We start from the raw sequence: 55,514 nt of genomic DNA on the forward strand, positions 1-55,514 counted from the left end.
CCCCCCCCCCCCCCCCCCCCCCCCCCCCCCCCCCCCCCCGCCGCCGTGCGGGGCCGGCGATTTGGGGGCGGGGGACCGCGTCCCGTACGCTGGTGCACGACCACAGACCGCCGGTCGTCACGGGCTCCCGCTCGTGACCGAAGGTCCCGCCGAGAGCGGGCGTCCAGCGCAGGCCACGAAGTACCGGAACACCGATGGCGTCCGCGCCACCGCGCCTCCCGAGCCCCGTGCCCTGCGCCGGGGCTCTCTCTCGTTCCCGGGTCCGACAGTCCGACGGTCCGACCCGACGGAAGGAGGCCCGAATGTCACGTGCCGACAAGGTCTCGGCGATCGCCGAGCTCTCGGAGAAGTTCAAGAGCTCGAACGCCGCCGTCCTCACGGAGTACCGGGGGCTCTCGGTGGCTCAGATCACCGAGCTGCGCAACACCCTGCGTGGCAACGCGACCTACGCCGTGGTCAAGAACACGCTGACCCAGCTCGCCGCCAAGGACGCCGGGGTGACCGCGTTCGACGGTCAGCTCGTCGGCCCGTCCGCGATCGCCTTCGTCGAGGGCGACCCCGTGGAGGCGGCCAAGGGTCTGCGCGACTTCGCCAAGGCCAACCCCCTCCTGGTGATCAAGGGCGGCGTGCTCGAGGGCAAGACCCTCTCCGCCGCGGAGATCACCAAGCTCGCGGACCTCGAGTCCCGCGAGGTGCTCCTCGCCAAGCTGGCCGGCGCCATGAACGCCTCGCTCAGCCAGGCCGTCTACCTCTTCGCCGCCCCGCTCTCGAAGGCCGCTCGCACGGTCGACGCGCTGCGGGCCAAGGTCGAGACCGAGGGCCCGGCGGCCACCGCCGACGCCCCGGCCGAGGCCGCTGCGGAGGAGACCCCCGCCGACGCCCCCGCGGCCGAGGCCACCGACGTCGCCGAGGGTGGCGACGAGAGCTGACCTCACGGTCGGCTCACCACCGAAACGCCACCACGGCACCACACGAAAGGACGCCATCATGGCCAAGCTCAGCACCGACGAGCTCCTTGACGCCTTCAAGGAGATGACCCTGATCGAGCTCTCCGAGTTCGTCAAGGAGTTCGAGGACACCTTCAACGTCACCGCCGCCGCGCCCGTCGCGGTCGCCGCCGCCGGCGCCCCCGCCGGTGGTGCGGGTGACGCCGCCGCCGCCGAGGAGCAGGACGAGTTCGACGTCGTCCTCGAGGCTGCCGGCGACAAGAAGATCGCCGTCATCAAGGAGGTCCGCGCGCTGACCTCCCTCGGCCTCAAGGAGGCCAAGGACCTCGTCGACGGCGCCCCGAAGCCCGTCCTCGAGAAGGTCGACAAGGCCGCGGCCGAGAAGGCCAAGGAGCAGCTCGAGGGCGCCGGCGCCACCGTCACCCTCAAGTGAGCCCGTCCCCGTGAGGGGACTCGCTTCGCACCAGCGGGGCCCGACCGTTCGCGGTCGGGCCCCGCTCGCGTGCCCGGACCAATCCGCCGAAAGCCCCGGCTCCGAACCCGATCCCGTGGCAGCCTGACCTCCCGTGGGGGCCCGGCGGAGCCTGAGAAAAGCCATAGGTCCGCAAAGCACTTTCGCCGCGGTCGGCATGGTCTGATGGTCCGCGGCCCGGCTACCGGTAGGTAACTTCCGGGCCGCGTGCACGGTGACGACGGTTCGGGAAGGGCGACATGGGTGTCGAGATCGCGGTGAGCGGGCTGACCAAGCGGTTCGGCAGCCAGCTCATCTGGGACGACGTCACCCTCACCCTCCCCGCGGGCGAGATCTCCGTCCTCCTCGGCCCGTCCGGCACCGGCAAGTCGGTCTTCCTCAAGACCCTCGTCGGCCTGATCCGCCCCGACGCCGGCTCCATCGTCATCGAGGGCCAGGACGTCGTCCGGCTGCGCGGCGACGACCTCTACGAGATCCGCAAGCTCTTCGGCGTGCTCTTCCAGGACGGCGCGCTCTTCGGCTCGATGAGCCTGTTCGACAATGTGGCCTTCCCGCTGCGCGAGCACACGAAGAAGAGCGAGAAGGAGGTCGCGGACATCGTCCGCGAGAAGATGGAGCTCGTCGGCCTCGCCGGCGCCGAGGGCAAGCTGCCCGGCGAGATCTCCGGCGGGATGCGCAAGCGCGCCGGCCTGGCCCGCGCCCTCGTCCTCGACCCGCAGATCCTGCTCATCGACGAGCCCGACTCCGGCCTGGACCCGGTGCGCACCAGCTACATCAACCAGCTCTTCGTCGACCTCAACGCCCAGATCGACGCGACCTTCCTCATCGTCACCCACGACATCAACACCGCCCGCACGGTGCCGGACAACATCGGCCTGCTCTACCACCGCCACCTCGCGATGTTCGGCCCGCGCGAGATGCTGCTCTCCTCCGAGGAGCCGGTGGTCCGCCAGTTCCTCAACGCCCAGACCGTCGGCCCGATCGGGATGTCGGAGGAGAAGGACGCCGACGAGCTGGCCGCCGAGTCCGGCCAGGAGCTGCCGCCGCTCCCGCCCATCCCGCTCCAGCTCCCGACCAGTGACGGCACGCCCCGCCGGGCCGAGCGCGAGCCGGGGGAGTGGTGCACCGCGAACGGTGTCACCCCGCCCCCCGGCAGCTTCGCGTCCACGACGGCCGGCATCGTCGGTGTCGACCAGGGGGCCGGCGGATGAGCGTCGTCACCAACGGCCTGCGCCAGGCCGGCTCGTTTTTCGGGCTGGTCCTCGACGTCGCGAGGGCCACGCCGAAGCGGCCGTTCCAGCTCAAGGAGTTCATCCAGCAGGCGTGGTTCGTCGCGTCGGTGACCATCGTCCCGACGGCCCTGGTGGCCATCCCGTTCGGTGCGGTCATCGCCCTCCAGCTCGGCACGCTGACCCGCCAGCTCGGCGCCCAGTCCTTCACCGGCGCGGCCTCGGTGCTCGCCGTCGTCCGCGAGGCCTCGCCGCTCGTCACCGCCCTGCTCGTCGCCGGCGCCGGCGGCTCGGCCATCTGCGCCGACCTCGGCTCGCGCAAGATCCGCGAGGAGATCGACGCGATGGAGGTGCTCGGCATCTCCCCGATCCAGCGCCTCGTCGTGCCGCGCGTCCTCGCGACGATGCTCGTCGCCGCGCTGCTCAACGGGCTGGTCTCGGTCGTCGGTGTCGCCGGCGGCTACGTCTTCAACGTCCTCGTCCAGGGCGGCACCCCGGGCGCCTACCTCGCCTCGTTCACCGCGCTGGCCCAGCTCGCCGACCTCGCGACCTCGGAGATCAAGGCGCTGCTGTTCGGTGCCATCGCGGCGCTCGTCGCCTCGTACAAGGGGCTGACGGCCGGCGGCGGGCCCAAGGGCGTCGGCGACGCCGTCAACCAGGCCGTCGTCATCACCTTCATGCTCCTGTTCGTCGTCAACTTCGTCATCAGCGCCGTGTACTTCCAAGTCGTCCCGCAGAAGATCTGACGCCGATGTCCAAGGTCTCCTCCGCCGCCCGCGCCCCGCTGCGCCTGCTCGACGAGCTGAGCGCGCAGATGCGCTTCTACGTCTCCTCGGTCCGCTGGGTGCCGCGGACCCTGACGCGCTACCGCAAGGAGGTGCTCCGCCTGCTCGCCGAGGTCTCCCTCGGCACCGGGGCGCTGAGCGTCATCGGCGGCACGGTCGGGGTGCTGACCTTCCTGGCCTTCTTCACCGGCAGCCAGGTCGGCCTCCAGGGCTACAGCTCGCTCGACCAGCTGGGCACCGGCGCGTTCGCCGGCTTCGTCTCGGCCTACCTCAACACCCGCGAGATCGCGCCGCTCGTCGCCGGTCTCGCCCTGGCCGCCACGGTCGGCTGCGGCTTCACCGCCCAGCTCGGCGCGATGCGGATCAGCGAGGAGGTCGACGCCCTTGAGATCATGGGCATCCCCAGCCTGCCGTTCCTCGTGACGACCCGGATGATCGCCGGCTTCGTCGCGGTCATCCCGCTCTACGTGCTCGGCCTGCTCTCCTCCTACGCGGCGACGAGGTTCATCGTCACCGACTACTTCGGGCAGTCCAAGGGCACCTACGACCACTACTTCCATCTCTTCCTGCCACCCGGCGACATCCTCTGGTCCTTCGCCAAGGTGCTGATCTTCGCCGTCGTCATCATCGGCATCCACTGCTACTACGGCTACACCGCGAGCGGCGGCCCGGCCGGGGTGGGCGTGGCCGTGGGCCGGGCCGTACGGACCTCGATCGTCGCCGTGAACCTCGTCGACTTCTTCCTCAGCCTGGCCATCTGGGGGGCGACGACCACCGTGAGGATCGCGGGATGAGCCGCGTCCTTGCAGGGCTGCGGGAGCGTGCGTTCGGCGTCGCGTTCCTGCTCGTCGTCGCGCTCGGCGTGACGCTCTCGATCGCGGCCTTCGAGAAGGTCTTCACCGACGTCGTCACCGTCACCCTGCGCGCCGACCGGATCGGCAGCCAGATGCAGGAGGCGGCCGACGTCAAGATCCGCGGCGTCATCGTCGGTGAGGTCCGCACCATCACCTCCGGTCCCGACGGTGCCACCCTGACCCTGGCGCTGGACCCCGCATCGGTCGACCAGGTTCCGGCGAAGGTCAGCGCGCGGCTGCTGCCCAAGACCCTCTTCGGCGAGCGCTTCGTCGACCTGGTGGCGCCGCAGGGTGCGCCCGGCCGGGCGATCCGCGAGGGCGACGTCATCCCGCAGGACCGCACGAGCGTGGCCATCGAGCTCGAGCGGGTCTTCGAGGAGCTGCTGCCGCTGCTGCGCACGGTCAAGCCCGAGAAGCTCGCCGCGACGCTCAACGCGCTCGCCACCGCCCTCGACGGCCGGGGCACCAAGCTCGGGGAGAACCTGGTCCTCGTCAACCGCTACTTCACCGAGCTCAACCCCCAGATGCCGCTCATCCAGGCCGACATCAGCGGCCTCGCCGACCTCGCCAGCACCTACGCCGACGCCGCCCCGAACCTCCTGACCGCCGCGAACGCGCTGCGCACGACGAACGCGACGATCGTCGAGAAGAAGGACCAGCTGGCCGGCTTTCTCGCGGGCACGGCCGGGTTCGCCAACACGACCGCCGAGTTCCTCGAGAAGAACGACGACCGCATCATCCAGGTCGGCCGGGTGCAGCGCCCCACCCTCGCGGTCCTCGCGAAGCACGCACCGGTCTACCCCTGCCTCGCGAAGGGGCTGGTCGACTGGATCCCGCGCGCCGAGGGCATCTTCGCCGGCGGTCAGTTCCACATCACCCTCGAGACCCCGCGCCAGCGAAGCGGCTACCGCCCCGGCCAGGAGCCGGCGTGGAACGACGACCGCGGGCCGAACTGCAACGGCCTGCCGAACCCCGGTGGCAGCCAGAAGAACCCGCGCGGCCCGACCACGTTCGCGGACGGCACCGGCGGCTCGGCCCGCTCGGCGCTGCCCTCGGCCCTGCTCGCCCCGACCGGCCTCGCCGTCGGCAACGTCGACTCCGGGCTCGCCGGCACCGAGGCCGAGCAGCGGGTCGTCGCCATCGCGCTCGCGCCCGAGGGCGCCGGCGAGCCGAACGCGCTCACCACACTCCTCGCGGGGCCGATGCTCCGCGGGAAGGTGGTGAACCAGTGAGGACCACCTCGAGCCTGGTCAAGCTCCTCGTCTTCGTCGTCGTCACCGTGCTCGCCACGGGGATCCTCGCGGCGACCATCGCCAACGTCCTGCCCGGCGACAAGGCGTCGTACAAGGCCGTCTTCACCGACGTCACCGGTCTCTCCGCCGGCCAGGACGTTCGCATCGCCGGCGTGCGGGTCGGCACGGTCCGCGACATCGCGGTCGCGAAGGACCGGCTGCACGCCGAGGTCACCTTCGACGTCCTGCGCTCCACCAGCCTGACCCAGGGCACGGCGGCGACCATCAAGTACCGCAACCTCGTGGGGGAGCGCTACGTCGCTCTCACCCAGGAGCCCGGCAACGCCGCGCCGCTGCGCGAGAACGGCACCATCCCGCTCGAGCGCACGCACCCCGCCCTCGACCTCACCGTGTGCTCGCGCTCGTCGCCTTCGCGCTCGTGCTCACCGTCGCGCTGCGCGACACCGGCGCCCGCGAGCGTGACGCCCGCGCGGCGACCGCCCAGGCCCGCACCTCCCTCGAGCAGCTGCTCTCCTACAGCTGGCAGACCCTGGACCAGCAGTCGGCGGCCAACGCCCAGCTGCTCACCGGCTCCTTCCGCGGCGAGTACGCGCAGACGATGGCGCGCACCATCGCGCCGGCCGCGCAGAAGGACGAGGTCACCGTCCGGGCGCGCAGCTACGAGGCCGGCGTCATGGGCCAGACCCCCGACACGGTGACGGTCCAGGTCTTCCTCGACCAGGCCAAGACCGCCAAGGGCGAGGACCAGCCCTCGGTCGACCAGAACCGCGTCATCGCGACGATGAAGCGGGTCGACGGGCGCTGGCTGATCGAGAAGCTCTCGGCCTACTGAGGGCCCGGAGAGCACGCCGCGGCACGCCCGGATTCCCCGTATCGCTTGACGGGCGGGGGTGCGCGGGCCATCCTGTTCGCGTCGCCCGCTCACGCGGGCGCCCGCACCGGGAGCCGAAGGGTTTGACGCGGTTGGACGGTGCTGCCTTCTTCGGGTATGCTATCACTTTGCGCTGCCCCTAACCTTCCCCCGCTCGTCGATGAGTCGTTCCACCGCCATGCCCCCGGCTGTCCCGGGAGACCCGCGGTCGGAGCGGAGCTCGGTGCTCGGACGGTCGGGAGCGGCCGGACCGCAGTTATGAACCAGGCCCGTGGAAGGAACTCTCCTTGGCTGCCTCGCGCACCACGTCGAACCCCATGAACTCCGCCCGGACGGCTTCGGGCCGTCTGTCCTTCGCCAAGATCCGGGAGCCCCTCGAGGTCCCCGACCTCCTGGCCCTCCAGACCGAGAGCTTCGACTGGCTGCTCGGGAACGAGCGCTGGCAGGAGCGCGTCGCCAAGGCCCTCGAGGCCGGCCGTGACGACGTCCCCGAGCGCTCCGGCCTCGAGGAGATCTTCGAGGAGATCTCCCCGATCGAGGACTTCAGCGGCTCCATGTCGCTGAGCTTCCGCGACCACCGCTTCGAGGACGTCAAGTACTCGATCGAGGACTGCAAGGAGCGCGACCAGACCTACTCCGCGCCCCTGTTCGTCACCGCCGAGTTCATGAACAACACCACCGGCGAGATCAAGAGCCAGACGGTGTTCATGGGCGACTTCCCGCTCATGACCGAGCGCGGCACCTTCATCATCAACGGCACCGAGCGCGTCGTCGTCTCCCAGCTGGTCCGCAGCCCGGGCGTCTACTTCGAGCGCACCCCCGACAAGACCTCCGACAAGGACGTCTACTCGGCCAAGGTCATCCCGAGCCGCGGCGCCTGGCTCGAGTTCGAGATCGACAAGCGCGACATGGTCGGTGTGCGCGTCGACCGCAAGCGCAAGCAGTCGGTCACCGTCCTGCTCAAGGCCCTCGGCATGTCCGAGGCCGAGATCCTCGAGCAGTTCGGCGACTACGAGTCGATGCGGCTCACCCTGGAGAAGGACAACACCACCGACCAGGACGACGCGCTGCTCGACATCTACCGCAAGCTGCGTCCGGGCGAGCCGCCGACCAAGGAGGCCGCGCAGACCCTGCTCGACAACCTCTACTTCAACGGCAAGCGCTACGACCTGGCCAAGGTCGGCCGGTACAAGATCAACAAGAAGCTCGGCATCGACAGCGAGCTCGCGCAGTCGACGCTGACCATCGACGACGTCGTCGCCACGATCAAGTACATCGTCGCCCTGCACGCCGGCGAGGAGGCCATGCCCGGCCAGCGCCGCGGCGAGGCCGTCGACGTGCGCGTCGAGACCGACGACATCGACCACTTCGGCAACCGTCGCCTGCGCAACGTCGGCGAGCTCATCCAGAACCAGGTCCGCACCGGCCTGTCCCGGATGGAGCGCGTCGTCCGCGAGCGGATGACGACCCAGGACGTCGAGGCGATCACGCCGCAGACGCTCATCAACATCCGGCCGGTCGTCGCCTCCATCAAGGAGTTCTTCGGCACCAGCCAGCTGTCGCAGTTCATGGACCAGAACAACCCGCTCGCGGGCCTGACGCACAAGCGGCGTCTGTCGGCCCTCGGCCCGGGTGGTCTCTCCCGTGACCGCGCCGGCATGGAGGTCCGCGACGTCCACCCGTCGCACTACGGCCGCATGTGCCCGATCGAGACCCCTGAGGGCCCGAACATCGGCCTCATCGGCTCGCTCGCCTCCTACGGGCGGATCAACTCCTTCGGCTTCATCGAGACCCCGTACCGCAAGGTCACCAAGGGTGTCGTCACCGACGAGGTGCACTACCTCTCGGCCGACGAGGAGGACGAGCACGTCATCGCGCAGGCGAACGCCACGCTCGCCGACGACAACGCCACGTTCGCCCACGAGCGCGTCCTCGTGCGCGTCAAGGGTGGCGAGGTCGAGTACGTCCCGGCCGTCGACGTCGACTACATCGACGTCTCGCCGCGCCAGATGGTCTCCGCGGCCACCGCGCTCATCCCGTTCCTCGAGCACGACGACGCCAACCGCGCCCTCATGGGCTCGAACATGCAGCGCCAGGCCGTCCCGCTCGTGCGGGCCGAGGCCCCGCTCGTGGGCACCGGCATGGAGTTCCGCGCCGCCGTCGACTCCGGTGACGTCGTCGTCGCCGAGAAGGCCGGCGTCGTCACGGAGGTCTCCGCCGACCTCGTCACCGTCGCCGGTGACGACGGCACGACCCGCACCTACCGGATCGCCAAGTTCGACCGCTCGAACCAGGGCAACAGCTACAACCAGGTCGTCCGGGTCAACGAGGGCCAGCGGCTCGAGGCCGGCCAGCTCATCGCCGACGGTCCCGCGACCGAGGGCGGTGAGATGGCGCTCGGGCGCAACCTGCTCGTGGCGTTCATGCCGTGGGAGGGCCACAACTACGAGGACGCGATCATCCTCAGCCAGCGCCTGGTGCAGGACGACGTCCTCTCCTCGATCCACATCGAGGAGCACGAGGTCGACGCCCGCGACACCAAGCTCGGCCCCGAGGAGATCACCCGGGACATCCCGAACGTCTCCGAGGACGTGCTCGCCGACCTCGACGAGCGCGGCATCATCCGCATCGGCGCCGAGGTCCGCGACGGCGACCTGCTCGTCGGCAAGGTCACGCCCAAGGGCGAGACCGAGCTGACCCCGGAGGAGCGCCTGCTGCGCGCCATCTTCGGCGAGAAGGCCCGCGAGGTCCGCGACACCTCCCTCAAGGTCCCCCACGGCGAGACCGGCACCGTCATCGGCGTCAAGGTCTTCGACAAGGACGAGGGCGACGAGCTGCCCCCCGGTGTCAACCAGCTGGTCCGCGTCTACGTCGCGAACAAGCGCAAGATCACCGACGGCGACAAGCTCGCCGGCCGCCACGGCAACAAGGGCGTCATCTCCAAGATCCTCCCGGTCGAGGACATGCCCTTCCTCGAGGACGGCACGCCGGTCGACGTCGTGCTCAACCCGCTCGGTGTCCCCGGTCGTATGAACGTCGGGCAGATCCTCGAGCTGCACCTCGGCTGGGCCGCCAGCCGCGGCTGGGAGATCGAGGGCCAGCCCGAGTGGGCCGAGCTCATCCCGCAGGACGCCCGCCAGGCCCCGGCCGGCACGCGCGTCGCCTCGCCCGTCTTCGACGGTGTCCGCGAGAACGAGATCGTCGGGCTGCTCGACAGCACCCGGCCGACCCGTGACGGCGTGCGCCTCATCGACGGCTCGGGCAAGTCCCGGCTCTTCGACGGCCGCTCCGGCGAGCCGTTCCCCGAGCCGGTGTCGGTGGGCTACATGTACATCCTCAAGCTGCACCACCTCGTGGACGACAAGATCCACGCGCGCAGCACGGGTCCGTACTCGATGATCACCCAGCAGCCGCTCGGCGGTAAGGCCCAGTTCGGTGGCCAGCGCTTCGGTGAGATGGAGGTCTGGGCCCTCGAGGCGTACGGCGCGGCCTACGCGCTCCAGGAGCTGCTCACCATCAAGTCCGACGACGTCAACGGCCGCGTGAAGGTGTACGAGGCCATCGTCAAGGGCGACAACATCCCCGAGCCCGGCATTCCCGAGTCCTTCAAGGTGCTCATCAAGGAGATGCAGAGCCTCTGCCTCAACGTGGAGGTGCTGTCCAGCGACGGCTCCACCATCGAGATGCGCGAGGCGGAGGACGACGTCTTCCGCGCCGCCGAGGAGCTCGGCATCGACCTGTCCCGGCGCGAGCCGAGCAGCGTCGAAGAGGTCTGACAGGTGACCCGGCCCGGGTGCCCACCAGCACCCGGGCCGGGGATCCCGCCCGATCACCCACCGGTCAGACCACAGTTTTCGTAGAACGAAAGAAGGAACCACGTGCTCGACGTCAACTTCTTCGACGAGCTCCGGATCGGCCTCGCGACGGCCGACTCCATCCGTGCCTGGAGCCACGGCGAGGTCAAGAAGCCCGAGACGATCAACTACCGCACCCTCAAGCCCGAGAAGGACGGCCTCTTCTGCGAGAAGATCTTCGGCCCCACTCGTGACTGGGAGTGCGCCTGCGGCAAGTACAAGCGGGTCCGCTTCAAGGGCATCATCTGCGAGCGCTGCGGCGTCGAGGTGACCCGTGCGGCCGTCCGTCGTGAGCGGATGGGCCACATCGAGCTCGCCGCCCCCGTCACCCACATCTGGTACTTCAAGGGTGTCCCGAGCCGCCTCGGGTACCTGCTCGACCTCGCCCCGAAGGACCTCGAGAAGGTCATCTACTTCGCGGCGTACATGATCACCTCCGTCGACGAGGACCAGCGGCACGCCGACCTCCCGTCGCTCGAGGCCCAGATCCAGGTCGAGAAGAAGGAGATCGAGAACCGTCGCGACGCCGACGTCGAGGCCCGGGCCAAGAAGCTCGAGAACGACATCGCCGCGCTCGAGGCCGAGGGCGCCAAGTCCGACGCCAAGCGCAAGGTCCGCGACTCCGCGGAGCGCGAGATGAACGCGATCCGCCGGCGGGCCGACCAGCAGGTCGAGCGCCTCGAGCAGGTCTGGGACCGGTTCAAGAACCTCAAGGTCCAGGACCTCGAGGGCGACGAGGTCCTCTACCGCGAGATGCGCGACCGCTTCGGCCTGTACTTCGAGGGCGGGATGGGCGCCGCGGCGATCCAGAAGCGCCTCCAGACCTTCGACCTCGACGCCGAGTCCGAGTCCCTGCGCGAGACCATCGCCACCGGCAAGGGCCAGCGCAAGACCCGCGCCCTGAAGCGCCTCAAGGTCGTCTCGGCGTTCCAGACCACGACCAACCAGCCCTCCGGCATGGTCCTGGACGCCATCCCGGTCATCCCGCCGGACCTGCGCCCCATGGTGCAGCTCGACGGTGGCCGCTTCGCGACCTCGGACCTCAACGACCTGTACCGCCGGGTCATCAACCGGAACAACCGCCTCAAGCGACTCCTCGACCTCGGCGCGCCCGAGATCATCGTCAACAACGAGAAGCGGATGCTCCAGGAGGCCGTCGACAGCCTCTTCGACAACGGCCGTCGCGGCCGCCCGGTCACGGGCCCCGGCAACCGCCCGCTGAAGTCGCTGTCCGACATGCTCAAGGGCAAGCAGGGCCGGTTCCGCCAGAACCTGCTCGGCAAGCGCGTCGACTACTCCGGCCGCTCGGTCATCGTCGTCGGCCCGCAGCTCAAGCTGCACCAGTGCGGGCTGCCCAAGCAGATGGCCCTCGAGCTCTTCAAGCCGTTCGTCATGAAGCGGCTCGTCGACCTCGACCACGCGCAGAACATCAAGTCCGCCAAGCGGATGGTCGAGCGCCAGCGCCCGGTCGTGTGGGACGTCCTCGAGGAGGTCATCACCGAGCACCCGGTCCTGCTGAACCGTGCGCCCACGCTGCACCGCCTCGGCATCCAGGCCTTCGAGCCGCAGCTCGTCGAGGGCAAGGCCATCCAGATCCACCCGCTCGTCTGCACCGCGTTCAACGCGGACTTCGACGGTGACCAGATGGCCGTGCACGTGCCGCTGTCGGCGGAGGCCCAGGCCGAGGCCCGCATCCTCATGCTGTCCTCGAACAACATCCTCAAGCCGGCCGACGGCCGCCCCGTGACCATGCCCACCCAGGACATGATCATCGGCCTCTACCACCTCACCTCCGCGGTCGAGGAGGGCAAGGGCTCCGGGCGCGTGTTCCACAACGTGTTCGAGGCGCGGATGGCCTTCGACGCCGGGGAGATCGAGCTCGGTTCGCCGGTCAAGATCCGCCTCGAGCGGTTCGTCCCGACCCCGCTCTCCGAGCTGCCCGAGGGTGTCGAGACCGACGCCGACGGCTTCGTGGCCTCGATGACGCTCGAGACCACCCTCGGCCGCGCGCTCTTCAACGAGACGCTGCCGGAGGACTACCCCTACGTCAACGACCAGGTCGACAAGAAGCGCCTGTCGACGATCGTCAACGACCTCGCCGAGCGGTACAGCAAGGTGCAGGTCGCGGCGAGCCTCGACGCGCTCAAGGAGTACGGCTTCCACTGGGCCACCCGGTCCGGCACCACGGTCGCCATCTCCGACGTCGTCACCCCGCCGCGCAAGCTCGAGATCCTCGACGGCTACGAGACCAAGGCCACGAAGGTCCAGACGCAGTACGAGCGCGGTCTGATCACCGACGACGAGCGCCGCCAGGAGCTCATCGAGATCTGGACGCAGGCCACCAACGAGGTCGCCAAGGAGATGGAGGCCAACATCCCGCGGACCAACACCATCTTCAAGATGGTGTCCTCGGGTGCTCGCGGTAACTGGATGCAGCTGCGCCAGATCGCCGGTATGCGTGGCCTGGTGTCGAACCCGAAGGGCGACATCATCCCGCGTCCGATCCGCGCGAACTTCCGCGAGGGCCTGACCGTGCTCGAGTTCTTCATCTCGACGCACGGTTCGCGAAAGGGCCTCGCGGACACCGCGCTCCGCACCGCCGACTCGGGCTACCTGACCCGTCGCCTCGTCGACGTCTCCCAGGACGTCATCATCCGCGAGGACGACTGCGGCACCGAGCGCGGCCTGCCGATGCCGATCGCCGCGAGCGACGAGCGCACCGGCAACCGCACCGTCCACGACGACGTCGAGACCTCGGTCTACGCGCGCACGCTCGCCGCGGACGTCGAGAAGGACGGCGAGGTGCTCGCCGAGGCCGGCATCGACCTCGGTGACGTGGTCATCGGCGCGCTCTTCGCGGCCGGCGTCGACTCGGTGAAGGTCCGTTCGGTCCTCACCTGCGACTCCAAGGTCGGGACCTGTGCGAAGTGCTACGGCCGCTCGCTGGCCACCGGCAAGCTCGTCGACATCGGTGAGGCCGTCGGCATCATCGCGGCGCAGTCCATCGGTGAGCCCGGTACCCAGCTGACGATGCGCACCTTCCACACCGGTGGTGTGGCCGGTGACGACATCACGCAGGGTCTGCCGCGTGTCGTCGAGCTCTTCGAGGCCCGCACGCCCAAGGGTGTCTCGCCGATCGCCGAGGCCTCCGGCCGCGTCACGATCGAGGAGACCGACAAGGCGCGTCGCATCCTGCTCACGCCGGACGACGGCTCCGAGGAGCACGCCTACCCGGTGACGAAGCGGGCCCGCCTGCTCGTCCAGGACGGCCAGCACGTCGAGGTCGGCACGCAGCTGACGCAGGGGTCGATCGACCCCAAGCAGGTGCTGCGCATCCTCGGCCCGCGCAAGACGCAGGAGCACCTCGTCGACGAGGTGCAGAACGTCTACCGCCAGCAGGGTGTGTCGATCCACGACAAGCACATCGAGGTCATCGTCCGGCAGATGCTGCGCCGGATCACGATCATCGAGTCCGGCGACGCCGACCTGCTCCCCGGGATGCTCGCCGAGCGCGGGCGCTTCGAGGAGGAGAACCGTCGCGTCGTCTCCGAGGGCCTCAAGCCGGCCTCCGGTCGTCCCGAGCTCATGGGCATCACCAAGGCCTCGCTCGCGACCGAGTCGTGGCTGTCGGCGGCCTCCTTCCAGGAGACCACCCGCGTCCTCACCGAGGCGGCGATGGAGGGCAAGTCCGACTCCCTCCTCGGCCTCAAGGAGAACGTCATCCTCGGAAAGCTCATCCCGGCCGGCACCGGCCTGCCGCGCTACCGCAACATCGCGGTGGAGCCCACCGAGGAGGCCAAGGCCGCCATGTACTCGATGCCGAACTACGAGGACTACGCGTTCTCGTTCGGCCCCGGGTCCGGCGAGGCCGTCCGCCTCGACGACTCCGAGCTCGGTCTCGACCGGCTCTGAGCCAGGGCATCACCCCGCGAGGGCGGGCGACCACGTGGTCGCCCGCCCTCGCGGCGTCTGCGGGGTGCTGGACGGCGTGCCGCACCCGGGAGGACGATGAGCGGGTGCGACACCGCCGGCTCCTCGCGGCGGGTGCGGCCCTGGACCTCCTGGCCGTGCTCGCCTGCCTCACCCTCCCGCTGTACTCGACCTCCGACGGCTCGGGCGCTGACGGCTCGGCGACGCTGCTCGCCGTCAACGGGCCGGGGGTGCTCGTCCCGCTGGCGCTCTTCCTCGGGCTCGGGCTGCTCGCGTGGTGCACCCCGTGGTGGGGCGTGCGGGTCGCGGCGGTCGGGGTGCACGGGGTCCTCACCGTGCTGGCGCTGCTCTCGATCGGGGTCCTCTTCCTTCCGGCGGCGCTGGTCCTGGCCGTCGGGGGCGTGCTCGACGTGGTCCGGGCCCTGGCCCCTCGGGCACCCGCCCCGCCGGTCCCCGCCTGACCGCATCGGCGGGCCTGCCTCGCTCGGGTGAGGCACCATGGGCCGATGCGTCGTCAGAGGGGGGTCGTCGCCGGCCTGGTGGTCGGGGTGCTGCTCGTGACCGCGGCGCCGCTCGTCGCGCGGGTCGTCCTCGCGCCCTTCGTCCCCCGGTCCGACGACCCCCGCGCCGCGGCACCGCTCGTGGCGGTTCCCGGGTGGTTCCCGCTGCTGGGGCTCGTCCTGGTGCTCGCAGCGGTCTGGCTCCTCGCACGACGTCGGCGCACGCGACGTCCCCGCTGACCCTGCCTGACCCGTCGAAAGGACAGAACACGCCGTGCCGGGCGATCCCACACGGCGTGTTCTGTACCTTCGACCGCCGGTGCCTAGGGTGGCCGGCATGGACCAGCCGCCAGTGATGCTCGGCCGCGAGGACACCCCCTCCGGCGAGGTGGCCCTGCGCCGGCGCGGTGACGTCCTCGAGCTCGTCGTCGACGGCGCCTTCGCGATGGACACCGTCGACACCTCCACGGAGGTCCTGCTGGCCACCGAGGCCCTGCGGCGTCACCCCGCACCCGCGCGGGTGCTCGTCGGCGGGCTCGGCCTGGGGTTCACGGCGCGGGCGGTGCTGGGGGACACCCGGGTCGGGCGGGTGGACGTCGTCGAGCTCGCCGCCCCGCTGGTGCGCTGGGCCCGGGCGGGTCTCGCGCCCGAGCTGGCCGACCTCGAGGGGGAGCGCTGCCGCCTGCACGTCGCCGACGTGGCGGCCGTCCTGCGGGGGGAGGGCGGACCCACCGGGCCGTGGGACGTCGTGCTCCTCGATGTCGACAACGGGCCGGACTTCCTCGTCCACGCAGGCAACGCCGGTCTCTACGCACCGGCCGGGCTGGCCGCCTCGCGGGAGGCGCTGGCTCCGGGTGGGCTCCTCGTCGTCTGGTCCTCGCACGTGGCGCCGGCCCTGCTCGCCGCCCTGCACGCCGTCGCCGGCCCCGGCGACACGGTGCTCGAGACCGTGCTGCCCGTCGTCCGCGACGGCCGGTCGCTGGACTACGCCCTGTACCACCTGGGGCGGGCCGCAGGGTAGGGCCGTTCCTCCCTGACATACCCCAGGGGGTCTACGACCTTCGGGCACTGGTGGCCGGACGGAGGTCGGGTGTCGACTCACCCCGTCGCCCTCGCCGGGCGGCCCACCCCTGAGGAGATCCACCATGCGACGCACCCCTGTCCGTCACCTCGCCCTCGCCGCCGTCCCGGTGGCCGCCGTCGCCGTGCTCGTGCCCCTGCAGAGCCAGGCCGCCGGCACCGTCCGTGAGCGGTGCTCGGCCACCATCGACTGGACGGGGACCACCCACGTCCCGGGCGCCGACCCGGTGGTCCAGACCGCCACCTACACGAAGCGCTTCACGGTCACCACCACGACCGGGTTCACCGACGACGTCTCGACCCCGACCCGCCAGGAGAGCTTCGGGGCCGCGGTGGTCGGCCAGGACGTCACGATCGGCTGGTTCAAGGACGTGTCGGTGTTCGACTTCGTCTCCGTCGACGCCACCGTGCCCCTCGTGAGCGGCCGTGGACGGGCCGAGGGCCGCAGCGTCCACGGCGACAGCACCCGCCAGGACGCCGTGGCCTGGACGGTCACCTGCGCCAGACCCTGACGCGCGGACCGGGACGGGTGCGCGAGGATGGGGCCATGCGCCGCGACCTCGTCATCCGTCCCGAGCGAGCCGGGGACGAGGGTCCGGTCCGCGATCTCGTCCACACGGCCTTCGCCGGCACCACCTACTCCGACGGCACGGCCGAGGTCGCCATCGTCGACGGGCTGCGCGCCGACGGCGACGTCCTGCCCACGCTGACGTTCGTCGCCGAGCTCGACGGCGAGGTCGTCGGCTCCGTCGTCTGCAGCCGGGCCACGATGGGGGAGGGGGCCTCGGTCGGCCTCGGCCCGCTGGCCGTCCGGCCCGACCACCAGGCGCAGGGTATCGGCTCGGCGCTCGTCGCCTCGGTGGTGGCCACGGCCGAGCAGGCCCACGAGCCGTCGCTGGTGCTGCTCGGCGACCCCGGCTACTACGGCGCCTTCGGCTTCGTGCCCGCCGTGCGGCACGGCATCGGCTCGCCCGGGACCTGGCCCGAGGAGCACTTCCAGGTGCTCACCCTGCGCGCCTGGCGCCCCGAGCTCGCCGGCCCCTTCCGGTACGCGCCCGCCTTCGAGCGGGCCGAGGAGACGGCGTGAGCAGCACCGAGCGCGACGTCCTCCTGGGCCGCCTCGGCGGTGTCCGCCGGCACGTGCTCGAGCAGGTGGAGGGTCTCGACGACGAGCAGCTGCGCCGGCCGGTGCTGCCGTCGGGCTGGAGCTGCCTCGGCCTGCTGCGCCACCTCACCCTCTCCGACGAGCGGTACTGGTTCGAGGTGGTCGTCGCCGGCCGACCGTCGGACTTCTTCCCCGAGGGCCGGAACGCCGACTGGGTGGTCGGCCCCGACGAGCCGGCCGCCGCCGTCGTCGACGCCTACCGAGCCGCGGTCGAGGCGGCCGACGCGGTGCTCGCCGCCACCGACCTCGACGCCGCCCCCGCCTGGACCGACCCGTGGTGGGAGCAGGTCGGGATGTCCTTCCCGGACGTGCGCTCGGTCGTCCTCCACGTCCTCGTCGAGACCGCGACCCACGCCGGTCACCTCGACGCCGTGCGCGAGCTGCTCGACGGGCGCCAGCACATCGTCCTCTGAGCACGGCCGCCCGGCGGGGTCCGGCGCGGGAACCGATTTGGGTGCCGCACCGCGGGCCGGTATCCTTGAGTGCTGTGTCTGGCTAGGTCCGGACCCACGAGCCGTGACCGGCGCCGCGAGGTGACGGGAACGGCCTCGCCCACCTCGTGCCGGGCGCCCCACCACCATCCTCCCGAGGCTGGCCCATGGGGAGTGCAGGGACGAGCAGCCGGTGCGACACACCCGAACGCGGGGGTCGAGCACCGGCCATGACAAGGAGCCGCGGCGCCGACGCCGTGGCTTGACGAGACAAGACGAAGGATCCAGGTTGCCTACCATCAACCAGCTGGTGCGCAAGGGCCGGCAGGACAAGGCCGTCAAGGCCAAGACCCCTGCCCTCAAGGGCTCCCCGCAGCGCCGCGGTGTGTGCACGCGTGTGTACACGACCACCCCCAAGAAGCCGAACTCCGCCCTCCGCAAGGTCGCCCGCGTGCGCCTCACGAGCGGCATCGAGGTCACCGCCTACATCCCCGGTGTCGGCCACAACCTCCAGGAGCACTCGATGGTGCTCGTCCGCGGCGGTCGCGTGAAGGACCTCCCCGGCGTGCGCTACAAGATCATCCGTGGCGCCCTCGACACCCAGGGCGTGAAGAACCGTCAGCAGGCGCGCAGCCGCTACGGCGCGAAGAAGGGTAAGAGCTGATGCCGCGCAAGGGTCCCGCACCGAAGCGGCCGCTCGTCACCGACCCGGTCCACCAGTCCCCGCTGGTGACCTCGCTCGTCAACAAGGTCCTCCTCGACGGCAAGAAGTCCACCGCCGAGCGCATCGTCTACGGCGCGCTCGAGGGCTGCCGCGAGAAGACCGGCACCGACCCGGTGCAGACGCTCAAGCGCGCGCTCGACAACATCAAGCCGACCCTCGAGGTCAAGTCCCGCCGCGTCGGCGGTGCGACCTACCAGGTCCCGATCGAGGTCAAGCCGAACCGCGCGACGACCCTGTCGCTGCGCTGGCTCGTCGGCTACTCCCGTCAGCGTCGCGAGAAGACGATGACCGAGCGCCTCATGAACGAGATCCTCGACGCCTCCAACGGCCTCGGTGCCGCCGTGAAGCGTCGCGAGGACACGCACAAGATGGCCGAGTCCAACAAGGCCTTCGCCCACTACCGCTGGTGACCCGACCCGGGGAGCCGCCACGACCGTGGCCGGCTCCCCGGGCCCACCGGTGGCACGCGCACCGAACCCGCAGCACCCCCGAAGCGACGAGACGAGAGCACAGAACGTGGCACAGGACGTCCTGACCGACCTCACGAAGGTCCGCAACATCGGCATCATGGCGCACATCGACGCCGGCAAGACGACGGCGACGGAGCGCATCCTCTTCTACACCGGCGTCAACCGGAAGATGGGCGAGACGCACGACGGCGCCTCGACCACCGACTGGATGGAGCAGGAGAAGGAGCGGGGGATCACCATCACCTCCGCTGCCGTCACCTCCTTCTGGGAGGGGTCGCAGATCAACATCATCGACACCCCCGGTCACGTCGACTTCACCGTCGAGGTCGAGCGCTCGCTGCGCGTCCTCGACGGCGCCGTCGCCGTCTTCGACGGCAAGGAGGGCGTCGAGCCCCAGTCCGAGACGGTGTGGCGCCAGGCCGACAAGTACAACGTCCCCCGCATCTGCTTCGTCAACAAGATGGACAAGCTCGGCGCGGACTTCTACTTCACCGTCGACACCATCAAGGACCGCCTCGGCGCGGAGCCGCTCGTGCTCCAGCTGCCGATCGGTGCCGAGAACGACTTCGTCGGGGTCATCGACCTCGTCTACATGCGTGCCCTCGTGTGGCCCGGCGACGCCAAGGGTGACGTCACCCTGGGCGCCAAGTACGAGATCCAGGAGATCCCGGCCGACCTCGCCGAGAAGGCGGCGGAGTACCGCCACCACCTCGTCGAGCGCGTCGCCGAGACCGACGACGCCCTCATGGAGAAGTACCTCGAGGGCGGCGAGCTCACCCCCGAGGAGATCAAGGCCGGCATCCGCCAGCTGACCATCTCCTCCGAGCTCTACCCCGTGCTCTGCGGCTCCGCGTTCAAGAACCGCGGTGTCCAGCCGATGCTCGACGCGGTCGTCGACTACCTCCCCTCGCCGCTCGACGTCGCGGCCATGGAGGGTCACGCCCCGGGCAACGAGGACGAGAAGGTCGAGCGCAAGCCGTCCAAGGACGAGCCGTTCTCGGCGCTGGCCTTCAAGGTCGCCTCGCACCCGTTCTTCGGCACGCTGACCTTCATCCGCGTGTACTCCGGCCACATCTCGGCCGGCACCCAGGTGCTCAACAGCACCAAGGTGAAGAAGGAGCGCATCGGCAAGCTCTTCCAGATGCACGCCAACAAGGAGAACCCGGTCGAGGACGCGATGGCGGGGCACATCTACGCCGCCATCGGCCTCAAGGCCACGACCACGGGTGACACCCTGTGCGACCTCAACGCGCCGGTCGTCCTCGAGTCGATGACCTTCCCCGAGCCGGTGATCCAGGTGGCCATCGAGCCCAAGACCAAGGGTGACCAGGAGAAGCTCGGCACCGCGATCCAGAAGCTCGCCGAGGAGGACCCGACCTTCCAGGTGCACCTCGACGAGGACACCGGCCAGACGATCATCGCCGGCATGGGCGAGCTCCACCTCGACATCCTCGTCGACCGCATGAAGCGCGAGTTCAAGGTCGAGGCCAACGTCGGCAAGCCGCAGGTCGCCTACCGCGAGACCATCAAGCGCACCCTCGACCGCTTCGACTACACCCACAAGAAGCAGACGGGTGGCTCCGGCCAGTTCGCGAAGATCCAGATCGCGCTCGCGCCGCTCGACACCGCCGAGGGCGAGCTCTACGAGTTCGAGAACAAGGTCACCGGTGGTCGCGTCCCGCGCGAGTACATCCCGTCGGTCGACGCCGGTATCCAGGACGCGATGCAGTACGGCGTCCTCGCCGGCTACCCGCTGGTCGGCATCAAGGCCACGCTGCTCGACGGTGCGGCCCACGACGTCGACTCCTCGGAGATGGCGTTCAAGATCGCCGGCTCGATGGCGCTCAAGGAGGCCGTCCGCAAGTGCGAGCCGGTCCTCCTCGAGCCGATGATGGCCGTCGAGGTCCGCACGCCCGAGGACTACATGGGCGAGGTCATCGGCGACATCAACTCCCGCCGTGGCCAGATCCAGGCCATGGAGGACATCAGCGGCGCCAAGATCGTGCGCGGCGTCGTCCCCCTGTCGGAGATGTTCGGCTACGTCGGCGACCTGCGGTCCAAGACCCAGGGCCGGGCGAACTACTCCATGGAGTTCGACTCCTACGCCGAGGTCCCCAAGTCGGTGGCCGAGGAGATCATCAAGAAGACCCGGGGCGAGTGACCGCTAGAGTGGTCGCTGGTCTCCGCTGAGAGAAGCATCAAACCAACCCAGAACGACGCCACGTCCTGCCCGGTCGTGCGTTTCCAAGAAGAGTCCTGAGGAGGACATCAAGTGGCGAAGGCAAAGTTCGAGCGGACCAAGCCGCACGTCAACATCGGCACCATCGGTCACATCGACCACGGTAAGACGACGCTGACGGCTGCGATCTCCAAGGTCCTGCACGACAAGTACCCGGACCTGAACCCGCAGTTCGCGTTCGACGACATCGACAAGGCGCCCGAGGAGAAGCAGCGCGGTATCACGATCTCCATCGCGCACATCGAGTACCAGACCGAGGGTCGTCACTACGCCCACGTCGACTGCCCGGGCCACGCCGACTACGTGAAGAACATGATCACGGGTGCGGCGCAGATGGACGGCGCGATCCTGGTCGTCGCCGCCACCGACGGTCCGATGCCGCAGACGAAGGAGCACGTCCTCCTGGCCCGCCAGGTCGGCGTCCCCTACGTCGTCGTGGCGCTCAACAAGGCCGACATGGTCGACGACGAGGAGATCCTCGAGCTCGTCGAGATGGAGGTCCGCGAGCTGCTGAGCTCCTACGAGTTCCCCGGTGACGACCTCCCCGTCGTCAAGGTCTCGGCGCTCAAGGCGCTCGAGGGCGACGCCGAGTGGGGCCAGACCGTCCTCGACCTGATGGACGCCGTCGACACCTACATCCCCGAGCCGGAGCGCGACACGGACAAGCCGTTCCTCATGCCCGTCGAGGACGTCTTCACGATCACCGGTCGTGGCACCGTCGTCACCGGCCGCATCGAGCGTGGCGTCCTCAAGGTCAACGAGGAGGTCGAGATCGTCGGCATCCACGAGGGCCCGGCCACCAAGACCACCGCCACCGGCATCGAGATGTTCCGCAAGCTCCTCGACGAGGGTCGTGCGGGCGAGAACGTCGGCCTGCTCCTCCGTGGCATCAAGCGCGAGGACGTCGAGCGTGGCCAGGTCGTCGTCAAGCCGGGGTCGATCACCCCGCACACCGGCTTCGACGCGAACGTCTACATCCTGTCCAAGGACGAGGGTGGCCGTCACACGCCGTTCTACGACAACTACCGCCCGCAGTTCTACTTCCGCACCACGGACGTCACCGGTGTCGTGAAGTTGCCCGAGGGCACCGAGATGGTCATGCCCGGTGACAACACCGAGATGGCCGTCGAGCTCATCCAGCCCATCGCGATGGAGGAGGGCCTCAAGTTCGCCATCCGCGAGGGCGGCCGCACCGTCGGCGCCGGCCGGGTCACCAAGATCACCAAGTGACCTGACGCCGGTCCCGCACCGGCAGCTCGTCGAAGGGCCCGCATCCCCAGCAGGGGGTGCGGGCCCTTCGCCGTGCCGCCAGCTGTGCGGTCAGCGGGCGAGCCGGTCGGCCGCGACGCGGTCGAGCTCCTCGTGCAGCCGGCCGATGGCGGGGGAGGGGGCCATCGAGCGCCGCCAGGTCATCATCACCCGCCGGGTCGGGACGGGGTCGGTGACCGGGACCGCGACGACCTCGGGCGGGAGCAGCTCGCGGCCCAGGCGCGGCACCAGGCTGACGCAGACCCCCTCGGCGACGAGCCCGACGTGCGAGGCGAACTCCCACGACCAGTGCCGGATGTCGGGGCGGGCGCCGTGCCGGTCGAACATGTGGGTCAGCCAGCCGTGGCACACCGACCCCTCGGGCGGGCAGACCCAGTGCTCGTCGACGAGCTCGAGGGCGCTGACGCCGGACGCCGCGGCGAGCGGGTGGTCGCGGTGGACGAGGACGTCGGCGGTGTCGACCCCCAGCCCGACGACCTCGACGTGGGCGGGGAAGGGCAGCGGCAGGTCGCCCCAGTTGTGGACCAGTGCCGCGTCGGCGGCGCCGGTCGCGACGAGGTCGATGGCCTCGTGCGGGTCGTGCTCGACGAGGGTGACCTCGAGCCCGGGTGCGGCGTCGGCGAGGGTCCGCAGCGCCGGGGCGACGAGGCCGCGGACCGCGGTGGAGAAGGCGACGAGCCGCACCGTGCCGGCGACCGGGCCGCCGGCCACCCGGCCGAGCCCGGACTCCAGGGCCGCGAGGCGGGCGAGGATGTCCGCGCCCTCGTCGACGAGGTGGCGCCCGAGCTCGGTGAGCATCACCCCGCGCCCGACCCGGTCCAGGACCGACCCGCCGACCCGGCGCTCGAGGCGCTTGACCTGCTGGGAGACGGCCGAGGGGGTGAACCCGAGCTCGGCGGCCGCCCCGCCGATCGAACCGGTGCGCCGCACGGCGGCGAGCGTCACGAGGTGGTCTAGGTCGATCATGTAGCGACGCTACACGGTTCCGGGTGCGGAACATCGCTGGTGCTGAACGGTCCTGTGGGGCGACGATGGCTGCGTGCCGCTCAAGGACGTCCTCGCCGCCACCCTCGTCATGCTCGTCTGGGGGATGAACTTCGTCGTGATCGACCGCGGCCTCGTGGGCGTCCCGCCGCTGGTGTTCGTCGCGGTGCGATTCGCCGTCGTGCTCCTCGCCCTGCCGTTCGTCGCGCGGCCCAGGGCGCCGCTGCGCAAGGTGCTGGCGGTCGGGGTGTTCATGAGCCTCGGGCAGTTCGGGCTGCTCTACACGGCGCTGGCCGTGGGGATGCCGCCCGGCCTCGCCTCGCTCGTCCTCCAGGCCCAGGCGGTGGTGACGGTCGCGCTCGCGGCCCTCGTGCTCGGCGAGCGGCCGCTGCGGGTGCAGCTCGCCGGCGTGGGGCTCGGGGTGGTGGGGCTCGGGGTGGTGGCCGTCGGGCGGGGTGGGCACGTGCCGGCGGTGGCGCTGGTCCTCTGCGTGCTCGCCGCGGTGTCGTGGGCGACGGGCAACGTGCTCGTCCGGCGGCTCGGGGTGCCGGGCGGGCTGGGGCTGACCGTGTGGTCGGCGCTCGTCGTGCCGGTACCGCTGCTCGCGCTGGCCTGCGTCGTCGACGGCCCGGCCGCGGTCGGCCACGCGCTGACCCACCTCTCGCTCGTCAACTGGCTCTCGACCGCGTACACCGCCGTGCTCGCCAGCCTCGTCGGCTACGGCATCTGGAACCGGCTGCTCGAGCACCACCCGGCCTCGGACGTCGCGCCGTTCACCCTGCTCGTGCCACCGGTCGGCATCGCGACGGCCTGGCTCGCCGACGGCGAGGTGCCGACCGCGCTCGTCGTGACCGGCGGCGTCCTCCTCGTCGCGGGCGTCGCGCTCGTGACCCTGGGGCCCCGGTGGCGCCGCCGGCCGGCTGCCCCGGTGGAGGTGTCCGCGGGCGGGTCGCACGCGGTGCGGTGAGGGGCCGTGGGACGCTCGGGCCGTGAGCGAGCGCGAAGACCTGAGGAGCCGGCTCGAGGCGGCGGGGCTGTCCGCGGAAGGGGTCGCGGCCGTGCTCGACCGGGTCCGGCCGGCCGTCGTCCTCGAGCCGGCGGAGCATCCCCCGAGCGGGTCCGGGGCGAGCCGTCTGGGCGGCTCGCCCGACCTGCCGCCGGACCTCGCGTGGCCCGAGCGGCCCGCGTTCGAGGACGGCGCGGCCACGGCGGCGGCCTACCTCGCCGCGAACGAGGACCCCACGCAGTGGTGGCGCCGGCTCGACGCGGCGCAGCAGGAGCGCATCGCCGAGGACCACCGCGTGCGGGCGCACCGGGTGGCCGGCACGGCCCCACTGTCCTTCGTCGCGCAGGTCGACCTCGCGCAGGTGGCGGCGACGGGGGAGACCCATCCCGAGCTCCCGACCACCGGTCGCCTCCTGTTCTTCTACGACCTGCTCGAGATGCCGTGGGGCTTCGCCCCGGGTGACGCGGTGGGGTCGCGGGTCCTCCACGACGACACCGACGTCGGCGCGCTCGTGCGCCGCGACCCGCCCGCCGACCTCGTCGCGCTCGGGTCCGAGGGAGTGCTCCCCGAGGTGGTGCTCCGTCCGCGGGCCACGCTGACGGCCCCTCCTCCGGGCGCCGGTGTGCTGGAGGGTCTCCTCCCCGACCACGACGCCGAGGCCTACCACGAGTGGTCGATGACGGCGATGGACGAGCCGGGCTGGGACACCCACCAGGTCGGTGGCTGGCCGCACCAGGTGCAGGGCGACATGCAGCTGGAGTGCGCGCTGGTCTCGGCCGGGCACTCCACCGGCGACGGCCGGGCCTTCGAGGACCCCGTGGTCCGGGCGGCGGCCGAGGAGGAGGCCCCGGAGTGGGTCCTCGTCCTCCAGGTGGCCTCGGACGACGACCGTGGGTTCATGTGGGGCGACTCCGGCTTCCTCTACGTGTGGATGCGTCGGAAGGACCTGCGCGAGCGCGCGTTCGAGCGGGCGCACCTCGTCCTCCAGTGCTTCTGAGCCCGCCGGACCTGCGTCAGCCGGCGTCGACCGCGACGACGTCGGGCCGCGCCGGCGGCTGCGGCCGGCGGGGGAGGGTCCGCACCGCGCGCGATCCCAGGACGCCGAGGGCGACGACCCCGACGGCCACGCCGCACACCGTGATCACGGAGGCGTACCCGAACCGGTCCCCGAGCGGGCCGATCGCCAGCTGGCCGAGCGGAACGGCGGCCATCGACCCGAGCGCGTCGTAGGAGTAGGCCCGCGACAGCTGGGACTCCTCGATGTTCTCCTGCATCGCGAGGTTCCAGCCCATCCCGAACACCTCGAGGCCGGCGCCGGCGAGGGCGGCGGCCGCGATGAGCAGGCCGGTGTGCGGCACGGTGCCGAGCAGCACCAGCGGCAGGGCGAGCAGGGCGACGGCGGGCATCCCGACGAGCAGGGGCCGCCCCAGCCGGACCCGCAGCAGGACGACCGTGGCCACGACGGCGCCGGCCGCCTCCGCGGACAGCACCCACCCCCAGGCCGCTCGTCCGATGGTCTCGCCGGCCAGGGCCGGCCCGAGGGTGAGCCAGGCCCCCGACCCCACCGCGTTGAGGACACCGAAGGCCGCGACCACCACCCAGAGCCACGTCGTGCTGCGGAAGAGGACCCAGCCCTCGCGCAGCTCGGACAACGGCGAGGCCCGCGGCCCGTCGGGAGTGGGCCGGGCCGGCGTGGCCCGGCGCACGGGCAGGAGGAGGAGGGCCGCCACGCCCCAGAGCGCGGCGTCGGCCAGAACGGCCCAGCCCGACCCCACGGTCACGACGAGCAGGGTGCCGAGGCTCGGCCCGAGGATCGTCGTCAGCCCCCGGGACATGCTGACGAGGGCGTTGGCCGGCTGCAGCGCGGAGGACGGCACGAGGGTGGGCACCATCCCCGCCATGGCCGGGAAGCCCACGCCGGAGGCCGCCCCCTGGAGCGCCTGGAGGGCGACGAGCTGCCACAGACGGGCGTCGCCGGTGAGCAGGAGGACCGCGGTGGCTCCCTGGAGCGCGGCGCTCGAGAGGTTCGAGACCTGCAGCACGAGCGCCCGGGGGAGCCGGTCGGCGACGACGCCCCCGAAGAGCAGCAGCAGCGTCATCGGCAGGATGCGGGCCGCGAGCACCTGGCCGAGCGCGGTCGCCGACCCCCCGACGTCGAGGACCGCGAAGGCCATCGCGACGAGGGCCGCGGTGCTCCCGAGGAGGTTGGCCGTGCGCGAGGCGAGGTACCAGGCGAAGGCGCGGTGCCGCAGCGGGGCGAGCGCCTCGGCCGCCGGGCTCACTGTTCCTCCAGGGGGAAGGCGAACATCGAGACGTTGACGGGCACCGCCCCGTCCGTCCGCGGCGGGCGGGCACCGTCGTGGACCAGGGCGGCCGCCCGCTCGAGCAGGGACAGGGCCTCGGACCAGGTGGCCGGGTCCACCCACACCTCGGCGTCGGTGACGATGCCCGGCGCGCCACGTCGCCGCAGGGCGTACCGGCGGTGCAGCTCCTCGGTGGCCGCGCGCACGACCAGCCGGGCGCTCGCGGGGTCCGGCGCGGGCCCCGTGGAGGCCGCGTCCGGCCGGTCGACCTCGCGCCACGGGTGCCGGTAGCGCACCGCCCTGCCACCCCGGATGACCTCCTCGCCGGCGACGACGATCTCGCCGGCGTCGCGCAGCACCCGCAGGTGGTAGGAGGCGTTGGCGTGGGTCAGGTCGAGCTCGCGCGCCACCTCGGCGGCGGTCAGCTCGGCGCCGGTGAGCAGCGACAGGATGCGCAGCCGCACGGGGTGGGCCAGGGCGCGCAGGGGGGCGTGCTCGCTCATCAGTACCTCCAAAGGGTCGTTGGGGAGTCTGACAGCCGGAGCCCTGGACCGTCAAGGACTTCTTGGGGGGTCGGCGACGCGCCACGCGAGCGGGGGTGCGCACCGGACGGCGGCCGCGGGTGTAGCGGCCGATTTGGTGCAGCCTCCGCCCTCTGGCACACTGGACGGGTTGCTTGGCGTGCGTGAGCGACCCCGAGGGGTCGATCGCGCCCACCGCGACGAGGAACTCGCACCGCCCACCCGGCGGGGCGGCTCGTCCGCGAAGAGCCAGGCCCCGGTTCCACCGGGACAGCCGAACCCCAGGATGAGGCACGGGAGACCGTGCGCCACCCGGACTGCGGAAGAAGGGCGACACGCCCGACCGCGGGGGTCGGAGGTTCCGCCGGAACCGGCCTTTGACAGATGGACGGCGAGTAGAGAGACGGGAACGTCAGATGGCGGGACAGAAGATCCGCATCCGCTTGAAGTCGTATGACCACGAGGTCATCGACAGCTCGGCGCGCAAGATCGTCGACACGGTCACGCGGGCCGGAGCGACCGTGGTCGGCCCCGTGCCGCTCCCGACGGAGAAGAACGTCTTCTGCGTCATCCGGTCGCCGCACAAGTACAAGGACAGCCGCGAGCACTTCGAGATGCGCACCCACAAGCGCCTCATCGACATCATCGACCCGACGCCCAAGGCCGTCGACTCGCTGATGCGTCTCGACCTCCCGGCTGACGTCAACATCGAGATCAAGCTCTGAGGCTCGCGATGACCACCACTGCCACGAAGACCCAGAAGGGTCTGCTGGGCACCAAGCTCGGCATGACCCAGGTGTGGGACGAGAACAACCGACTCGTGCCCGTCACCGTCATCCAGGCCGGCCCGAACGTCGTGACCCAGGTCCGCGCCGCCGAGGCCGACGGCTACGCCGCCGTGCAGCTCGGCTACGGCGCCATCGACCCGCGCAAGGTCACCAAGCCGCTCACCGGCCACTTCGAGAAGGCCGGCGTCACGCCGCGCCGCCACCTCGTCGAGATCCGCACCGCGGACGCCGCCGAGTACGCGCTCGGCCAGGAGCTCGGCGCCGACACCTTCGAGGTCGGCCAGTCCGTCGACGCGACGGCCACGACCAAGGGCAAGGGCTTCGCCGGTGTCATGAAGCGTCACGGCTTCCACGGCGTCAGCTCCTCGCACGGTGCGCACAAGAACCACCGCAAGCCCGGCTCGATCGGTGGGTGCGCCACCCCCGGTCGCGTGTTCAAGGGCATGCGCATGGCCGGCCGCATGGGCGGCGTGCGCCAGACCACGCAGAACCTCACGATCCACGCCGTGGACGCCGAGAAGGGCCTGCTGCTGCTCAAGGGTGCCGTTCCCGGTCCCCGCGGCGCGGTCGTCCTCGTCCGCTCGGCCGCGAAGGGGGCCTGACATGGCTACCAAGACCCTCGACGTCACCCTCCCCGCGGAGATCTTCGACGTCCAGACCAACGTGCCGCTGATCCACCAGGTCGTCGTCGCGCAGCTCGCCGCCGCCCGCCAGGGCACGCACGCGACGAAGACGCGTGGCGAGGTCCGCGGTGGCGGTCGCAAGCCGTACCGCCAGAAGGGCACCGGCCGCGCCCGCCAGGGCTCGACCCGGGCGCCGCAGTTCGCCGGTGGTGGCACCGTCCACGGCCCGCAGCCGCGTGACTACGCCCAGCGCACCCCCAAGAAGATGAAGGCCGCCGCCCTGCGCGGTGCCCTCTCCGACCGGGCCCGCCACGGCCGCGTCCACGTCGTCGAGGCGATCGCCAGCGGCGACGCCCCCTCGACCAAGGCGGCCCGCGAGCTGTTCGCCGGCCTCACCGAGCGCCCGAACCTGCTCGTCGTGCTCGACCGCACCGACATCGTGTCGATGAAGTCGGTCCGCAACCTCGCGGACGTGCACGTGCTCGCGGTCGACCAGCTCAACACCTACGACGTGCTGTGCGCGGACGAGGTCGTCTTCACCCAGGCCGCCTACGAGACCTTCACCGGCGAGACGGTCCAGGCCGCGCCGGCCAAGAAGGCCGCGGCGAAGAAGGCCCCGGCGAAGAAGGCCCCGGCGAAGAAGGCCGCGGAGACCGAGGTCGCCGAGGCGGCTCCGGCCGCCGACCTGCCCAAGGGTGCGGTCGCCGCGCTCGAGGACGGCAGCGCCCCCGAGGGCTACACCGTCAAGGGCAACGCCGACTCCGGCAAGTACCACGAGCCGGACGGCCAGTGGTACGAGCAGACCGTCGCCGAGTTCTGGTTCAAGACGGCCGCGGCGGCCGAGAAGGCCGGCTTCACCAAGGCCGGCGCGAAGGCTGATGTGGAGGACGAGAAGTGAGCCAGGACAAGAACCCCCGCGACATCCTGATCGCGCCGGTCGTGTCCGAGAAGTCGTACGGGCTCCTCGACGAGGGCAAGTACACCTTCATCGTCGACCCGCGCTCGAACAAGACCGAGATCAAGATCGCCGTCGAGCAGGTCTTCGGCGTGAAGGTCGACTCCGTCCACACGATGAACCGCAAGGGCAAGGCCCGTCGGACGCGGTTCGGCATCGGCAAGCGCAAGGACACCAAGCGCGCGATCGTCACCCTCCGCGAGGGCTCGATCGACATCTTCGGCAGCGCCGGCGCCTGAGGAACTGAGGACTGACAACACATGGGTATCCGTAAGTACAAGCCGACGACGCCGGGGCGTCGCGGGTCGAGCGTGGCGGACTTCGTCGAGGTCACCCGCTCCACCCCCGAGAAGTCCCTCGTCCGCCCGCTGACCAAGAGCGGTGGCCGCAACAACAACGGCCGCATCACCACCCGTCACATCGGTGGGGGCCACAAGCGCGCCTACCGCGTGATCGACTTCCGTCGTCACGACAAGGACGGCGTGCCCGCGAAGGTCGCGCACATCGAGTACGACCCCAACCGCACCGCGCGCATCGCGCTGCTGCACTACGCCGACGGCGAGAAGCGCTACATCCTCGCGCCGCGCGGCCTGGAGCAGGGCATGACGATCGAGAACGGTCCGGGTGCCGACATCAAGCCGGGCAACACCCTGCCGCTGCGCAACATCCCGACCGGTACGGTCATCCACGCCGTCGAGCTCAAGCCCGGTGGCGGCGCGAAGATCGCCCGCTCCGCCGGTGTGCGCGTGCAGCTCGTCGCCAAGGACGGCCCCTACGCGCAGCTGCGCATGCCGTCCGGTGAGATCCGCAACGTCGACGTGCGCTGCCGCGCCACCGTCGGCGAGGTCGGCAACGCCGAGCAGTCGAACATCAACTGGGGCAAGGCCGGCCGCATGCGCTGGAAGGGCAAGCGCCCGACCGTCCGTGGTGTCGTCATGAACCCGGTCGACCACCCGCACGGTGGTGGTGAGGGTCGCACGTCCGGTGGACGCCACCCGGTGTCCCCGTGGGGCAAGCCCGAGGGCCGCACCCGCCGCCCCGGCAAGCCGAGCGACAAGCTCATCGTCCGTCGCCGTCGCACTGGCAAGAAGCGCTGATAGGAGCCTGGAATGCCTCGTAGCCTGAAGAAGGGCCCCTTCATCGACGACCACCTTCAGAAGAAGGTGGATGTCCAGAACGAAGCGGGCACCAAGAACGTCATCAAGACCTGGTCGCGCCGGTCGGTCATCTCGCCCGACATGCTCGGTCACACCCTCGCCGTCCACGACGGCCGCAAGCACGTGCCGGTGTTCGTCACCGAGGCGATGGTCGGGCACAAGCTCGGCGAGTTCGCGCCGACCCGCACCTTCAAGGGTCACGTGAAGGACGACAAGAAGGGGCGTCGTCGCTGATGTCCGAGAACACCACCGTCGAGTCGCGGGCGGTCGCCCGCCACACGCGGATCGCGCCGATGAAGGCCCGCCGGGTCGTCGACCTCATCCGCGGCAAGGCCGCCCCCGAGGCCGTCTCGGTCCTGCGCTTCGCCCCCCAGGCGGCGAGCGAGCAGGTCCTCAAGGTCCTCGAGTCCGCCATCGCCAACGCGCGGGTCAAGGCCGACAAGACCGCCGAGCGCTTCGACGAGCGCGAGCTCGTCGTCTCCGCGGCCTTCGTCGACGAGGGCCCCACCATGAAGCGATTCCGTCCGCGCGCGCAGGGTCGCGCCGGCCGCATCAACAAGCGCACGAGCCACATCACCGTGGTCGTCGCCCCCAAGCCCGCCAAGACCACGAACGGAGGCACCCGCTGATGGGTCAGAAGGTCAACCCGCACGGCTTCCGTCTCGGGATCACCACGGAGCACAAGAGCCGTTGGTTCGCCGACTCCACCAAGGAGGGTCAGCGCTACCGCGACTACGTCAAGGAAGACGTGGCGATCCGCAAGCTCATGTCCACGGGCATGGACCGCGCGGGCATCGCGCGCGTCGACATCGAGCGCACCCGTGACCGGGTCCGCGTCGACATCCACACCGCCCGCCCGGGCATCGTCATCGGCCGCCGCGGCGCCGAGGCCGACCGCATCCGCGGCGAGCTCGAGAAGCTCACCGGCAAGCAGGTCCAGCTGAACATCCTCGAGGTCAAGAACCCCGAGGTCGAGGCCCAGCTCGTCGCGCAGGGCATCGCCGAGCAGCTCTCGGCGCGTGTCTCGTTCCGTCGCGCCATGCGCAAGGGCATGCAGTCGGCCACCCGCGCCGGCGCCAAGGGCATCCGCGTCCAGGTCTCCGGCCGCCTCGGCGGCGCGGAGATGAGCCGTACCGAGTTCTACCGCGAGGGGCGCGTGCCGCTGCACACCCTCCGCGCGCAGATCGACTACGGCCTGTACGAGGCCAAGACCACGTTCGGTCGCATCGGCGTCAAGGTGTGGATCTACAAGGGCGACATGACCGCTCGCGAGCTCGCGGCCCAGCAGGCCACCGCTCCGCGCCAGGGTCGTGGCCCGCGTCGTGACGGCGCCGACCGTCCGGCCCGCGCCCGTCGCACCGACGCCCCCGCCGCCGCGCAGGCCCCGGCCGAGCAGGCCCCGGCCGCTCCGAGCACCGAGGAGTCCTGACCATGTTGATTCCCCGTCGAGTCAAGCACCGCAAGCAGCACCACCCGGGTCGCTCGGGTATGGCCAAGGGCGGTACGACCATCGCGTTCGGCGACTACGGCATCCAGGCCCTCGAGCCCGCCTACGTCACGAACCGTCAGATCGAGTCCGCGCGTATCGCGATGACCCGCTACATCAAGCGTGGCGGAAAGGTCTGGATCAACATCTACCCGGACCGTCCGCTCACCAAGAAGCCCGCCGAGACCCGCATGGGTTCCGGCAAGGGCTCGCCGGAGTGGTGGATCGCGAACGTCAAGCCGGGCCGTGTCATGTTCGAGCTCTCCGGTGTCCCGGAGGACGTCGCGCGCGAGGCGCTCCGCCTCGCGATGCACAAGCTGCCGATGAAGTGCCGCTTCGTCCGGCGTGAGGGTGGTGACTTCTGATGGCAGTCGGTTCCAAGGACCTGACCTCCAAGGAGCTGCGGGGCCTCGACGACGAGCGTCTCGTCGACGAGCTCCGCAAGGCCAAGGAGGAGCTGTTCAACCTCCGGTTCCAGTCGGCCACCGGCCAGCTGGACAACCACGGCCGGCTCCGCGCCGTCCGCAAGGACATCGCCCGGATCTACACCGAGATGCGCGAGCGCGAGCTGGGCATCGGCGTGAAGGGTGAGGCCAAGTGAGCAACGAGAAGGACGAGACCGTGACCGCGACCATCGACCGCAGCTACCGCAAGACCCGCCAGGGCTACGTGGTCAGCGACAAGATGGACAAGACCGTCGTCGTCGAGGTCGAGGACCGCGTCAAGCACGCGCTGTACGGCAAGGTCATCCGCCGCTCGAGCAAGGTCAAGGCCCACGACGAGCAGAACGCCGCCGGTGTCGGCGACCGCGTCCTCATCATGGAGACCCGGCCGCTGTCCGCGACGAAGCGCTGGCGCGTCGTCGAGGTTCTCGAGAAGGCCAAGTAAGCCTCTGCCGCAAGGCAATCCCAGTCAGTTCGGCAAGGCTCGCCCCGGCGAGAACCAGCACGACGAGTAGGAGTTAGACAGTGATCCAGCAGGAGTCGCGACTGCGTGTCGCCGACAACACCGGTGCGAAGGAGATCCTCTGCATCCGTGTTCTCGGCGGTTCCGGTCGCCGGTACGCCGGTATCGGCGACACCATCGTCGCCACCGTCAAGGACGCGATCCCCGGCGGCAACGTCAAGAAGGGTGACGTCGTCAAGGCCGTCATCGTCCGGACCAAGAAGGAGCGCCGTCGCGCCGACGGGTCCTACATCAAGTTCGACGAGAACGCCGCCGTCATCCTCCGCAACGACGGAGACCCGCGTGGCACGCGCATCTTCGGCCCCGTGGGCCGCGAGCTGCGCGAGAAGAAGTTCATGAAGATCATCAGCCTGGCCCCGGAGGTGCTCTGACCCATGGCGAAGATCAAGAAGGGCGACACCGTCCAGGTGCTCGCCGGCAAGGACAAGGGCAGCACCGGCAAGGTCATCGCGGTCAACCGTGAGACCGGTCGCGTGACCGTCGAGGGTGTCAACCGGGTCACCCGGCACACCAAGGCGGGCGAGTCGGGCCGGGGCAGCCGCACCGGTGGCCTCATCGTGCAGGAGGCGCCGATCCACGTGAGCAACGTGGCCATCGTCGACCCCTCGGACAAGAAGCCGACCCGGATGAAGACCCGCGTCGAGACCGTCGAGCGGGACGGGCGCCAGAAGGCGACCCGCGTCCGCGTCGGCGTGCGCTCGGGCAAGGACCTGTGAGAGAGATGGCTGACACCGCAACCAAGCCGCGTCTCAAGACGCGCTACCAGGACGAGATCAAGTCCACCCTGCGCGACCAGTTCGGCTACCCGAACGTCATGCAGGTGCCGGGCGTCGTCAAGGTCGTCGTCAACATGGGCGTCGGCGACGCCGCCAAGGACAGCAAGCTCATCGAGGGCGCGGTCCGCGACCTGACGGCCATCACCGGCCAGAAGCCGGTCGTCACCAAGGCCCGCAAGTCCATCGCGCAGTTCAAGCTGCGCGAGGGCATGCCCATCGGTGCGCACGCCACCCTCCGCGGTGACCGCATGTGGGAGTTCCTCGACCGTCTCGTGACCGTCGCCCTCCCGCGCATCCGCGACTTCCGTGGCCTCTCGCCGAAGCAGTTCGACGGCCGGGGCAACTACACGTTCGGCCTCACCGAGCAGTCGATGTTCCACGAGATCGACCAGGACCGCATCGACCGCGTCCGCGGCATGGACATCACGGTCGTCACGACCGCGACGAACGACGACGAGGGACGCGCGCTGCTCAAGGCGCTCGGCTTCCCGTTCAAGGAGAACTGAGCATGGCCAAGACCGCCCTCGTCAACAAGGCGAACAAGAAGCCGAAGTTCTCGGTGCGTGGCTACACGCGCTGCCAGCGCTGCGGCCGTCCGCACTCGGTCTACCGCAAGTTCGGCCTCTGCCGGATCTGCCTGCGGGAGATGGCCCACGCGGGCGAGCTCCCCGGTGTGACCAAGTCCAGCTGGTAAGTCCTCACCCCGCCGCCCCGCGCGGCACCCCCATCCACAGACCATCTACAGCGCAGGTCCGCCGGAGAAACCGTCCGGAGGAAACCGTGCTGAGAGAGGGCGGAGAAGCCCAATGACCATGACCGACCCGATCGCGGACATGTTGACCCGCGTCCGGAACGCCAACTCGGCGCACAAGGACGACGTCTCCATGCCGTTCTCGAAGCTCAAGAGCCACATCGCCGAGATCCTCGAGGCCGAGGGCTACATCGCCGGCTGGACCGTCGAGGACGCCGAGGTGGGCAAGACCCTCACGGTGAACCTCAAGTACGGCCCCAACCGGGAGCGCTCGATCGCCGGCCTGCGCCGCGTCAGCAAGCCCGGCCTGCGCGTCTACGCCAAGTCGACGAACCTGCCCAAGGTCCTCGGCGGGCTCGGCGTCGCGATCATTTCCACCTCGTCTGGGCTCCTCACGGACCGCCAGGCGGCGACCAAGGGTGTGGGCGGGGAAGTCCTCGCCTACGTCTGGTAAGGGGCAGCTGACATGTCGCGAATCGGACGACTCCCCGTCACCGTCCCCTCCGGTGTCGACGTGACCATCGCTGGTCGCACCGTCACCGTCAAGGGCCCCAAGGGCGAGCTCACCCACACCGTCGCCGAGCCGATCTCGGTCGAGCAGGCCGACGGCACCCTCGAGGTCAAGCGCCCGGACGACGAGCGCGCGTCGCGCTCGCTGCACGGCCTGACCCGCTCGCTCATCAACAACATGGTGCTCGGTGTGACCGAGGGCTACGAGAAGAAGCTCGAGATCCACGGCACCGGGTACCGCGTGCTGGCCAAGGGCTCCAACCTCGAGTTCGCTCTCGGCTACTCGCACTCCATCACCGTCGAGCCGCCGGCCGGCATCACCTTCGCGGTGGAGAACCAGACCCGGTTCTCGGTCCAGGGCATCGACAAGCAGCTCGTCGGCGAGGTCGCCGCGAACATCCGCAAGCTCCGCAAGCCCGACCCGTACAAGGGCAAGGGCGTCCGCTACGCGGGCGAGCACATCCGCCGCAAGGTCGGAAAGGCTGGTAAGTAACCGATGGCCATGATCGTCAAGCGCGCCAAGGGCAAGTCGGCCGCACGCGTCCGCCGTCACACCCGCGTCCGCAAGCAGGTCGCCGGCACCGCCGTGCGTCCCCGCCTCGTCGTCTCGCGCTCCTCGCGCCACGTCTTCGTGCAGGTCGTCGACGACACCGTCGGCAAGACCGTCGCCTCGGCCTCGACCATGGAGGCCGACGTGCGCACCCTCGAGGGTGACAAGCGGGACAAGGCCAAGAAGGTCGGCGAGCTCGTCGCCGAGCGGGCCAAGGCCGCCGGTGTGGAGGCCGTCGTGTTCGACCGCGGTGGCAACCGCTACCACGGTCGCGTCGCCGCCATCGCGGACGGCGCTCGGGAAGGCGGGCTGGCCCTGTGACCCACGCTGCCCGTACCACCACGAACGTCGAGAAGAGGAACATCTGATGCCAGGACCCCAGCGTCGAGGCACCGGGACCGGTGGCGCCGAGCGCGGCGACCGCCGGGGTGGCCGTGACGACCGTCGCGGCGGCCGCGACTCCCGTGAGGCCGAGAAGAACCAGTACCTCGAGCGTGTCGTGACCATCAACCGTGTCGCCAAGGTCGTCAAGGGTGGTCGTCGCTTCAGCTTCACCGCCCTCGTCGTCGTCGGCGACGGTGACGGCACCGTCGGTGTCGGCTACGGCAAGGCCAAGGAGGTGCCCGCGGCGATCGCCAAGGGTGTCGAGGAGGCGAAGAAGAACTTCTTCCGCGTCCCGCGCATCCAGGGCACCATCCCGCACCCCGTCCAGGGTGAGGCCGCCGCCGGCGTCGTCATGCTGCGCCCCGCCAGCCCCGGTACCGGTGTCATCGCCGGTGGCCCGGTGCGTGCGGTCCTCGAGTGCGCCGGCATCCACGACGTGCTGTCCAAGAGCCTCGGCTCGGACAACGCGATCAACATCGTCCACGCCGCGGTCGAGGCCCTCAAGGGTCTCGAGCGTCCCGAGGCCGTCGCCGCCCGTCGCGGGCTGCCGGTCGACCAGGTCGCCCCCGCCGCGATGCTCCGCGCCCAGGCCGCCGGCCTGGCCGAGGCCAAGGCTGGTGCGTGATGGCTCGTCTCAAGGTCACCCAGACCCGGTCCGGCATCGGGGGCAAGCAGAACCAGCGCGACACCCTGCGGTCGCTCGGTCTGAAGCGCATCGGCGACGTCGTCGTCAAGGAGGACCGTCCCGAGATCCGCGGGATGGTCAAGACGGTCCCGCACCTCGTGACCGTCGAGGAGGTTGAGTGAGCATGGCTGACACCAAGAAGGCCGCTGCGAAGGCCGCGACGGACACCGCTCCGGCGCTGAAGGTGCACCACCTGCGCCCGGCGCCGGGTGCCAAGTCCGCCAAGATCCGCGTCGGTCGCGGTGAGGGCGGCAAGCGCGGCAAGACCGCGGGTCGTGGCACCAAGGGCACCAAGGCCCGGTACCAGGTCCCCGCCGGCTTCCAGGGCGGCACCACGCCGCTGCACATGCGGTTCCCGAAGCTCCGCGGCTTCAAGAACCCGTTCAAGACCGAGTACCAGGTCGTGAACCTCGACAAGCTGTCGTCGCTCTACCCCGACGGTGGCGACGTGAGCGTCGAGGACCTGGTCGCCAAGGGAGCCGTCCGCGACGGCCACCCGGTCAAGGTGCTCGGCACCGGCGAGATCAGCGTCAAGGTCGCCGTCACGGCGCACGCGTTCTCCGCCAGCGCCAAGGAGAAGATCGAGGCTGCGGGCGGCTCGGCGACGACCGCCTGACCCCCCTCGATGACCGCGTGTCGCAGGGCCGGCTCCGGGACTCGTCCCGGTGCCGGCCCTGCGCCGCGTCCACCCCACCCACCCGTCCTGCCCCACGCCGGGGCAGCGGGTATGTTGTGACGGTTCGTTGACGACGTGGCCACATCCCCGGCCGCACCCTGGAGGACCCTGTGCTCACCGCTTTCGGCCGCGCGTTCAAGACGCCCGACCTGCGCAGGAAGCTGCTCTTCACGCTGTTCATCATCGTGCTGTTCCGGCTCGGCTCGCACGTGCCGACGCCCGGGGTCAGCTACCCGCTGGTGCAGCAGTGCATCAAGGGCGCGGACAACAGCAACCAGCTGCTCGGCCTGATCAACCTCTTCAGCGGCGGCGCGCTGCTGCAGCTCTCGATCTTCGCGCTGGGGATCATGCCGTACATCACGGCGAGCATCATCGTCCAGCTGCTCACCGTGGTCATCCCGCGGTTCGAGGCCCTCAAGAAGGAGGGCCAGGCCGGCCAGACGAAGATGACGCAGTACACGCGCTACCTGACGATCGGGCTCGCCGTCCTGCAGAGCTCGACGCTCATCACCTTCGCGCAGAACCCCGCGACGCTGTTCAACAACCCGTCGTGCACGAACATCCTGTCGTCCGACTCGGTCGTCACGATCCTCATCATGGTCCTGACGATGACCGCCGGCACCGGCGTCATCATGTGGATGGGTGAGCTCGTCACCGACAAGGGCGTCGGCAACGGCATGTCGCTCCTCATCTTCACCTCGATCGCCGCGCAGTTCCCGTCCTCGCTGTGGCAGATCCAGCAGCGCTCGGGCTGGACCACCTTCCTCGGCGTGATCCTGCTCGGCTTCGTCGTCATCTCGCTCGTGGTCTTCGTCGAGCAGAGCCAGCGCCGCATCCCCGTCCAGTACGCCAAGCGGATGGTCGGCCGGCGCGTCTACGGCGGGACGTCCACGTACATCCCGCTCAAGGTCAACATGGCCGGCGTCATCCCCGTGATCTTCGCCTCCTCGCTGCTGACCCTGCCGACCCTCGTGGCACAGTTCAACCAGAGCCCGACCGGCGTCAACCCTGGGTGGGTCGACTGGATCAACGCCCACCTCGTGCGCGGTGACCACCCGTACTACATGGCCCTCTACACGGGGCTGATCCTCTTCTTCACGTTCTTCTACGTGTCGATCACGTTCAACCCGACCGAAGTCGCCGACAACATGAAGAAGTACGGCGGCTTCATCCCGGGTATCCGCGCCGGGCGACCCACGGCCGAGTACCTCAACTACGTCCTGACCCGGATCACCGTGCCCGGCGCGATCTACCTCGCGCTGATCTCGCTCCTCCCGCTCGTCGCGCTGGTCCTGGTCGAGGCGAACCAGAACTTCCCCTTCGGCGGCACCTCGATCCTGATCATCGTCGGTGTCGGCCTGGAGACGGTGAAGCAGATCGAGGCCCAGCTGCAGCAGCGTCACTACGAAGGGTTCCTCAGGTAAATGACACCCCGTAAAGTTTCTCCCCCGCTCCGCTCCTCCGAATACTTCACGGGGGCCCCGTCATAATGCGACTCATCATCCTCGGGCCGCCCGGTGCCGGTAAGGGCACGCAGGCGTCCCGGATCGCCGAGCACTTCGGCATCCCGGCCATCTCGACCGGCGACATCTTCCGCGCCAACATCAAGAACGAGACGCCGCTCGGGCAGCAGGTCAAGGAGATCCTCGCCTCCGGCGGGTACGTCTCCGACGAGATCACCAACGCCATCGTCGAGGACCGCCTCGGCCAGGACGACTGCGCACGGGGCTTCCTGCTCGACGGCTACCCGCGCACCCTCGCCCAGGTCGAGGCGCTCGACGCGATGCTGGCCTCCGCGGGGGCCTCGCTGGACCGGGTCCTCGAGCTCACCGTCGAGGACGACGTCGTGGTCGGCCGGCTGCTCAAGCGGGCAGAGGTCGAGGGTCGCTCGGACGACACCGAGGACGTCATCCGCGAGCGGATGGCCATCTACCACCGCGAGACCCGTCCGCTCTCCGACACCTACGACGCGCGCGGCCTGCTCGTGCGCGTCGACGGCGCCGGCGCGGTCGACGAGGTGACCGGGCGCATCACGTCCACCCTCGCCCCCGCCTGACCTCACCCGGGCGGGTCCAACCCGTCGAAAGTACAGAACACGCCGTCTGCGCCTGGTGCCGGACGGCGTGTTCTGTACTTTCGACGGGGTCCTGTGGAGAACTCAGTGGGCGATGGGGCCGCGGCCGCGACGCTGCCTGCATGCACCCGTCCGACCTGCCCGCGAGCCTCGGCAGCGGTGCCTTCAGCACGAGCGCCGCACGGGCAGCCGGGGTGCCGGCGAGCAGGTTGCGCCGCGCGGACCTGCACCACCCCACCCGGGGCGCGCACGTCCGGTCGGTGCCGACCGCACTCGTCGACCGGGCGGCGGGCCACCTCGCGGGGCTCCCGGACGGACGGGCCTTCTCGCACCTGACGGCGGCTCGGTTGCGGGGGTTGCCGCTCCCGGGCCATCTCGAGCGCGAGGCCGACGACGGGCCGCTGCACGTCATGGCGCCCACCACGGACGGGCACACCCGGCGCCGGGGGTGCACCGGTCACCGCGGGCTGGAGTGGCGGAGCACCACCGAGGTCCACGGGCTCCCGCTGGTCTCGCCCGAGGACACCTGGTGCGACCTCGGCGAGCTGGGTCACGTGCTGACCGTGGACGACCTCGTGGTCGCCGGCGACGCCGTCGTGGCCGGGGTCGAGACCGGGACTGCCGACGCGCAGTGGATGCTCCGCCGGCCGCTCGAGCATCGGGTCCGGCCCCGGGGGAAGGTGCGCCTGGTGGAGGCGCTCACGCTGGTGCGGCCGGGTGTGCGCTCGCCGATGGAGAGTCGTGCGCGGCTGATGTTCGTGCACACCGGCTTCCCCGAGCCGGCGGTGAACGCGCCCCTGACGGACCGGGCCGGTGAGTGGCTGGCCGACGGTGACCTCGTGTGGGAGGAACAGCGGGTCGTCGGTGAGTACCAGGGTGCGCACCACGCGTCCCGCCGTCGCAGGAGCGCTGACTCCTCCCGGCAGGCCGGGCTGGCGGAGGAGGACTGGACGGTCCTGGAGATCTGGGCCGAGGACGTGCTCGTCGGGGGCCGTCGGACCGCGTGCCTGCTGCGCTTCGCCCGAGAGCTGGGCATCGACCCGCGCCACCTGCAGATCTGACCCCGTCGAAGGTACAGAACACGCCGTGGTGCCCCGGGTGCGCACGGCGTGTTCTGTACTTTCGACGGGTTTCGGGCGGGGGACCGGCCGCGGGTAGGGTCGCGGCATGGGACTGTTCAGCCGTGACCGGTGCGAGGGCAAGACGCCCGAGCAGCTCGCGATGATGCGCACCGCCGGCCTGCTCGTCGGGCGCACCCTCGAGCTGGTCGTGGCCGCGGTCCGCCCGGGCGTGACCACCCTCGAGCTCGACACCCTCGCCGAGACGCACATCCGCGACCACGGCGGCATCCCGAACTTCCAGCTCGTCCCCGGCTACAGCCACACCCTCTGCACGAGCGTCAACGAGGAGATCGTCCACGGCATCCCGGGCCCGCGCGTCCTGGAGGCCGGCGACCTGCTCTCCATCGACTGCGGCGCCGAGGTGGCCGGCTGGAACGGCGACTCGGCGCTCACCGTGGTGGTCGGCGGCACCGAGGCGGCGCGTCCCGAGGACCTCGCGCTGAGCGAGGACACCGAGACCTCGCTCTGGGCCGGCATCGCCGCGCTGCGCGTCGGCGTGCCGCTCTACGACGTGGGGGCCGCGGTCGAGGACGCGGTGGTCGAGGCCGGCGCCCGCCGTGGCCGCGAGTACGGCATCGTCGAGGACTACGTCGGCCACGGCATCGGCACCTCGATGCACATGGACCCGCAGGTGCCGAACTACCGCGTCCAGGGCCGCAGCCCGAAGGTCCCCGACGGCCTGACCATCTGCATCGAGCCGATGGTCACCCTCGGCGACCAGGACAACACGATCCTCGACGACGACTGGACCGTCGTGACGCGCGACGGCTCGCGGGCGGCCCACTGGGAGCACTCGGTGGCCGTCACCGAGGCCGGTCTCTGCGTGCTCACCGCGCTCGACGGCGGCCGCGAGCGGCTCACCGCCCTGGGCGCCCCGTACGCGGAGATCGCCCCCGCCTGAGCACCCCTCGGCGCGAGCCCGGGTGACCGATCTCTCGGTGAGCCGCGCCCCCGGCGTGGCTAGGGTTGATGCGGACCACCGACGACCCTGGGAGAGCCCGATGACGACGCCGTCGCCCGCGCAGGACCTCATGGCGCTCGCCGACGGCTTCGAGCCCCGCACGCGCGAGAACTGGCTCGGGCTGGTCGCCGACGTGCTCAACAAGCGCCGCCGCGACGACGACCCCGTCGCGCCCGAGGACGCCGAGGCGGCCCTGCGCACCGCCCTCGACGGCGGCCTCTCCACCGAGGGCCTCTACCTGCGCGAGGACCGCACCCTCGGCCGGCCCGGCGCGATGCCCTTCACCCGGGGGCGTGCCCTGCGCGACGGCACGCTGCCGTGGGACGTCCGCCAGCTGCACGACGACCCCGATGCCGCCCGCTCGCGCGAGGCCGTGCTCGACGACCTCGAGCACGGCGTCACCTCGGTGTGGGTGCACGTGGGGGAGGACGGCGTCGCCGCCTCCGACCTGCCGAGCGTGCTCGCCGACGTCCGGCTCGACCTCGCGCCGGTCGTCGTGAGCTCGTGGACCGACCAGCCCGGCGCGGCGCGGGCCCTGCTCGACCACGTCGGCGACGCCGGGTCGGTCGGCGGCAACCTCGGCCTCGACCCCGTCGGCGCGGCCCTGCGCACCGGCTCCGCCCCCGACCTGGCACCGCTCGCCGGGATGGTCCGCGCCTGCGCCGGCCGTGCGGGCTGGTGGGCCGTCACCGTCGACGCCCGGGTGCTCCACGACGCCGGCGCGAGCGAGGTCGACGCTCTCGCCGTCGCCGTCGCCACGGGCGTCGAGTACCTGCGCCGGCTCGAGGCCGACGGCATCGACCCGGTCGAGGCCTTCGAGCACGTCGAGTTCCGCGTCAGCGCCACCGCCGACCAGTTCCTCACCGCCGCCGTCCTGCGCGCCCTCCGCCGTGTCTGGGCGCGGGTCGGCGAGGCGGTGGGCGTCCCCGAGGAGGACCGCGGCGCCCGCACGCACGCCGTGACGAGCCTGCGGATGGCCAGCCGCGAGCAGCCGTTCACCAACGTGCTGCGCAACACCCTCGCGGTCTTCGGCGCCTCGATCGGCGGCGCCGACTCCGTCACCGTCCTGCCCCACGACACCATCGCCGGCCTCCCGGAACGGTTCTCGCGCAGGCTCGCCCGCAACACCCAGATCCTGCTCGCCGCCGAGTCCAACGTCGGCCGCGTCACCGACCCCGGCGGCGGCTCGTGGTACCTCGAGTCGCTCACCGACGAGGTGGCCGAGCACGCGTGGGCCCGGTTCCAGGAGGTCGAGCGGGCCGGTGGCGTGCTCGCGGCGCTCGACGCCGGTCTCCTCCACGCGTGGGTCGAGGCCGCCACCACCGAGCGTGAGCGGCTGCTCGCCACGCGCGCCCGGCCCCTGACCGGCGTCTCGATGTTCCCCGACCTCGCCGACACCGCCCCGGAGCGCCGCCCCCGTGCCGTCGTCGCCGCCACCGACCAAGCCCTCGTCCCACGCCGTGACGCCGCCGCCTACGAGGCGCTGCGCGACCGCGCCCGCCGCCTCGACCACGCGGCGGTGACGGTCCGCACCCTCGGCACGCAGCGCGACTTCGGTCCGCGACAGGCGTTCACGGCCAACCTGCTCGCGGCGGGCGGCATCGCCACCACCGACGAGCCCACCGCCGTCGCCGTCCTGGCGAGCAGCCGCGAGCAGTACGCCGAGCAGGGGCGCGCCGCTGTCGAGGAGCTGCGCGCCGCCGGAGCCACGCACGTCCTCGTCGCCGGTCGGGCCCGCGAGCTCGGCGACGCGGCCGACGTCGTCGACGGAGAGCTCTACGACGGCGTCGACGTCGTGGCACTGCTCGACGACCTCCTCGACCGACTCGGCGCCCCGGCGGAAGGAGAGCCCCGATGACCGCCGTCCCCGACTTCACCGCGATCGACCTCGGCGCAGCCGCACCGGCTACCCCGGCGCCCGACGCGGGAACCGCCGCGGACACCGCCAGCTGGACCACGCCCGAGGGCATCGAGGTCCCGCCGCTCTACACCGAGCACGACCTCGAGGGGCTCGACTTCCTCGACACCGTCCCCGGCGCCCCGCCGTACCTGCGCGGCCCGTACCCGACGATGTACACGACGCAGCCGTGGACCATCCGGCAGTACGCGGGCTTCAGCACGGCCGAGGAGTCCAACGCCTTCTACCGGCGCAACCTCGCCGCCGGCCAGAAGGGCCTGAGCGTCGCCTTCGACCTCGCGACCCACCGCGGCTACGACTCCGACCACCCGCGTGTCTCGGGCGACGTCGGGATGGCCGGTGTGGCCATCGACTCGATCTACGACATGCGCACCCTCTTCGACGGCATCCCCCTCGACCGGATGTCGGTGTCGATGACGATGAACGGCGCCGTCATCCCGGTGCTCGCGCTCTACGTCGTGGCGGCCGAGGAGCAGGGGGTGGGCGCGGACCAGCTGACGGGGACCATCCAGAACGACATCCTCAAGGAGTTCATGGTCCGCAACACCTACATCTACCCGCCCGAGCCGTCGATGCGGATCATCAGCGACATCTTCGCGTTCACGAGCCAGGAGATGCCGCGCTTCAACTCGATCTCGATCTCCGGGTACCACATGCAGGAGGCCGGGGCGACGCAGGACCTCGAGCTCGCGTACACCCTCGCCGACGGCGTCGAGTACCTGCGCGCCGGCAAGGCCGTGGGCCTCGACGTCGACCGCTTCGCCCCGCGCCTGTCGTTCTTCTGGGCGATCGGCATGAACTTCTACATGGAGGTCGCGAAGATGCGGGCCGCGCGCCTGCTCTGGGCCCGCCTCGTGCGCGAGCAGGGCGCGACCAACCCGAAGTCGCTCAGCCTGCGCACGCACAGCCAGACCTCCGGATGGAGCCTCACCGCCCAGGACGTCTTCAACAACGTCGTGCGCACCTGCGTCGAGGCGATGGCCGCCACACAGGGCCACACCCAGTCCCTCCACACGAACGCCCTCGACGAGGCCATCGCCCTCCCGACCGACTTCTCGGCCCGGATCGCCCGCAACACCCAGCTGCTCCTCCAGCAGGAGTCGGGCACGACGCGCGTCATCGACCCGTGGGCCGGCTCGGCCTACGTCGAGCGGCTGACCCACGACCTCGCCGAGCGCGCGTGGCAGCACATCGAGGAGGTCGAGGCCGCCGGCGGCATGGCCAAGGCCATCGAGGCCGGCATCCCGAAGATGCGCATCGAGGAGGCGGCCGCCCGCACGCAGGCGCGCATCGACTCCGGCCACCAGCCGGTCATCGGCGTCAACACCTACGTCGTCGACGTCGACGAGCCCATCGAGGTGCTCAAGGTCGACAACGCGGCCGTGCGCGCCAGCCAGGTCGCCAAGCTCGAGCGGCTGCGCGCGGAGCGCGACGAGGAGGCCTGCCGCGCAGCGCTGTCCCGGATGACCGACGCCGCCCGCTCCGGCTCCGACGGCACCCTCGGCACCAACCTGCTCGCCCTCGCCATCGAGGCGGCCCGCGCGAAGGCGACCGTCGGCGAGATGTCGAGCGCGATGGAGGAGGCCTTCGGCCGCTACACCGCCCAGATCCGTACGATCGGGGGCGTGTACAGCGCCGAGGCGGGGGAGGACGCCACCGTCCACGCCGCCCAGCAGGCCGTCGAGGAGTTCGAGGAGGAGCAGGGCCGCCGCCCCCGCATCCTCGTCGCGAAGATGGGCCAGGACGGCCACGACCGCGGCCAGAAGGTCATCGCCACCGCCTTCGCCGACCTCGGGTTCGACGTCGACGTGGGCCCGCTGTTCCAGACCCCCGAGGAGGTCGCACGCCAGGCCGTCGAGGCCGACGTGCACGTCGTCGGCGTCAGCTCGCTGGCCGCCGGGCACCTCACCCTCGTGCCGGCGCTCCGGAAGGCCCTGGACGACCTCGGCCGCGAGGACCTGATGATCGTCGTCGGCGGCGTCATCCCGGACCAGGACCACGAGGCCCTGCGGGCCGCCGGTGCCGACGCCATCTACCCGCCGGGCACGGTCATCAGCAAGGCCGCCCTGACCCTCGTCGCCGAGCTGCGCGAGCGGCTCGGGTGAGGCAGCCGGCCTCCACCGCGGAGCTCGTCGCGGGCGTGCTCGCGGGGGAGCGCCAGCAGGTCGCCCGGGCCATCACCCTCCTGGAGTCGCGGCGCCCCGACCACCGCGAGCAGGCCCGCGAGCTCCTCGCCGCGGTCGCCGACCGCACCGGGGGAGCGGTGCGGGTCGGCATCACCGGGGTGCCGGGCGCCGGCAAGTCGACGTTCATCGACGCCCTCGGCGTCCGGCTCGTCGAGCAGGGGCACCGGGTGGCCGTCGTCGCCGTCGATCCCAGCTCGCGGCGCACCGGCGGCTCCATCCTCGGCGACCGCACCCGGATGGCCCGCCTCGCCGCCTCCGACTCCGCGTTCGTGCGGCCGAGCCCCTCCGGGCGCCACCTCGGCGGTGTGGCCCGGGCCACCCGCGAGTCGATGCTCGTCCTCGAGGCGGCCGGCTACGACGTCGTCGTCGTCGAGACCGTCGGTGTCGGGCAGAACGAGATCGCCGTCTCCGAGATGGTCGACACCTTCCTGCTGCTCACCCTCGCGCGGGCCGGCGACCAGCTCCAGGGCATCAAGCGCGGCATCCTCGAGCTCGCCGACGTCATCGCGGTCAACAAGGCCGACGGCGACGGCGAGCTCCCCGCCAAGGGTGCGGCCCGCGAGCTGGCCGGGGCGATGCGCCTGATGATGCCCGGCGCCGGCGTGCGACGGCCCCCGGTCCTCACCTGCTCGGCCGTCACCGGCGACGGGCTCGACGACGTGTGGCAGGCCGTCCTCGACCACCGATCCCATCTCGAGGCCGAGCACGGGCTGGCGCAGCGTCGCGCCCAGCAGCAGCAGGACTGGATGTGGGCGCTCGTCGACTCGGCCCTCAGCGACGGAATCCGTGCCTCGCAGGCAGTGCGCGCCGAGCGGGCCGACCTCGAAGCCGCCGTGCGCGCCGGGGAGACCAGTGCGGTGGAGGGGAGCGCGCGGCTCCTCGAGCTCTACGCCGCGGACCTGCGCGCCGCGGATTCCGAAGGCTGAGCCCGGCATCATCCGTTCGGCCGATGCGCCCTCCACTGCTCGGCCGTGCGTGGAGGGCCGAAACGGCAGGTCGGGGAGGCGGGGCTGGAGATCCCGCTCCCGGGCGGGCATCGTGGATTCCGCACCCGGTGATCCGGACCCCACGGTCCGGCCCTGTCCACCGGGCGCAGGGCCCGGAGCCGCCCCCTGCACGGTCTCCGGTCCCGTCCAGTCCACCGGGTCGGCCAACCCTGCAACGGCCGGCCCGGTGGACTCGTTTCCGGGCCGGGGCACCGATTTCGTGTCCGCCCCCCTCCTGCCGTAGCATTGAACGTCGGTCACGTGTGCGTTCCTGCATGGGTGCATCCCTGCCAGGAGCAGCACGGGGCCGATTTCCATGAGCCAGCCCGACCTCACCGAGGGGCTGGCCGCACGGCGGATTGAGAGGGTATGGCCAAGAAGGACGGCGTCATCGAGATCGAGGGCACGATCGTCGAGGCACTCCCGAACGCGATGTTCCGGGTCGAGCTCACGAACGGTCACAAGGTGCTCGCGCACATCTCCGGCAAGATGCGACAGCACTACATCCGGATCCTCCCCGAGGACCGCGTGGTGGTGGAGCTGAGCCCGTACGACCTGACCCGCGGCCGCATCGTCTTCCGCTACCGCTGAGAACGAATCGACGAGACAGCAAAGGCGACATGAAGGTTCAGCCGAGCGTCAAGAAGATCTGTGACAAGTGCAAGGTGATCCGCCGCAACGGTCGGGTCATGGTGATCTGCGAGAACCTGCGCCACAAGCAGCGCCAGGGCTGACGCGAGTCAGACGCAGCACCGCCTCGCGAGAGGCCGCACGAGGTCACCGATCCTCGAGCAGACGCAACACACAGAAGCACGCAGCACCCGACCCCCGACGGGTCGCCTGGAACAGCAGGCGGACGCGGGACGTCACCCCCGGCACGGAGGCCGGGGACCGGACCAGGATGGGCCGGACCGGTGTTGTGCCAGACCTCCGACAACCAGCAAAGGAAACCATCCACAGATGGCACGTCTCATGGGCGTCGACCTCCCGCGCGACAAGCGCGCCGAGGTCGCACTGACCTACATCTTCGGAGTCGGCAAGACCAGCGCGCAGAAGGCGCTCGCGGCCACCGGGGTCAGCCCCGACACCCGCGTGAAGGACCTCGTGGACGAGGACCTCGTCAAGCTCCGCGACTGGATCGAGGACAACCTCAAGGTCGAGGGTGACCTGCGCCGCGAGGTGCAGGCGGACATCCGCCGCAAGGTGGAGATCGGGTCCTACGAGGGCCTGCGTCACCGTCGTGGCCTGCCCGTCCGCGGGCAGCGCACCAAGACCAACGCGCGCACCCGCAAGGGCCCCAAGCGCACCGTGGCCGGCAAGAAGAAGGCCGGTAAGTGACCTGCGGCTGACGCCGCGCTCACACCGACCCTCCCCGAAGACTCAGTAGGAGAAACACATGCCTCCCAAGGGCCGCACGACCGGCGCCAAGAAGGTGCGCCGCAAGGAGAAGAAGAACGTCGCGGTGGGCCAGGCCCACATCAAGAGCACGTTCAACAACACGATCATCTCGATCACCGACCCCACCGGGGCCGTCATCAGCTGGGCCTCGGCCGGGCAGGTCGGCTTCAAGGGCTCGCGCAAGTCCACGCCGTTCGCGGCGCAGACGGCCGCCGAGGCCGCTGCGCGTCGTGCCATGGAGCACGGCATGCGCAAGGTGGACGTCTTCGTCAAGGGCCCGGGGTCCGGTCGCGAGACCGCCATCCGCTCCCTGACCGCTGCCGGCCTCGAGGTCGGCTCGATCCAGGACGTCACCCCGCAGCCGCACAACGGCGTCCGCCCGCCCAAGCGCCGCCGCGTCTGAGCGCCGACAGACTTCGCGAAAGGTAAGAGAGAGACATGGCCCGTTACACCGGACCCATCACGAAGAAGTCGCGTCGCCTCAAGACCGACCTCGTCGGTGGTGACAAGAACTTCGACCTCCGCCCGTTCCCGCCCGGCCAGCACGGCCGTCGCCGGATGCAGGAGAAGGAGTACCTGACCCAGCTGCAGGAGAAGCAGAAGGCCCGCTTCACCTACGGCGTCATGGAGAAGCAGTTCCGTCGGTACTACAAGGAGGCGGCCAACCGCCCCGGCAAGACCGGCGAGAACATCCTGACGATCCTCGAGTCCCGCCTCGACAACGTCGTCTACCGCGCCGGCCTGGCCCGCACCCGCCGTGCGGCCCGCCAGCTCGTCACGCACGGCCACTTCGAGGTCAACGGCGTGCGCGTCGACGTCCCGAGCTACCGGGTCGAGCAGTACGACATCATCACCGTGCGCAAGCAGTCGGTCGAGACCTTCCCGATCCAGCTCGCCCGCGAGACCTACGGCGACCGCCCGACCCCGGCCTGGCTCCAGGTCGTCCCGGGCTCGCTCCAGGTCCTCGTGCACCAGCTGCCGACGCGGGCCCAGATCGACACCGTGCTCACCGAGCAGCTCATCGTCGAGTTCTACTCGAAGAACTGACCGGGACGGGACGCCGCGCGCCAGGCGCGTGCGGCGTCCCGGACCGTGGGTGGCCTCACGGACGGATGTGAGGTCACCGGCGGGAGGAGACTCCCGCGTTTCACGAGGCGTCATATAGCGGTCGCCCGTGGGAAGGAAGAATCACCGTGCTCATCGCACAGCGTCCCGTCCTCAGTGAGGACGTCGTCTCCGAGGCCCGGAGCCGTTTCGTCATCGAGCCCCTCGAGCCCGGCTTCGGCTACACGCTCGGCAACTCGATGCGCCGCACCCTGCTCTCGAGCATCCCGGGTGCCGCGGTCACGAGCATCCGCATCGACGGCGTGCTCCACGAGTTCTCCACGATCCCCGGGGTCAAGGAGGACGTCACCGAGATCATCCTCAACATCAAGAGCCTCGTCGTCTCCTCGGAGCACGACGAGCCGGTCGTGATGTACCTGCGCAAGCAGGGCGCCGGCGCGGTCACCGCGGCCGACATCGCCCCGCCGGCCGGGGTCGAGGTCCACAACCCCGACCTGCACATCGCGACGCTCAACGACAAGGGCACCGTCGAGATGGAGCTGACCGTCGAGCGCGGTCGCGGCTACGTCTCCGCCGTCCAGAACAAGGCCGGTGACCAGGAGATCGGCCGCATCCCGGTCGACTCCATCTACAGCCCGGTCCTCAACGTCACCTACAAGGTCGAGGCCACCCGCGTCGAGCAGCGCACCGACTTCGACCGCCTCGTCGTCGACGTCGAGACCAAGTCCTCGATGGCCCCGCGCGACGCGCTCGCCTCCGCGGGCAAGACCCTCGTCGAGCTCTTCGGCCTGGCCCGTGAGCTCAACGTCGAGGCCGAGGGCATCGACATGGGCCCGTCGCCGACCGACGCCGCGCTCGCCGCCGACCTGGCGCTGCCGATCGAGGACCTCGACCTCACCGTCCGGTCCTACAACTGCCTCAAGCGCGAGGGCATCCACACCGTGGGTGAGCTCGTGGGGCGCAGCGAGGCCGACCTGCTCGACATCCGCAACTTCGGTGCGAAGTCGATCGACGAGGTCAAGGCCAAGCTCGCCGGCATGGGCCTGGCGCTCAAGGACAGCCCCCCCGGGTTCGACCCGAGCCTCATCGCCGACCGCTACGACGACTTCACCTTCGGTGAGGGCGAGGACGACTCGGCGTTCGCCGAGGACGAGCAGCTCTGACCCGCGCCTCCAGGCACGTTTAACCAAGGAGATCATCAATGCCTACCCCCACCAAGGGTCCCCGCCTCGGAGGCGGCCCGGCTCACGAGCGGCTGATCCTGGCCAACCTCGCGACCTCGCTGTTCGAGCACGACTCGATCACGACCACCGAGGCCAAGGCCAAGCGGCTGCGCCCGCTGGCCGAGCGCCTCGTCACCTTCGCCAAGCGCGGTGACCTCTCGGCGCGTCGTCGGGTCATGACCGTCGTCCGCGACAAGGGCGTCGTGCACCGTCTCTTCGTCGAGATCGCGCCCGACATGGCCGAGCGCAACGGCGGCTACACCCGCATCACGAAGATCGGCGCCCGCAAGGGCGACAACGCCCCCATGGCGGTCATCGAGCTCGTCCGCGAGCCCGTCGCCAAGAAGGCCACCGTCAAGGAGGCCGAGGCGGCCACCAAGCGTTCGGCCAAGGACCGGAAGGCCGCCGAGGCCGAGGTTCCGGCCCCCGGCTCTGCCGGGGAGGCCCCCGTCGAGGAGACCACGGAGGAGACGGCCGCGGTCGAGCTCCCCGAGGGTGCCGTCGCCGCGACCGAGGACGGCTCGGCTCCCGAGGGCTACACCGTCAAGGGCAACGCCGACTCCGGCAAGTACCACGTCGAGGGTTCGCAGTGGTACGACCAGACGGTCGCCGAGTTCTGGTTCGAGAGCGCCGAGGCCGCCGAGGCCGCCGGCTTCGAGCCGGCCGGTGGCGCCGAGAAGCAGCAGGTCGAGGACGAGGACTGAACCTCTTCTCGCCCGGCATGTGAACGGCCCCTTTCCCGCGACAGGAGAGGGGCCGTCCACGTGCTACCGGGGCCATGGCAGAGCCATGAAGGCCGCGCCCCGCCGGTGCTGATGGCGGTGCGACTCCCCGGTACCGGGCCATGGCGGCCGATCAACTGGCCATATTGATCAGGCGGCTCGCGTCATCGTGCAGTCGCAACGCGCCGCCCTCGGTGAAGCTCGCATCTGTGACTAGCTCGTCGACGTCCTCGACCCAGTCCTGCCAGCGCCTGGTCGCGTCCGGGTCTGGAAGCCGTGCTGCGTCCAGGGCCAGCTGCATCGCCGCGCGCCTGATGAGTAGACCGTCGTAGTCCTGCCGGGGTGGTTCGCCGGCGCGCTTGATGACGTCGTACAAGGTCGTGAGCCCCGACTTCAGATCGGCGACCATGTCACCGCCCGGAGGATTGCTCCGATGCGTCAGCGCGGCGCAGACGCCGGCGGCGATCAGGGTGGACACTCCTGCCGTGGCGCCCTCACCAACGCCCTCCATGAGACCGGTGCCCACCATGTCGCTGACGACTGCGACCAAGAGCAGACGCGTGGGAGTCACCCGGTCGTGCGCAGCTGCCACCATCCGGCGAAGCCTCGACTTCACGTCGCGTCTTCCTCCGGCCTCGTGGCTTCGGGCTACCCGGTCGGCCTCGTCGGTCAGGTCCTCGAGGCGCGCGACGAGCTGACGCAGCTGGCACTCGGTGTCTGCTGCGAGAACCGCAGCGTGGTCAGGGGTCACGCCATGGGCCAAGAGGGAGATCAGGGGCTTCTGGATCCGGTCGACCCATTCGTACGCCGGCGGCGGCCCTTGGTAGCCCAGAACGTCAAGCACTACCTCGACGTTCTGCCGTGCCGCCTCGACGAGCAGCACTTGGCCACGGAGCCCGACCTCTTGCCTGTTCACCTCCCCGCGGGCGAGGTGCCTCCAGATCTCTTGATCGTCGAGGAGACCTCGATAGGTCGCGGCCAGGCCTCGGCCGGCATCGATCAGCTGGTCCAGCAGTTCCTCACGCCGCACGTCTCGGCGCGAGCTGGTGAAGAACGATGCCTTGGTGAACAGGTTGTTCTCGAACTCCGCGTCCTCCGCGAGCGCCGTGCTGGCAACCTGCCCGCTACGCTTCAGCGCAGCGTCCATCGACCCGAGTCGCTCAGTCAGCGTCGTCTGGCGCTGAGGGGTCGCGCACTGGCCCGTCTGCGTGACCTGCCTCGGTTTCGGCACGCTGCTGCGTTTCGGCTGCGACGCGTACTGACCTGCCATCACTTCGCCCCGATGGCCGTCGCCTGCTCCGACGCCGGCCGATCGCCGGAGCTCGGCCGTGTGCGGCCTTCGTTCGTCCCGGAACCAGCCACCGCGCCGGGCGCGGGTCTGGTCTTCTTCCGTCGGGGCAGTCCCATCGCGTCGCGGAGTGCCTCGGTGACCGAGTCGGGACTGACGTCGTCGGGGAAACTGAAGTAGAGGGAATGCGCCCAAGCGGGCATCAGTCGCTGCGGGGTATTGCCGGTGACCTCGACGTCCCTGATCCCGGCGCCGAACAACGGCGCCAGTGCGCCCCCGAACCAGTCGCCGAGGAAGCCCCCCCGGGTCGGGAAGAATACATTGGTCCAGCGGACAACCGCGAAGGGGGCGCCTTCGTGAAGGACTTGGCGGTTGCCGTCCTTCTTGCGCCAGGAGTACCGGGTTCGGCCCCGGGTGGGGCCGTTCCCTTCCTCCTCGATCAGCGGTGGACAGGTCGGCAGCTCGTGCCGTTCCTTGCGCCGCTCGAATCCGAGAGCGCCCTTCCCCGGGAGGAGGCGGTCGGCGAAGTACATGGGAGTGCCAACACTGACGAAGTCGGTGATGAGCCATGGGTTCCCGGTAGCGCGCAGCCCCTCGAACAGGAGCGCTTGGGCGTCCTGATAGTTCGTCGCATCACTCTCCCCGCGCTCCACCGCATGGGCCATCTGCTCCAGGTCGTCGAGCCCCGCCAGGTCGGTGGCCCCGGCACTGGCCGTCTCGGCGTTGGTCAGGCCCCACAGGTACGCGATGGCATCGTAGGCGATGTAGGCACCGAGACTGTGCGCGACGATGACGATGCGGTCATAGTGCTGGTCCCCGCGCGCGCTGCGTGCGTGCAGAGCCTGCAGCATCTCGACGAGCCCTTTCCGGATGTCCCTCCTCACGCCGTACGAGCGTGGACTGGTATCGAGATAACGCACCACGTCGACGAAGCTCGCGGTCAGCCAGAGCGGCAGGAGCCGTGACACCACGTAACTGAGCGCCGCGGAGGCCAATGCACCGGAGACCAGGCTCGCCACGAGGCTTGTCGCCAGGTCGTCGCCCGGTCGCCAGACGCCACTGAGCGGCCCCCACCCGACGGCCCAACCGAGACCCACGATCACGAGCCAGGCAGCCAACCAGACGCCTCGCAGGCCGGCTGGGACCCGGGTCGGGCGACACAGCACCATCCGGCGGAAGGTGGGCCACAGGTCATCAAGCCGATTGCCCTGCATCTTGTCGGCCCAGTGGTACTCGAAGAACTCGGTCTGCGGGCGGACTCTCTCCGTGCCATCGCCGTCTGCTTCGAGGTCGACGTACGGTGCCAGGAATCGCCGCGACTCGAACGACCCCGTGACGGACTCCGGCCGCGAGTAGAACTGTCGCTTGCCCGCGACGTCCGGCTCCAGAGCCGAGTCGACGAACCGGGTCAAGGTGTCCAGCGGTCGTTGCCCACCCATTCCGTGGATCACCACGACAGCCTGTCGCCCCATGAGCGCACCCCTTACGACGTGACACGCAGTATTCCCCCCACCCGGTACGGCGTCCAGATGCAGTGCGGTACGACGTCGGTGTCGCGTGAGGTATGGGCCGGCAGGACCCCGGCGGCACGACGGGGAGCGCCGATGAACCGCCGTGCCCGACCACCGCGCGCCGGTCGGGCCACGGGTCTCCTCCGATGGCGGAGAGCGGACCGCTGTCCTCGAGGTTCCGGCTGGCCCGCCTGGCCGTCTCCCGCGCTGGAGGCGGCCCTCGTGGCGTCCGGTCGCTGGCTAGGCTGCCCGGGTGACCGTGCGCCTCCGCCTCGACCTCGGGTACGACGGCACGGACTTCGCCGGCTGGGCCGCGCAGCCGGTGCTACGGACCGTCGAGGGCGTGCTGTCCGAGGCCCTGACCACGGTGCTGCGGGCTACGGAACCGGTGCGGCTCACCGTCGCCGGACGCACGGACGCCGGGGTGCACGCCCGCGGCCAGGTGGTGCACGCCGACGTCGACGAGGATGCCTTCGCGCGGCTGCCCGGGCGCTCGGACCGGCCGCCCGAGGTCGCGGCCGTGGCCCGGCTCGCCGGGGTGCTGCCCGCCGACGTCGTGGTGCGCCGTGTCGCGGTCGCGCCGGACGGCTTCGACGCCCGGTTCTCGGCCCTGCGCCGCCGCTACCTGTACCGCGTGTGCGACGACTCCGCTGCGGTCGACCCGCTCCGCCGCCGGGACACCGTCGTCGTCCGGGACCACCTCGACGTCGCGGCGATGGACGAGGCGGCCGGCCGGCTGGTGGGGCTGCGTGATTTCGCCGCCTTCTGCAAGCGGCGCGAGGGGGCGACGACCGTGCGGACGCTGCTCGAGTACTCGTGGCGTCGGGGTGGGGGCGGCGTGCTCGAGGGCACGGTGGTCGCGGATGCGTTCTGCCACAGCATGGTCCGGGCGCTTGTCGGGGCCGTCGTGCCCGTGGGGGAGGGGCGGGAGGCATCCGGCTGGCCCGAGGAGGTCCTGCGGGCCGGCGCCCGCGACCCCCGGGTGAAGGTGATGCCCGCGCACGGCCTCTCGCTCGAGGAGGTCGTCTACCCCGGTGACGAGGCGTTGGCCGCTCGCGCCGAGGAGGCCCGCGCCACCCGCACCCTCCCCGGCTGAGGTCCGCAGCGCCTACCGTGGGCCGATGGCCCATCCCGCCCGCTTCGACGACGACGACCCGCTGCTCGTGCGCGTGCGCGACATCGCGCTGGGCCTCCCGGGCGCCGACGAGAAGGTCAGCCACGGCCGGCCGACCTTCTTCACGAAGAAGGTCTTCGCCATCTTCGGCGGCGTCGTCAAGGGTGACCACGGCTCCGACGCGCTGCGGCAGGCGCTTGTGTTCCTGCCCGAGGCCGACGAGCGGCCGGCCCTGCTCGAGGACCCCCGGGTGAGCGTGCCCGGGTACGAGGGGACGTACGGCTGGCTCGCCCTCGACCTGCGCGGTGACGTCGACTGGGGCGAGGTCGCCGAGCTCGTCGAGTCCTCCTACCGGGCCACCGCTCCCGCGCGCCTCATCACCGAGCTCGACGCCCGGACCGCTTGACACCGGCATCGGTCGGCGTCGCGCTCGGTTCTGGTTCGGGGCGTGGGTTCTGGTCCGATGCGCCGGATGGCGGCGAGAAGTCACCGCCGCCCGGGAGATCGGACCCGAGCGGGACCGACGCGAGGTCGGGGCGTCCCGACTCCGTGCGATCTGCGCTGCTCCCCGCCTGACCGCACGCGCAGCCGCGCACCTGACCCGGAGCCGGCCCCGACCCGACTTATTGCGCATCTCCCACCTCGACCGGGCCTCTGGGGCCCCGGAGAGGTGGGGGATGCGCAATAAGTGGGTGAACGGGAGGCGGGGGATCCGGGAGGATGGTTGCTCGTGGGACACCTCGACATCGGCGC

At 70.8% G+C, this 55,514-nt stretch carries 63 protein-coding genes and 2 pseudogenes (1 of these 65 running past the window's edge); 60 read left to right on the forward strand and 5 right to left on the reverse strand.

The annotated features are described in order from the left end of the window. Positions 1-302: 302 nt before the first annotated feature. The 20 genes and pseudogenes from rplJ (at position 303) to tuf (ending at position 22,034) form a co-directional block, all read left to right on the forward strand. Positions 303-929, forward strand: a complete 627-nt coding sequence (gene rplJ / locus ACQZ2A_RS12580) for a 50S ribosomal protein L10 (protein WP_430211484.1) — start codon at positions 303-305, stop codon at positions 927-929. 58 nt (positions 930-987) lie between these two features. Beyond that, entirely contained in the window at positions 988-1,380 is a 393-nt protein-coding gene (gene rplL / locus ACQZ2A_RS12585; protein WP_030526805.1) for a 50S ribosomal protein L7/L12, read from the forward strand. Between the two features lie 278 nt (positions 1,381-1,658). Continuing rightward, positions 1,659-2,630, forward strand: a complete 972-nt coding sequence (locus ACQZ2A_RS12590; RefSeq protein WP_430211487.1) for an ABC transporter ATP-binding protein — start codon at positions 1,659-1,661, stop codon at positions 2,628-2,630. Continuing rightward, complete coding sequence (locus tag ACQZ2A_RS12595; RefSeq protein WP_430211489.1) at positions 2,627-3,394, forward strand: MlaE family ABC transporter permease; 768 nt, start codon at positions 2,627-2,629, stop codon at positions 3,392-3,394. Before ACQZ2A_RS12590 ends, ACQZ2A_RS12595 begins: the two co-directional genes overlap by 4 nt. A 5-nt stretch (positions 3,395-3,399) precedes the next feature. Next, complete coding sequence (locus tag ACQZ2A_RS12600) at positions 3,400-4,227, forward strand: MlaE family ABC transporter permease (protein ID WP_430211491.1); 828 nt, start codon at positions 3,400-3,402, stop codon at positions 4,225-4,227. Then, positions 4,224-5,519: an MCE family protein gene (locus tag ACQZ2A_RS12605; RefSeq protein WP_430211494.1), complete on the forward strand. Its 1,296-nt coding sequence runs from the start codon at positions 4,224-4,226 to the stop codon at positions 5,517-5,519. The genes ACQZ2A_RS12600 and ACQZ2A_RS12605 overlap by 4 nt, the downstream gene beginning before the upstream one ends. 47 nt (positions 5,520-5,566) lie before the next feature. After that, positions 5,567-5,839: pseudogene (locus ACQZ2A_RS12610) on the forward strand (MlaD family protein); the annotation flags it as partial. Positions 5,840-5,931: 92 nt separating this feature from the next. Further along, positions 5,932-6,372 carry a hypothetical protein gene (locus ACQZ2A_RS12615; RefSeq protein ID WP_430211769.1) on the forward strand — a complete coding sequence of 147 codons (441 nt, stop codon included), beginning with the start codon at positions 5,932-5,934 and terminating at the stop codon, positions 6,370-6,372. A gap of 326 nt (positions 6,373-6,698) precedes the next feature. Further along, the gene (rpoB, locus tag ACQZ2A_RS12620) at positions 6,699-10,187 is read left to right on the forward strand and encodes a DNA-directed RNA polymerase subunit beta (protein WP_430211497.1); all 3,489 of its coding nucleotides are present in this window, start codon (positions 6,699-6,701) and stop codon (positions 10,185-10,187) included. Positions 10,188-10,289: 102 nt separating this feature from the next. Further along, positions 10,290-14,177: a DNA-directed RNA polymerase subunit beta' gene (locus tag ACQZ2A_RS12625; RefSeq protein WP_430211500.1), complete on the forward strand. Its 3,888-nt coding sequence runs from the start codon at positions 10,290-10,292 to the stop codon at positions 14,175-14,177. Between the two features lie 104 nt (positions 14,178-14,281). Next, complete coding sequence (locus ACQZ2A_RS12630; protein WP_430211501.1) at positions 14,282-14,656, forward strand: hypothetical protein; 375 nt, start codon at positions 14,282-14,284, stop codon at positions 14,654-14,656. 45 nt (positions 14,657-14,701) lie between these two features. Further along, positions 14,702-14,935, forward strand: coding sequence for an LPXTG cell wall anchor domain-containing protein (locus ACQZ2A_RS12635; protein ID WP_430211504.1), 234 nt, complete (start codon positions 14,702-14,704; stop codon positions 14,933-14,935). 97 nt (positions 14,936-15,032) lie between these two features. Then, positions 15,033-15,716 carry a spermidine synthase gene (locus ACQZ2A_RS12640; protein ID WP_430211507.1) on the forward strand — a complete coding sequence of 228 codons (684 nt, stop codon included), beginning with the start codon at positions 15,033-15,035 and terminating at the stop codon, positions 15,714-15,716. Between the two features lie 124 nt (positions 15,717-15,840). Continuing rightward, positions 15,841-16,287 carry a hypothetical protein gene (locus tag ACQZ2A_RS12645; protein WP_430211510.1) on the forward strand — a complete coding sequence of 149 codons (447 nt, stop codon included), beginning with the start codon at positions 15,841-15,843 and terminating at the stop codon, positions 16,285-16,287. A gap of 35 nt (positions 16,288-16,322) precedes the next feature. Then, the gene (locus tag ACQZ2A_RS12650; RefSeq protein WP_430211512.1) at positions 16,323-16,862 is read left to right on the forward strand and encodes a GNAT family N-acetyltransferase; all 540 of its coding nucleotides are present in this window, start codon (positions 16,323-16,325) and stop codon (positions 16,860-16,862) included. Then, complete coding sequence (locus tag ACQZ2A_RS12655) at positions 16,859-17,353, forward strand: DinB family protein (protein WP_430211515.1); 495 nt, start codon at positions 16,859-16,861, stop codon at positions 17,351-17,353. The genes ACQZ2A_RS12650 and ACQZ2A_RS12655 overlap by 4 nt, the downstream gene beginning before the upstream one ends. Before the next feature lie 307 nt (positions 17,354-17,660). Next, positions 17,661-18,035 carry a 30S ribosomal protein S12 gene (rpsL, locus tag ACQZ2A_RS12660; protein WP_030526821.1) on the forward strand — a complete coding sequence of 125 codons (375 nt, stop codon included), beginning with the start codon at positions 17,661-17,663 and terminating at the stop codon, positions 18,033-18,035. Beyond that, positions 18,035-18,505 carry a 30S ribosomal protein S7 gene (gene rpsG / locus ACQZ2A_RS12665; protein ID WP_166118005.1) on the forward strand — a complete coding sequence of 157 codons (471 nt, stop codon included), beginning with the start codon at positions 18,035-18,037 and terminating at the stop codon, positions 18,503-18,505. Before rpsL ends, rpsG begins: the two co-directional genes overlap by 1 nt. A 106-nt stretch (positions 18,506-18,611) precedes the next feature. Beyond that, positions 18,612-20,726, forward strand: a complete 2,115-nt coding sequence (gene fusA / locus ACQZ2A_RS12670) for an elongation factor G (protein WP_430211519.1) — start codon at positions 18,612-18,614, stop codon at positions 20,724-20,726. A gap of 111 nt (positions 20,727-20,837) precedes the next feature. Next, complete coding sequence (gene tuf, locus ACQZ2A_RS12675; protein ID WP_430211521.1) at positions 20,838-22,034, forward strand: elongation factor Tu; 1,197 nt, start codon at positions 20,838-20,840, stop codon at positions 22,032-22,034. A 90-nt stretch (positions 22,035-22,124) separates the two neighbouring features. Here the strand turns inward: tuf and ACQZ2A_RS12680 are convergent, their stop codons facing one another. After that, positions 22,125-23,039 carry a LysR family transcriptional regulator gene (locus ACQZ2A_RS12680; protein WP_430211524.1) on the reverse strand — a complete coding sequence of 305 codons (915 nt, stop codon included), beginning with the start codon at positions 23,037-23,039 and terminating at the stop codon, positions 22,125-22,127. Positions 23,040-23,112: 73 nt separating this feature from the next. Here ACQZ2A_RS12680 and ACQZ2A_RS12685 point away from each other — a divergent pair, with 73 nt between their 5' ends. Both ACQZ2A_RS12685 and ACQZ2A_RS12690 read left to right on the forward strand, forming a co-directional pair. Then, positions 23,113-24,024, forward strand: a complete 912-nt coding sequence (locus ACQZ2A_RS12685) for an EamA family transporter (protein ID WP_430211527.1) — start codon at positions 23,113-23,115, stop codon at positions 24,022-24,024. Between the two features lie 22 nt (positions 24,025-24,046). Next, on the forward strand, positions 24,047-25,060 hold the full coding sequence (locus ACQZ2A_RS12690; protein ID WP_430211529.1) for a YwqG family protein: 1,014 nt from the start codon (positions 24,047-24,049) through the stop codon (positions 25,058-25,060). Positions 25,061-25,076: 16 nt separating this feature from the next. Here the strand turns inward: ACQZ2A_RS12690 and ACQZ2A_RS12695 are convergent, their stop codons facing one another. After that, positions 25,077-26,345, reverse strand: coding sequence for an MFS transporter (locus ACQZ2A_RS12695; protein ID WP_430211531.1), 1,269 nt, complete (start codon positions 26,343-26,345; stop codon positions 25,077-25,079). Continuing rightward, positions 26,342-26,869, reverse strand: coding sequence for an ArsR/SmtB family transcription factor (locus ACQZ2A_RS12700; protein ID WP_430211533.1), 528 nt, complete (start codon positions 26,867-26,869; stop codon positions 26,342-26,344). Before ACQZ2A_RS12700 ends, ACQZ2A_RS12695 begins: the two co-directional genes overlap by 4 nt. Positions 26,870-27,303: 434 nt before the next feature. Between ACQZ2A_RS12700 and rpsJ the strand changes: the two genes are divergently transcribed. From rpsJ to rplQ, 35 genes and pseudogenes are all read left to right on the forward strand, one after another. Next, complete coding sequence (gene rpsJ / locus ACQZ2A_RS12705) at positions 27,304-27,612, forward strand: 30S ribosomal protein S10 (protein ID WP_012867945.1); 309 nt, start codon at positions 27,304-27,306, stop codon at positions 27,610-27,612. An 8-nt stretch (positions 27,613-27,620) separates the two neighbouring features. Continuing rightward, on the forward strand, positions 27,621-28,277 hold the full coding sequence (gene rplC / locus ACQZ2A_RS12710) for a 50S ribosomal protein L3 (RefSeq protein WP_430211538.1): 657 nt from the start codon (positions 27,621-27,623) through the stop codon (positions 28,275-28,277). Between the two features lies 1 nt (position 28,278). Then, complete coding sequence (gene rplD, locus ACQZ2A_RS12715) at positions 28,279-29,196, forward strand: 50S ribosomal protein L4 (RefSeq protein ID WP_430211540.1); 918 nt, start codon at positions 28,279-28,281, stop codon at positions 29,194-29,196. Further along, the gene (gene rplW, locus ACQZ2A_RS12720) at positions 29,193-29,492 is read left to right on the forward strand and encodes a 50S ribosomal protein L23 (RefSeq protein ID WP_055815483.1); all 300 of its coding nucleotides are present in this window, start codon (positions 29,193-29,195) and stop codon (positions 29,490-29,492) included. The genes rplD and rplW overlap by 4 nt, the downstream gene beginning before the upstream one ends. 21 nt (positions 29,493-29,513) lie before the next feature. Next, positions 29,514-30,350: a 50S ribosomal protein L2 gene (gene rplB / locus ACQZ2A_RS12725; protein WP_204130579.1), complete on the forward strand. Its 837-nt coding sequence runs from the start codon at positions 29,514-29,516 to the stop codon at positions 30,348-30,350. A 12-nt stretch (positions 30,351-30,362) separates the two neighbouring features. Beyond that, positions 30,363-30,644 carry a 30S ribosomal protein S19 gene (rpsS, locus tag ACQZ2A_RS12730; RefSeq protein ID WP_055815489.1) on the forward strand — a complete coding sequence of 94 codons (282 nt, stop codon included), beginning with the start codon at positions 30,363-30,365 and terminating at the stop codon, positions 30,642-30,644. Next, a complete protein-coding gene (gene rplV / locus ACQZ2A_RS12735; protein WP_430211545.1) occupies positions 30,644-31,039 on the forward strand; it encodes a 50S ribosomal protein L22 in 396 nt (131 codons plus the stop codon). Before rpsS ends, rplV begins: the two co-directional genes overlap by 1 nt. Continuing rightward, a complete protein-coding gene (gene rpsC / locus ACQZ2A_RS12740; protein ID WP_430211547.1) occupies positions 31,039-31,839 on the forward strand; it encodes a 30S ribosomal protein S3 in 801 nt (266 codons plus the stop codon). Before rplV ends, rpsC begins: the two co-directional genes overlap by 1 nt. Positions 31,840-31,841: 2 nt before the next feature. Further along, positions 31,842-32,261: a 50S ribosomal protein L16 gene (gene rplP, locus ACQZ2A_RS12745; protein WP_055815498.1), complete on the forward strand. Its 420-nt coding sequence runs from the start codon at positions 31,842-31,844 to the stop codon at positions 32,259-32,261. Continuing rightward, a pseudogene (gene rpmC, locus ACQZ2A_RS12750) lies at positions 32,261-32,473 on the forward strand (50S ribosomal protein L29); the annotation flags it as partial. The gene rplP and the pseudogene rpmC, both read left to right, overlap by 1 nt. 20 nt (positions 32,474-32,493) lie before the next feature. Then, the gene (rpsQ, locus tag ACQZ2A_RS12755; RefSeq protein WP_430211551.1) at positions 32,494-32,784 is read left to right on the forward strand and encodes a 30S ribosomal protein S17; all 291 of its coding nucleotides are present in this window, start codon (positions 32,494-32,496) and stop codon (positions 32,782-32,784) included. Positions 32,785-32,864: 80 nt separating this feature from the next. Beyond that, positions 32,865-33,233 carry a 50S ribosomal protein L14 gene (gene rplN / locus ACQZ2A_RS12760; RefSeq protein WP_166118037.1) on the forward strand — a complete coding sequence of 123 codons (369 nt, stop codon included), beginning with the start codon at positions 32,865-32,867 and terminating at the stop codon, positions 33,231-33,233. A gap of 3 nt (positions 33,234-33,236) precedes the next feature. Then, positions 33,237-33,578: a 50S ribosomal protein L24 gene (rplX, locus tag ACQZ2A_RS12765; protein WP_430211555.1), complete on the forward strand. Its 342-nt coding sequence runs from the start codon at positions 33,237-33,239 to the stop codon at positions 33,576-33,578. 5 nt (positions 33,579-33,583) lie between these two features. Then, positions 33,584-34,144, forward strand: coding sequence for a 50S ribosomal protein L5 (rplE, locus tag ACQZ2A_RS12770; RefSeq protein WP_430211557.1), 561 nt, complete (start codon positions 33,584-33,586; stop codon positions 34,142-34,144). A gap of 2 nt (positions 34,145-34,146) precedes the next feature. Further along, positions 34,147-34,332 carry a type Z 30S ribosomal protein S14 gene (locus tag ACQZ2A_RS12775; protein ID WP_204130573.1) on the forward strand — a complete coding sequence of 62 codons (186 nt, stop codon included), beginning with the start codon at positions 34,147-34,149 and terminating at the stop codon, positions 34,330-34,332. 112 nt (positions 34,333-34,444) lie between these two features. After that, positions 34,445-34,843, forward strand: a complete 399-nt coding sequence (gene rpsH, locus ACQZ2A_RS12780) for a 30S ribosomal protein S8 (RefSeq protein ID WP_430211560.1) — start codon at positions 34,445-34,447, stop codon at positions 34,841-34,843. Positions 34,844-34,855: 12 nt separating this feature from the next. Next, a complete protein-coding gene (gene rplF, locus ACQZ2A_RS12785) occupies positions 34,856-35,392 on the forward strand; it encodes a 50S ribosomal protein L6 (protein WP_430211562.1) in 537 nt (178 codons plus the stop codon). A 3-nt stretch (positions 35,393-35,395) separates the two neighbouring features. After that, positions 35,396-35,770: a 50S ribosomal protein L18 gene (gene rplR, locus ACQZ2A_RS12790; RefSeq protein WP_430211563.1), complete on the forward strand. Its 375-nt coding sequence runs from the start codon at positions 35,396-35,398 to the stop codon at positions 35,768-35,770. Between the two features lie 46 nt (positions 35,771-35,816). Then, entirely contained in the window at positions 35,817-36,458 is a 642-nt protein-coding gene (gene rpsE / locus ACQZ2A_RS12795) for a 30S ribosomal protein S5 (RefSeq protein ID WP_430211565.1), read from the forward strand. Next, positions 36,458-36,640 carry a 50S ribosomal protein L30 gene (gene rpmD, locus ACQZ2A_RS12800; RefSeq protein WP_430211567.1) on the forward strand — a complete coding sequence of 61 codons (183 nt, stop codon included), beginning with the start codon at positions 36,458-36,460 and terminating at the stop codon, positions 36,638-36,640. Before rpsE ends, rpmD begins: the two co-directional genes overlap by 1 nt. Positions 36,641-36,642: 2 nt before the next feature. Next, positions 36,643-37,134, forward strand: a complete 492-nt coding sequence (gene rplO / locus ACQZ2A_RS12805) for a 50S ribosomal protein L15 (RefSeq protein WP_430211570.1) — start codon at positions 36,643-36,645, stop codon at positions 37,132-37,134. 170 nt (positions 37,135-37,304) lie between these two features. After that, positions 37,305-38,618, forward strand: a complete 1,314-nt coding sequence (secY, locus tag ACQZ2A_RS12810; RefSeq protein ID WP_430211573.1) for a preprotein translocase subunit SecY — start codon at positions 37,305-37,307, stop codon at positions 38,616-38,618. 65 nt (positions 38,619-38,683) lie between these two features. Beyond that, positions 38,684-39,250, forward strand: coding sequence for an adenylate kinase (locus ACQZ2A_RS12815; protein ID WP_430211575.1), 567 nt, complete (start codon positions 38,684-38,686; stop codon positions 39,248-39,250). 140 nt (positions 39,251-39,390) lie between these two features. Continuing rightward, complete coding sequence (locus tag ACQZ2A_RS12820) at positions 39,391-40,329, forward strand: hypothetical protein (RefSeq protein WP_430211577.1); 939 nt, start codon at positions 39,391-39,393, stop codon at positions 40,327-40,329. 106 nt (positions 40,330-40,435) lie between these two features. Beyond that, positions 40,436-41,290: a type I methionyl aminopeptidase gene (gene map / locus ACQZ2A_RS12825; protein WP_430211580.1), complete on the forward strand. Its 855-nt coding sequence runs from the start codon at positions 40,436-40,438 to the stop codon at positions 41,288-41,290. 100 nt (positions 41,291-41,390) lie between these two features. Continuing rightward, positions 41,391-43,208: a methylmalonyl-CoA mutase subunit beta gene (locus ACQZ2A_RS12830; protein WP_430211582.1), complete on the forward strand. Its 1,818-nt coding sequence runs from the start codon at positions 41,391-41,393 to the stop codon at positions 43,206-43,208. Next, entirely contained in the window at positions 43,205-45,373 is a 2,169-nt protein-coding gene (gene scpA, locus ACQZ2A_RS12835; RefSeq protein WP_430211585.1) for a methylmalonyl-CoA mutase, read from the forward strand. Before ACQZ2A_RS12830 ends, scpA begins: the two co-directional genes overlap by 4 nt. Further along, positions 45,370-46,380: a methylmalonyl Co-A mutase-associated GTPase MeaB gene (meaB, locus tag ACQZ2A_RS12840; RefSeq protein ID WP_430211587.1), complete on the forward strand. Its 1,011-nt coding sequence runs from the start codon at positions 45,370-45,372 to the stop codon at positions 46,378-46,380. Before scpA ends, meaB begins: the two co-directional genes overlap by 4 nt. 429 nt (positions 46,381-46,809) lie before the next feature. Beyond that, complete coding sequence (gene infA / locus ACQZ2A_RS12845) at positions 46,810-47,031, forward strand: translation initiation factor IF-1 (protein ID WP_006946284.1); 222 nt, start codon at positions 46,810-46,812, stop codon at positions 47,029-47,031. A 29-nt stretch (positions 47,032-47,060) separates the two neighbouring features. Beyond that, on the forward strand, positions 47,061-47,174 hold the full coding sequence (gene rpmJ, locus ACQZ2A_RS12850; protein ID WP_006592630.1) for a 50S ribosomal protein L36: 114 nt from the start codon (positions 47,061-47,063) through the stop codon (positions 47,172-47,174). Between the two features lie 226 nt (positions 47,175-47,400). After that, complete coding sequence (gene rpsM, locus ACQZ2A_RS12855; RefSeq protein ID WP_430211594.1) at positions 47,401-47,778, forward strand: 30S ribosomal protein S13; 378 nt, start codon at positions 47,401-47,403, stop codon at positions 47,776-47,778. A gap of 58 nt (positions 47,779-47,836) precedes the next feature. Further along, positions 47,837-48,241 (forward strand): 30S ribosomal protein S11, encoded by a 405-nt coding sequence (rpsK, locus tag ACQZ2A_RS12860; RefSeq protein ID WP_128366906.1) that lies wholly within the window; start codon positions 47,837-47,839, stop codon positions 48,239-48,241. A 35-nt stretch (positions 48,242-48,276) separates the two neighbouring features. Beyond that, a complete protein-coding gene (gene rpsD, locus ACQZ2A_RS12865) occupies positions 48,277-48,885 on the forward strand; it encodes a 30S ribosomal protein S4 (RefSeq protein WP_430211598.1) in 609 nt (202 codons plus the stop codon). A 146-nt stretch (positions 48,886-49,031) separates the two neighbouring features. Further along, positions 49,032-50,066 carry a DNA-directed RNA polymerase subunit alpha gene (locus ACQZ2A_RS12870; RefSeq protein WP_430211601.1) on the forward strand — a complete coding sequence of 345 codons (1,035 nt, stop codon included), beginning with the start codon at positions 49,032-49,034 and terminating at the stop codon, positions 50,064-50,066. A 38-nt stretch (positions 50,067-50,104) separates the two neighbouring features. Next, a complete protein-coding gene (gene rplQ, locus ACQZ2A_RS12875; RefSeq protein WP_430211603.1) occupies positions 50,105-50,830 on the forward strand; it encodes a 50S ribosomal protein L17 in 726 nt (241 codons plus the stop codon). Between the two features lie 151 nt (positions 50,831-50,981). Here rplQ and ACQZ2A_RS12880 read toward each other — a convergent pair whose 3' ends face one another. Both ACQZ2A_RS12880 and ACQZ2A_RS12885 read right to left on the reverse strand, forming a co-directional pair. Next, complete coding sequence (locus ACQZ2A_RS12880) at positions 50,982-51,995, reverse strand: hypothetical protein (RefSeq protein ID WP_430211605.1); 1,014 nt, start codon at positions 51,993-51,995, stop codon at positions 50,982-50,984. 122 nt (positions 51,996-52,117) lie between these two features. Further along, complete coding sequence (locus ACQZ2A_RS12885; protein WP_430211607.1) at positions 52,118-53,587, reverse strand: hypothetical protein; 1,470 nt, start codon at positions 53,585-53,587, stop codon at positions 52,118-52,120. A 319-nt stretch (positions 53,588-53,906) separates the two neighbouring features. Between ACQZ2A_RS12885 and truA the strand changes: the two genes are divergently transcribed. The 3 genes from truA to ACQZ2A_RS12900 all read left to right on the forward strand — a co-directional run. Beyond that, entirely contained in the window at positions 53,907-54,743 is an 837-nt protein-coding gene (truA, locus tag ACQZ2A_RS12890; RefSeq protein WP_430211766.1) for a tRNA pseudouridine(38-40) synthase TruA, read from the forward strand. A 25-nt stretch (positions 54,744-54,768) separates the two neighbouring features. Next, the gene (locus ACQZ2A_RS12895) at positions 54,769-55,167 is read left to right on the forward strand and encodes an MmcQ/YjbR family DNA-binding protein (protein WP_430211609.1); all 399 of its coding nucleotides are present in this window, start codon (positions 54,769-54,771) and stop codon (positions 55,165-55,167) included. A gap of 324 nt (positions 55,168-55,491) precedes the next feature. Further along, positions 55,492-55,514: the 5' end (the start) of an ABC-F family ATP-binding cassette domain-containing protein gene (locus ACQZ2A_RS12900; RefSeq protein WP_430211611.1), read on the forward strand. 1,672 nt of this gene lie beyond the right edge of the window; the window shows 23 of its 1,695 coding nt (coding positions 1-23); it begins with the start codon at positions 55,492-55,494; its stop codon lies off the right edge, out of view.

This window comes from Phycicoccus avicenniae (assembly GCF_050496545.1).
In the GTDB taxonomy this organism is placed as follows: Bacteria; Actinomycetota; Actinomycetes; order Actinomycetales; family Dermatophilaceae; genus Phycicoccus; species Phycicoccus avicenniae_A.

Coding starts and splice junctions, on each gene's coding strand:
- rpsK (WP_128366906.1), top strand. CDS start 47,837: ATGCCTCCCAAGGGCCGCACGACCGGCGCCAAGAAGGTGCGCCGCAAG.
- ACQZ2A_RS12700 (WP_430211533.1), bottom strand. CDS start 26,869: ATGAGCGAGCACGCCCCCCTGCGCGCCCTGGCCCACCCCGTGCGGCTG.
- ACQZ2A_RS12815 (WP_430211575.1), top strand. CDS start 38,684: ATGCGACTCATCATCCTCGGGCCGCCCGGTGCCGGTAAGGGCACGCAG.
- ACQZ2A_RS12775 (WP_204130573.1), top strand. CDS start 34,147: ATGGCCAAGACCGCCCTCGTCAACAAGGCGAACAAGAAGCCGAAGTTC.
- rplF (WP_430211562.1), top strand. CDS start 34,856: ATGTCGCGAATCGGACGACTCCCCGTCACCGTCCCCTCCGGTGTCGAC.
- infA (WP_006946284.1), top strand. CDS start 46,810: ATGGCCAAGAAGGACGGCGTCATCGAGATCGAGGGCACGATCGTCGAG.
- rpsD (WP_430211598.1), top strand. CDS start 48,277: ATGGCCCGTTACACCGGACCCATCACGAAGAAGTCGCGTCGCCTCAAG.
- scpA (WP_430211585.1), top strand. CDS start 43,205: ATGACCGCCGTCCCCGACTTCACCGCGATCGACCTCGGCGCAGCCGCA.
- rplC (WP_430211538.1), top strand. CDS start 27,621: ATGACCACCACTGCCACGAAGACCCAGAAGGGTCTGCTGGGCACCAAG.
- rplJ (WP_430211484.1), top strand. CDS start 303: ATGTCACGTGCCGACAAGGTCTCGGCGATCGCCGAGCTCTCGGAGAAG.
- rpsH (WP_430211560.1), top strand. CDS start 34,445: ATGACCATGACCGACCCGATCGCGGACATGTTGACCCGCGTCCGGAAC.
- rplQ (WP_430211603.1), top strand. CDS start 50,105: ATGCCTACCCCCACCAAGGGTCCCCGCCTCGGAGGCGGCCCGGCTCAC.
- rplO (WP_430211570.1), top strand. CDS start 36,643: ATGGCTGACACCAAGAAGGCCGCTGCGAAGGCCGCGACGGACACCGCT.
- ACQZ2A_RS12880 (WP_430211605.1), bottom strand. CDS start 51,995: ATGGACGCTGCGCTGAAGCGTAGCGGGCAGGTTGCCAGCACGGCGCTC.
- ACQZ2A_RS12635 (WP_430211504.1), top strand. CDS start 14,702: ATGCGTCGTCAGAGGGGGGTCGTCGCCGGCCTGGTGGTCGGGGTGCTG.
- ACQZ2A_RS12830 (WP_430211582.1), top strand. CDS start 41,391: ATGACGACGCCGTCGCCCGCGCAGGACCTCATGGCGCTCGCCGACGGC.
- rpmJ (WP_006592630.1), top strand. CDS start 47,061: ATGAAGGTTCAGCCGAGCGTCAAGAAGATCTGTGACAAGTGCAAGGTG.
- ACQZ2A_RS12595 (WP_430211489.1), top strand. CDS start 2,627: ATGAGCGTCGTCACCAACGGCCTGCGCCAGGCCGGCTCGTTTTTCGGG.
- rplP (WP_055815498.1), top strand. CDS start 31,842: ATGTTGATTCCCCGTCGAGTCAAGCACCGCAAGCAGCACCACCCGGGT.
- rplD (WP_430211540.1), top strand. CDS start 28,279: ATGGCTACCAAGACCCTCGACGTCACCCTCCCCGCGGAGATCTTCGAC.
- ACQZ2A_RS12650 (WP_430211512.1), top strand. CDS start 16,323: ATGCGCCGCGACCTCGTCATCCGTCCCGAGCGAGCCGGGGACGAGGGT.
- ACQZ2A_RS12590 (WP_430211487.1), top strand. CDS start 1,659: ATGGGTGTCGAGATCGCGGTGAGCGGGCTGACCAAGCGGTTCGGCAGC.
- ACQZ2A_RS12600 (WP_430211491.1), top strand. CDS start 3,400: ATGTCCAAGGTCTCCTCCGCCGCCCGCGCCCCGCTGCGCCTGCTCGAC.
- map (WP_430211580.1), top strand. CDS start 40,436: ATGGGACTGTTCAGCCGTGACCGGTGCGAGGGCAAGACGCCCGAGCAG.
- rpsS (WP_055815489.1), top strand. CDS start 30,363: ATGCCTCGTAGCCTGAAGAAGGGCCCCTTCATCGACGACCACCTTCAG.
- ACQZ2A_RS12895 (WP_430211609.1), top strand. CDS start 54,769: ATGGCCCATCCCGCCCGCTTCGACGACGACGACCCGCTGCTCGTGCGC.
- rpmD (WP_430211567.1), top strand. CDS start 36,458: ATGGCTCGTCTCAAGGTCACCCAGACCCGGTCCGGCATCGGGGGCAAG.
- ACQZ2A_RS12605 (WP_430211494.1), top strand. CDS start 4,224: ATGAGCCGCGTCCTTGCAGGGCTGCGGGAGCGTGCGTTCGGCGTCGCG.
- rpsM (WP_430211594.1), top strand. CDS start 47,401: ATGGCACGTCTCATGGGCGTCGACCTCCCGCGCGACAAGCGCGCCGAG.
- rplE (WP_430211557.1), top strand. CDS start 33,584: ATGGCTGACACCGCAACCAAGCCGCGTCTCAAGACGCGCTACCAGGAC.
- rplX (WP_430211555.1), top strand. CDS start 33,237: ATGGCGAAGATCAAGAAGGGCGACACCGTCCAGGTGCTCGCCGGCAAG.
- ACQZ2A_RS12640 (WP_430211507.1), top strand. CDS start 15,033: ATGGACCAGCCGCCAGTGATGCTCGGCCGCGAGGACACCCCCTCCGGC.
- rpsC (WP_430211547.1), top strand. CDS start 31,039: ATGGGTCAGAAGGTCAACCCGCACGGCTTCCGTCTCGGGATCACCACG.
- ACQZ2A_RS12645 (WP_430211510.1), top strand. CDS start 15,841: ATGCGACGCACCCCTGTCCGTCACCTCGCCCTCGCCGCCGTCCCGGTG.
- rplB (WP_204130579.1), top strand. CDS start 29,514: ATGGGTATCCGTAAGTACAAGCCGACGACGCCGGGGCGTCGCGGGTCG.
- rpsE (WP_430211565.1), top strand. CDS start 35,817: ATGCCAGGACCCCAGCGTCGAGGCACCGGGACCGGTGGCGCCGAGCGC.
- rplV (WP_430211545.1), top strand. CDS start 30,644: ATGTCCGAGAACACCACCGTCGAGTCGCGGGCGGTCGCCCGCCACACG.
- rplR (WP_430211563.1), top strand. CDS start 35,396: ATGGCCATGATCGTCAAGCGCGCCAAGGGCAAGTCGGCCGCACGCGTC.
- ACQZ2A_RS12820 (WP_430211577.1), top strand. CDS start 39,391: ATGCACCCGTCCGACCTGCCCGCGAGCCTCGGCAGCGGTGCCTTCAGC.
- rpsG (WP_166118005.1), top strand. CDS start 18,035: ATGCCGCGCAAGGGTCCCGCACCGAAGCGGCCGCTCGTCACCGACCCG.
- rpsJ (WP_012867945.1), top strand. CDS start 27,304: ATGGCGGGACAGAAGATCCGCATCCGCTTGAAGTCGTATGACCACGAG.
- rplL (WP_030526805.1), top strand. CDS start 988: ATGGCCAAGCTCAGCACCGACGAGCTCCTTGACGCCTTCAAGGAGATG.
- ACQZ2A_RS12680 (WP_430211524.1), bottom strand. CDS start 23,039: ATGATCGACCTAGACCACCTCGTGACGCTCGCCGCCGTGCGGCGCACC.